We start from the raw sequence: 57,671 nt of genomic DNA, 5'->3' as shown, positions 1-57,671 counted from the left end.
TCCGTGTGGTGCACGCCTGCTGGGATGACAGCCTGATTGAGCCGCTGCGTGCGCAGTTTGCTGATGGCTGCATCGATGAGCATTTTCTCCAAGCCGCTGCCGTGCATGGCAGTTTTGCCAATACCGCGCTGGGTCGACTGCTGCGCGGCACTGATATGCGTTTGCCACATGGCATGACCCTGACCAGCGATGACGGCTTTACCCGCGCGCACTTTCGCACCAAATTCTGGGAAGAAGACCCACAAACCTACGGCGATATCGTCTTCCAGCCTGATGCTCTGCCGGAACTGGCAGCGCAGATGCCGCTCAGCGAGATGCAGAAAACCGAACTGCTTAAATACGGTGGTGATCAGCCGCTGCTGTTTGTTGGCCACTACTGGCGCAGCGGCAAACCCGCGCCGATTCGCAGCAACCTGGCTTGTCTAGATTACAGCGCCGTCTTGAATGGCAAGCTGGTGGCCTATCGGTTGGATCAAGAGACGCGTCTGGAGGCCAGTAAGTTTGTGTGGGTCGATGTCGACAGTCCGGAGGCGCGGCCATGAGCGCAGTCGCGGCAATGCGTTTGCCTGAGCATGTCGATCTGAGTGGTTTTATTACCTTGTTGCAGCGCTTGCAGGTGCCGCATCGGGTCGCGGAAGAGGCGGGCGAACAGGTGCTCTGGGTGCCCGGAGAGCAGTTAGCCGAGCAGGTGCGTGAGCTTTATGGGCGCTATCCGCAGGGCGATGCTGAGGTGCAGCTTGAACCGTCGCAGGGCTCTGCGGATGCTGCTCCGAGTTTTGCTCAACAGCTGAAAGCCAGTCGCATGACAGCTGTTGTCCTTGTGCTGACCTTTATCGCAGCCGCGATCACGTTGCTGGGCGATAACCTAGAGACGGTCAGTTGGCTGAGCTTTGTCGACTATCGGGTGCAAGGCGATTACATCTACTTCACCTACCTCAACGACACGCTGGCCAATGGTCAATGGTGGCGGCTGCTGACGCCGATGCTGATTCACTTTGGCATCCTCCATCTGGCGATGAACAGCCTCTGGTACTGGGAGCTGGGTCGGCGGATTGAGGCACGTCAGGGTGCCGTGATGCTCTTGGGGCTGTCCCTGCTGTTTAGCCTCGCAGCCAATTTCGCCCAGTACCTGCATGCTGGCCCATCGCTGTTCGGCGGCCTGTCCGGTGTGCTCTACGGCTTGCTCGGGCATTGCTGGATCTTCCAGCGGCTGGCGCCGACCCCCGCCTATCGCCTGCCGCCAGGGGTCTTGGTGATGATGCTGGCCTGGCTGCTGATTTGTATGACCGGCATTTTCGAGCTGCTGCAATTCGGCGCTATCGCCAACGCGGCGCATGTCGGCGGCCTGCTTGCCGGTTGTTTGACCGGGCTGGTCGGTGGCTCGCTGGCGCGTCGGCGACACAGTTAGTTCTTCTACAGGCTGGTAAACTGCCACTTTGCATTTGGAGGCGCGTATGTCGTCCTTTCTTGAAGCGATTGAAAACATCACCCCTGAGATCTACCAGAGCCTGAAATTGGCAGTGGAAATTGGCAAATGGCCGGATGGCCGCAAGCTGACTCAGGAGCAGAAAGAGCTGACCCTGCAGGCGCTGATCGCCTGGGAAACGCACAACCTGCCGGAAGAAGAGCGCATCGGTTATATGGGCCCGCAGGAGTGCAGCAGTAAATCCGCGCCTATCCCCAATCTGTTGTTCAAATCCTCGGATACCCTGCACTGATGAGTGAGTTGGCCCGTGGTGCCCTGAGCAAAATGGCGGCGCAGCTGGATGCGCCGGTGCAATACAGCTTTCGCTTAGGCGATGAGCTGCTGCCGGTTAATCCGTTGATCGGTAAGACCCTGCGTCTGGAGTTTTTAGGCGCGATCCACTGCACCCACTGCGGGCGTAAAACCAAGAGCAGCTACAGCCAGGGTTATTGCTACCCCTGCATGCAGAAGCTGGCGCAGTGCGATATCTGCATCATGAGCCCGGAGCGTTGCCACTATGAGGCCGGCACCTGCCGCGAGCCGAGTTGGGGCGAGCAGTTCTGCATGACTGATCATGTGGTCTACCTAGCCAACTCCAGCGGCGTGAAAGTAGGCATCACCCGCGCCACGCAGATTCCCACGCGCTGGATCGACCAGGGCGCGACTCAGGCCTTGCCGATTCTGCGGGTTGCCACCCGTCAGCAGTCCGGCTTTGTCGAAGACCTGCTGCGCAGTCAGGTGGCGGATAAAACCAACTGGCGTGCGCTGCTCAAGGGCGATGCCGCGCCGGTGGATCTGCTTGCCGTACGCGAGCAGCTGTTTGCCACGTGCAGCAGTGGGCTGACCGAGTTGCAGCAGCGCTTTGGCATCCAGGCCATTCAGCCGCTCAGTGATCAGCCGGTGGTGCAGATCAGCTATCCGATTGACGCCTACCCGGCCAAGATCACCAGCTTCAATCTGGACAAGAATCCGCTGGCCGAAGGCACCTTGCTGGGCATCAAGGGCCAGTACCTGATGTTCGACACCGGCGTGATCAATATCCGCAAATACACCGCTTACCAGCTGGCCGTCCACGAACTGGCCGCCTGAGTTACTTATTCGCGAACCCGGCGCCCGCGCGCCGCAGATAAAGGGCCACAAGCCATGCGCACCGAACAGCCGAAGATGATCTACCTCAAGGACTACCAGGCCCCGGATTATCTGATTGATGAAACGCACCTGACCTTCGAGTTGTTCGAGGACCATACCCTGGTGCATGCGCAACTGGTCATGCGTCGTAACCCGGCGGCAGGCACTGGTTTGCCGCCTCTGGTGCTGGACGGTCAGCAGCTTGAGCTGCTCAGTGTGGCGCTCGACGACCGCGAGCTGAGTGCCGGCGATTACCAGTTGAGCGACAGCCATCTGACCTTGCAGCCTACTAGCGCCAGCTTCGTGATCGACAGCAGCGTGCGCATCCATCCGGAAAGCAACACCGCGCTTGAGGGTCTGTACAAATCCAGCGGCATGTTCTGCACCCAGTGCGAGGCCGAGGGCTTTCGCAAGATCACCTATTACCTGGACCGCCCGGACGTGATGAGCAAGTTCACCACTACCCTGAGCGCCGTGCAGCATGACTACCCGGTGCTGCTGTCCAACGGCAACCCGATTGCCAGCGGCAGCGACGAAGGCGGTCGTCATTGGGCGACCTGGGATGACCCGTTTATGAAACCGGCCTACCTGTTTGCCCTGGTCGCTGGTGACCTCTGGTGTGTGGAAGACAGCTTTACCACCATGAGCAAGCGCGACGTGGCGCTGCGCATTTATGTCGAGCCGGAGAATATCGACAAATGCCAGCACGCCATGGACAGCCTGAAAAAGTCGATGAAGTGGGATGAAGAGGTCTACGGCCGTGAATACGACCTGGACATCTTTATGATCGTCGCGGTCAACGACTTCAACATGGGCGCCATGGAAAACAAGGGCCTGAATATCTTCAATTCCAGCTGCGTGCTGGCCAAGGCTGAAACGGCTACAGACGCCGCCCACCAGCGCGTTGAAGCGGTTGTAGCTCACGAATACTTCCACAACTGGTCGGGCAACCGCGTGACTTGCCGCGACTGGTTCCAGCTGTCGTTGAAAGAAGGCTTTACCGTCTTCCGCGATGCCGAGTTCAGCGCCGATATGCACTCGCGCACGGTTAAACGCATTGAAGACGTGGCTTATCTGCGCACGCACCAGTTCGCCGAAGATGCTGGCCCCATGGCCCATCCCGTGCGCCCGGACGCCTTTATGGAAATCTCCAACTTCTACACCCTGACGGTGTACGAAAAAGGCTCGGAAGTGGTGCGCATGATCCGCACCCTGGTCGGTGCAGAGGGCTTCCGCAACGGCAGCGATTTGTACTTCGCGCGCCACGACGGTCAGGCTGTGACATGCGACGATTTTATCCGCGCGATGGAAGAGGCCAATGGCATCGACCTGACCCAGTTCAAACGCTGGTACAGCCAGGCTGGCACACCGCGGCTGGAGGTCACTGAAAGCTACGACGCGGCGGCCAACAGTTATCGCCTGCACTTTCGCCAGAGCTGCCCGGCCACACCCGGGCAGACTGAGAAGCTGCCGTTTGTTATCCCGGTCGAGCTGGCTTTGCTCGATGCTCAGGGGCGTGAGCTGCCGCTGCAACTGGTCAGTGAAAACGCTGCCTTGGGCACTTCCCGCGTGCTGCAAATAACTGAAGCCGAACAGGCGTTCACCTTTGTCAATCTGGCGGAAAAACCGCTGCCGTCCTTGCTGCGCGGTTTCTCTGCACCGATCAAGCTGAGCTTCCCTTACAGCCGTGATCAACTGATGTTCCTGATGCAGCACGACAGCGATGGCTTCAACCGCTGGGAAGCTGGGCAGCAACTGTCCGTGCAAGTGCTGCAGGAGCTGATTGGTCAGCATCAACGTGGTGAGCCGCTGGTGCTTGATCAGCGCCTGGTCGAGGCCTGCCGTACGCTGCTGGCCGATGAATCGCTGGATCAAGCCATGGTTGCCGAGATGCTCTCGCTGCCAGGTGAAGCCTATCTGACAGAAATCAGCGCGGTGGCCGATGTCGAAGCCATCCATGCCGCCCGTGAATTTGCTCGCAAGCAACTGTCGGATGCGTTGTTCGAGCTGCTGTGGGCGCGCTACCAGCGTAACCGTGAGGTGTCCCGTACCAGCACTTATGTGGCCGAGGCCGAGCACTTCGCCCGGCGCAGCCTGCAGAACATCGCGTTGTCTTACCTGATGCTCAGCGCCAAGGCTGAGGTGTTGGCGGCTTGTTTGGAGCAGTTCGAGAACGCTGACAACATGACCGAGCGTTTGACTGCGTTGGCGGTGCTGGTCAATTCGCCGTTCGAAGCCGAAAAGGCAACTGCCCTGGCCAGCTTCGCCGATTTCTTCAAGGACAACCCGTTGGTTATGGATCAGTGGTTCAGCGTGCAGGCAGCTTGCGCCTTGCCGGGTGCGCTACAGCGTGTTGAGCAACTGATGCAGCATTCGGCGTTTACCCTGAAGAACCCGAATAAGGTTCGTTCCTTGATCGGTGCGTTTGCTGGGCAGAACCTGCTGGGTTTCCATCAGGCTGATGGCAGCGGCTACCGCTTCCTGGCCGACCAGGTTATTACCCTGAATGCCCTCAACCCGCAGATCGCCTCGCGTTTGCTGGCGCCGCTGACTCGTTGGGCTAAATATGGCAGTGCACGCCAGGCTCAAATGAAAGAGCAGCTGCAACGCATTCTGGCTTCGGGTGAGTTGTCTAGCGACGTGTATGAAGTGGTCAGCAAGAGTCTGGCTGGTTAATCGATCAGCGGTAACAAAGTAGGGGCGGTCATGTTGCCCCTACTCAAATCTGTATGTGTCTGATCGTTTTTCGATCAATTCGTTAATACTAAAGACCGATCAAGCAGGCCCTTGTGCAATGCATGGGGTTAGATGCTCTTCACGAAGTCCTTCCGAGTCGCATAAAAGTGTTACCCGCTTTGATCCGGTAACACTTTTTGTGTTACCTGATTAGATGTAAGCAAAGTTTGCACAATATGAATTGGCCTGCTTGGCTTGACCTTGGCCGATTTGTTTGAAGCGTCTGAGGGCTTAATCCCGGGTGGGGTGACTGATCACGCCAGATGGTAGGACAAAATAGGAAAAATCCATCACCGCATACAGTTGATTGGTTGCTGAATGATCAGTCATAAAATGGTTTTATGGTTTGAGTTGTGTGTTGCTGATTTTTTTATACGGTCGTTTGAATTGGCACCATGGTTGCAAGGAGCTAAATTGATTTGACCTCGTCATGGTGCACGCCAAACAGTGAGGTGCGTGTAAGCGCGTTGGGAGCTTGCCTTCCAATCAACATTTAAGGCCGTCATCAGTATGGCCATAACGTGCCTCAGCGGTTGGGGTACAAAAAAGATGATCTGTCCACGGAGTAATGTTTCGATGGAAATTAAGTCCCGTAAGCCCGTATTGCGTTTCGCACCTGCTAAAGCAGGTTTTGCTTTTGTCGGCATTCTTCCACTCCTGGTGGCGGCCCATGCCCAAGCTGTGGAATTCAGCTTCGCAGACAATGAAATCAGCGGCTCCATCGATACCACCGTGTCCTACGGCCAACTCTGGCGCGTACAAGGTCAGGACAAGACCAACAACGATATCAATACCAACGACGGTAACCGTAACTTCGGTACTGGCTTGGTTTCTGAAGTCTTCAAAGTCACTTCCGATATGGAAGTGACCTACCAGAATTACGGTGCCTTTGTGCGCGGCACGGCGTTCTATGACACCCAAATCATGGATAAGCGTAACGACTACTACGACTCCAGTCTGGCGTATCAGCCAAGCCAGAATGTACCGAAAGACGACAGCTTTACCCGTGGTACCCGTCACTCGGCCGGCCGTAACGCAGAAATTCTCGATGCCTATGTTTACGGCAACTGGGATGTCGCCGACATGCCTGTTGGCGTGCGCTTCGGTAAGCAGGTATTTAACTGGGGTGAAGGTTTGTTCTACCGCGGTGGGGTAAACACCACCAATCCAGTAGACGCCGGTAAGTTCCGTCTGCCAGGTGCAGAAGTCAAAGAAGTGCTGGTTCCAGTTGAGGCGCTGAGCTTTAGCGTTGGCCTGACTGACAACATTTCCATGGATGCTTTCTATCAGTTCAATTGGAAAGAGTCGGCGATTGATCCAGTAGGTACTTTCTTCTCCGAAACTGACTTGTTCGGTGAGGGTGGAAATACTGCTTACAATAATTTCGCAGGCACTAACCTTGCGCCGGCTATTCCAGGTTATCGGAACTTGTCCGCGTTCGCTGGGCCTCTAGCGGCGGGTACTGGGCTTTATGCTTCTGGCGTCAACACTTCATTTGGGAATATTCTACAAGTTGCTGATGTTACCAGTGATATTAATGCTAAAAATGATGGTCAGTATGGATTCTCTTTTAAATATATCGCTGAAGAGCTAAATTCAACGGAGTTTGGTGCTTATTTGGTTAACTATCACGCCAAAGAGCCTACTATATATGCGGATCTGAATGGTTATAAGGGTGTTAATATAGCTAATTTGGCTGCGTTCAACCCAGGTACTGGGGCGCTGGGTGTTGCAACTGCTGGTGGTTTGGCTACGATTGATCTTCTGGGTTCTACTCAGGCTAAGCGTGAGTATGCTGAAGATATTCGCATGTATGGTTTTAGCTTCAATACAACAATTAACGAAACTTCTGTTTTTGGCGAGCTGGCATATCGGCCTAATTTGCCAGTTGGTATTGCTGCTACAAACGATCTCTTGGGTGATCTTGTTTTACAGGGCGCTAAGCTTGCGGATAACTCAGGTACTTTGCCTGGTGCTGGTACGGCGCTTATTTCTGGGCGTCAGATCACGCGTGATGGTTCTGTAAGCAACTACCGTCGTGTTGAAGCATTTAATTCGTCTATCGGTGCTATCCATAACTTTGGCAATGTCTTAAGTTTTGACTCGCTGTTTGGTGTCGCCGAACTTGCGTCGGAACATGTTCGTGGAGATAGTCTGAAATATAGCTCTGTAAATGGTGAGCGTTGCATCGCGGGTCGTGCTAACACCTCCTACTCCACCGATGCGGCCATGGCCAAGCAAGACTGTGCAACGTCTGATGCTTATGGCTACACGCTGGTACTGTCAGGTACTTGGAACGATGTATATGCGGGTGTAAACCTGTCGCCATTTACTGTCTTCAAGCATGATTTCCAGGGTAATGGCCATCAGACCGGTAACTTTATTGAAGATCGCAAGGCTTACACCGTAGGTCTTCGCGCCAGTTACCTGAACAGCCTGGAAGCTGAAATTCAATACACCGAGTTTATGGGCGCCGGTCAGAGCAACTCGGGTCGCGACCGCGACAACGTCGGCTTGAACGTCAAGTATTCCTTCTAAACATAACTAGAAAATATCGAGTGCCTGCGGGCACTCGGTTGCTGACTTATTTCACGGAGAATCAAGATGCTGAAAAAGCACACGTTGATGGGGGCCGCGATTGCGCTGGCACTGTCCGCTGGCAGCGCGTTCGCTGCGGTTTCGCCTGCAGAAGCAGCCAAATTGGGCGCAAACCTCACCCCGTTCGGTGCCGAGAAAGCCGGCAACGCGGCGGGCACTATTCCTGAGTGGAACGGTGGTATCACCAAGGCTCCGGCGGGTTACACCACGCCAGGCCAGCACCACGTCGATCCGTTTGCAGATGACAAGCCGCTGTTCACCATCACCAAAGCCAACCTGGATCAGTACAAAGACAACCTGACCCCAGGTCAGATTGCGATGTTCAACACCTACCCGAACAGCTACCAGATGCCGGTCTATCAGACTCGTCGCTCCGGTTCTGCGCCGCAGTGGGTGTATGACAACACCATCAAGAACGCTACTACTGCCAAGTTGCTGGATGGCGGCAACGGCTTCTCCGACGCCTACGGCGGCATCCCGTTCCCGATCCCGCAAAATGGCGTAGAAGCGTTGTGGAACCACATCGCACGCTACCGTGGTACCTACATTGTGCGTCGCGCTTCGGAAGTTGCCGTGCAGCGTAACGGTAGCTACTCGCTGGTGACCTCGCAGCAAGAAGCGATGTTCAAGTTCTACAACCCGAAAGGGACTGCAGCAGATCTGAACAACATCATGTTCTACTACCTGTCCTTCACCAAGAGCCCGGCGCGTCTGGCAGGTGGTGCGGTACTGGTGCACGAAACCCTGGATCAGGTAAAAGAGCCGCGTCAGGCTTGGGGCTACAACGCCGGTCAGCGTCGCGTACGTCGCGCGCCGAACCTGGCTTATGACACCCCGATCGCTGCCGCTGACGGCCTGCGCACAGCAGACGACACCGACATGATCAACGGTTCGCCAGATCGTTATGACTGGAAACTGGTGGGCAAGAAGGAAATCTACATTCCTTATAACAGCTACAAAGTCACCAGCCCTGAAGTGAAGTACAAGGACCTGCTGCAAGTCGGCCACCTGAACCCAGCGTTTACTCGCAACGAGCTGCACCGTGTTTGGGTGGTTGAAGGTACGCTGAAGTCGGGTGCTCGCCACATCTATTCCAAGCGCACCCTGTTCCTCGACGAGGACAGCTGGCAAGCAGCAGTGGTTGATCAGTACGACGGTCGCGGTGATCTTTGGCGCGTGTCGATTGCCTACCTGAAAAACTACTACGACCTGCCGACCACTTGGTCTGCACTGGATAGCTTCCACGACCTGCAAGCCCGTCGTTACCATGTGCAGAACTTGGATAACGAAGAGCCAAGCACCATCGACTTTAGCCAGGCTGTGCCGGATGACGGTTACTTCAAGCCTGCTGCGCTGCGTCGCCGCGGTACGCGTTAATCCGCGTGTAGGTTGAGCAAAAGGCCGCTACTGTTGTAGCGGCCTTTTGCTATTTGTCAGCCAAACAGGGCATGGTAGACGGGCGGGTTTAACAAAACATAACGTCGCGCCGATTGTCAGGCCTTTTGAAAGCTCAGTAGGATAGGCGCACTGCTATAAGGGTAGTGCTACCTATAAGAATAAGGGGGAAGGTATATGAGTGAGCCCGTCATGCGGCGCACCCAGGCCGGTCGTTCTGTGGGGTCGTCCCACACGCCGGAGTTCCGCGTCCACTCGCCACTGACTAAAGCGCTTTCGCTGTGCAGTGTGCTGTCCATGCTGATGCTCGCCAGTGCGCCAATGCACGTGCAAGCTGAAACCGTCAAAACTGAAGTCCAATCCGTTGTATCGGCCAAAGCTCAGCACAGCTTGTTGCTGGATATTGTCAGTGTTGGCAAGCGCTTGGTGGCTGTAGGCGATCGGGGCCACATACTCTTTTCCGATGACGATGGCGGCAGCTGGACACAAGCTAGCGTGCCATCCAAGCAGATGTTGACTGCCGTTTTCTTCCTCGACGATAGCCATGGTTGGGCTGTCGGTCACGATGCGCAGATTCTCGCCAGCAGCGATGGCGGCGCCACCTGGGTGAAGCAGTTCGAAGATCTTGAGCGCGAAGCGCCGTTGTTGGATATCTGGTTCAAGGACCGCAACAACGGTTTTGCGGTGGGTGCCTATGGTGCTTTGCTGACCACTACCGATGGCGGTACAACCTGGGAAGACGTCAGTGAGCGTATGGACAATGAGGATGCCTATCACCTCAATGCCATTGTCGAAGTGAAAGATTCAGGTCTGTTTATCGTTGGCGAGCAGGGTGTGATGTTCCGCTCACCTGATTGGGGGCAATCCTGGGAAACACTGGAAAGCCCGTATGAAGGTTCACTGTTTGGTGCGCTCGGTACCGGCGAGCCCGGTGCGGTGCTGGCCTATGGCCTACGGGGACACTTGTTCCGCTCTGCAGATTTCGGCAGCACGTGGGAGCGTATTTCGCTCAAAACGGCGAACAATGGTGAGCTGGAGTTTGGCTTAGCCAATGGTGCCATATTCAAGGATGGCAGCATCGTGATTGTCGGCCATGGTGGCAGCGTGCTGCGTAGCATCGACAAGGGGCGTAGTTTCAGCGTCCTAAATCGTCCTGATCGTTTGTCCTTGGCTGGCCTTGCCATGGATAACAGCGGCCGCATGATCCTCGTCGGGCAGGGTGGCGTACATGTTTCCGCGCCGACTGATGCCAGTCTTGGCCAACAATAATAAGCTGGGGTAGCGTTTGATGAGTAACCATCACCAGGACAAGGCGAGCTTTCTTGAACGCCTGATTTTCAACAACCGGCCTGCGGTGATTCTGATCTGCTTGCTGGTAAGCATTTTCCTGTTCTACCAAGCCTCGCAAATCCGGCCATCGACCAGCTTTGAAAAAATGATTCCGCTGAGCCATCCATTCATTCAGAACATGATGGAGCACCGTAATGACCTGGCCAACCTTGGCAACACGGTGCGTATTTCGGTAGAAGCCAAAGATGGCGATATCTTCACCAAGGAATACATGGAGACGCTGCGTCAGATCAACGACGAAGCTTTTTATATTCCTGGTGTTGACCGTTCTGGGCTGAAGTCCTTGTGGACTCCTAGCGTGCGCTGGACCGAAGTGACCGAAGAAGGTTTTGCCGGGGGTGAGGTAATTCCGCAAACCTACGACGGCAGTGCCGAGAGCATGGAGGAGTTGCGCAGCAATGTCCTCAAATCCGGCCAGGTCGGTCGTCTGGTGGCGAACAATTTTAAGTCCAGCATCGTCGATGTACCGCTGCTTGAGTCCTATCCTGATCCAAACGACCAGGGCAAGTTGATCAAACTGGACTACCAGCAGTTCTCCCACCAGCTTGAGGAGAAAATTCGCGAAAAGTATCAGGCGCAGAACCCCAATGTGCAGATCCACATCATCGGTTTTGCCAAGAAGGTCGGCGACCTGATTGATGGTCTGGTAATGGTGGTCGGCTTCTTCGCCATCGCCTTGCTGATCACCTTCGTCCTGCTGTACTGGTTCAGCTGGTGTATCCGCAGCACCGTCGGTGTGCTGGTAACCACACTGGTTGCAGTGGGCTGGCAACTGGGTCTGATGAACCTGGTTGGATTTGGTCTCGACCCATACTCCATGCTGGTGCCGTTCCTGATCTTCGCCATCGGTATTTCCCATGGCGTGCAGAAGATCAACGGTATCGCGCTGCAATCCAGTGGCGCCGATAACCCATTGATGGCGGCGCGGCGCACCTTCCGCCAGCTGTTTCTGCCGGGCATGATCGCGATTCTGGCTGACGCCGTGGGCTTTATCACCCTGCTGATCATCGACATTGGTGTGATCCATGAGTTGGCCATTGGGGCTTCTATCGGTGTAGCGGTTATCGTCTTCACCAACCTTATTCTGCTGCCGGTTGCAATTTCCTACTTGGGTATCAGCAAGAAGGCGATTGAGCGCAGCAAGAAGGATGAGGTGGCCGAGAAGCCGATGTGGCGTCTGTTGTCCAACGTCGCCCATCCGAATGTTGCGCCGTTTATGGTCGTGCTGGCGCTTGTGGGTGGTGTCAGCAGCTTCTTCTATCAGAAGGCTTACCTGCAGGTCGGCGACCTGGATCAGGGAGCGCCTGAGTTGCGTCCTGATTCGCGCTACAACCAGGACAACGACTTCATCATCAAGAATTATTCGACCAGTTCGGACGTACTGGTGGTGATGGTCAAGACGGCTCCTGAAGGCTGCTCGGCTTTCAAGACGTTGTCGGCCATGGATGAGCTGATGTGGAAGATGGAGAACACCAAAGGTGTGCAGTCTGCGGTTTCCATGGTCACGGTGTCGCGCCAGATGATCAAAGGGATGAACGAAGGCAACCTGAAGTGGGAAACTCTGTCGCGTAACCAGGACGTGTTGAATAACTCGATTGCCCGGGCTGATGGCCTGTACAACGCTGATTGTTCGGTTGCCCCGGTGCTGGTGTTCCTTGAGGATCACAAGGCCGAGACACTTAAACGTGCGGTCAGTTCGGTACAGGAGTTTGCCAAGGTGAATAACCAGGAGGATCTGGATTTCCGCCTGGCTGCTGGTAACGCGGGTATCGAGGCGGCGACCAACGAAGTGATTGCCAGTTCCGAGTTGACCATCCTGGTGCTGGTTTATATATGGGTGGCGGTGATGTGCATGATCACCTTCCGTTCTGTGCCTGCGACTATCTGCATCGTGTTGCCGCTGATCCTGACCTCGATTCTGGGTAACGCACTGATGGCGTTCCTGGGTATCGGCATGAAGGTCGCAACGTTGCCAGTGATCGCGCTCGGTGTGGGCATTGGTGTGGATTACGGCATCTACATCTACAGCCGGTTGGAAAGCTTCCTGCGTGCGGGCTTGCCGCTGCAAGAGGCCTACTACCAGACGCTCAAGTCCACCGGTAAAGCTGTGCTGTTTACTGGCCTGTGCTTGGCCATCGGCGTTGCCACCTGGATCTTCTCGGCGATCAAGTTCCAGGCTGACATGGGCCTGATGTTGACCTTTATGTTTGTCGTCAACATGTTTGGTGCCTTGCTGCTGTTGCCGGCTCTGGCGCGCTTCCTGATCAAACCAGAAAAACTGGTTGGCAAAACAGGTGGTTCGTTGCTTTCGCACTAAGGGCAGCTTGATGGCGTAAGCGTCTTGCGCTTATGCCAGGCCCAAAAACAGAAACCCTCGGTGAAGTGATTCCCGAGGGTTTTCTGTTTCTGGCGTTTGGGTAACGACTGCCATGGCAAGCTCCGCTGCGTAGGCTTTATCCATCCTGAGAGGCGCCGCTAGGCCTGGCTTTGGCTGTTAGAGAAACTGCTTGCCGGCAAGTTGTTCACAGAGCCTACGTGTTGCTAAACAGATTGGCGGGCTTGGCTTGTGTTATGCCCTGCTAGGCAATGCTGTCCATCGCTGGCTGTGTCCGCGCGGGTTTAACGTGGATACAGTGGGGGCAGGGCGCTGGTGTCCGTGTTGGCATTGCTCTCAAGGTCTTCTACGGCAGGCAGGCTACGAATGGCCAGCCACAGATTGCGGCCTTGCCAGTGCTGACCGCTTTCGCTGTAGAGCGCGCCATTCAGGCCGTCGAGGGCATCGGACAGTGGGGTAAAACGGGAGGCCATATCGGCGAGGGTTTCCGGTTGTTGGCGGGCCCAGGCGTCCAGCGCATGGCGCGTGGCCTGCGAGTCATTCGCCAGGCAGCTGCGCTTAAGGTCATCGAGCAGGTTGCGTTGGCTAGGCCCCGTCTGCTGGCTAGGCAGCACTGGAGGCTGGCGCCGCGCGCGCCACCACAGGGTAAACCCGAGCAGTGTGCTCAGGCCCAGGAGTGCAGTGCTGAGTTGCCAGGCCCAAAGGTGGGCATTGTCCACCTCGCGCAGGGTTGGGCTTGCTACTTCAATCGGCAGAGTTTCCAGGTTTGGATTTGCGGCCACCTGCAGCTTACGCGTGGGCAGGCTGCTGCGTTCGAGTTGGTCGGTCGTGGTGTTCCACCACAGCACTTCGATTGCCGGCAGGGTGATCTCGCCTTCACGGTTGGCTACCAGTGCTTCACGTTCTTCACGGCTGGCTACCAGACCGTTGTCGTTGGCCTGGTTGGCTAATTGGGGTTGGTCGGGGTAGCGGCGCAGGCCGGCAACCTGGGTGGCGGGCAAGGGCGGTAATTGTGCGCTGGCCAAACCTTCGACCTTGAGCAGTAGGCTGCGGGTCAGCGAATCACCGACGCGGGCTGTCTCCGGTTGTGGACTCCAGACTTCACTCAGGCTGAGTGCGCGCGCTGGCAACCAAGGGGCGTCGGCCGGATAGCTGGCTGGCTTGGCTTTCACCGTCAGCGGAATTTCCGGCGATCGGACCCGCACCACTTTGCCGGGGCGTGGACCGAACGGGTTGTAGGCATTGCTGGCGGAGCGATCAACTGCAGTGGCGGTAAAGGCTTGCGAGGGGATCAGCAAGTCGCCACTTTCCTGAGGGAAGATTGCGTAACGCAGCTCGATCACGCCATGGCGTATGCCGTTGATGTCCTTCTCATAGGTGCGCGGTTCACCAAGCGCTTCAACGCGCGCCTGGGGCATCTCCAGTTGGGTCAGGCTGCTGTCGTCGTACAGTGAAACGGAGTGGTAGATGCGCAGTGTCAGCACGGTTTGCGCCTGCACGTAGACGCTTTCTTGGTCCAGGCTGGCATCGATAAACACCGGTGCCAGGCGACTGTCTTCGGCGCTCGCGGCTTGCTGAACATGCAGGGTAATCGGCTCGCTTTGTAGCTGGCCGAGTGTGAGCGGCGGTATCACCACATAACCGCTGTGTTTGGGTTGCAGGGTGACGATCCAGCGCGTGCTCGCCTGGGCACCGTTGCTGCCGCTAGTCAGGCGGTTGACCTGGCGGGTGCCTAGCACCTCAAACAGCTCATTGAGCGGCTGCAGGTCGGGCTTGCCGAACAGCGTGGCGTCATTCGATTCCAGGGTCAGCTCAACGCTCTCGCCGGCATCCAGGCGGGTGCGGTCGACGCTGGCGGTCAGGCTTTGCGCGCTGACATTCAGGGCCAGCAGGCCAAGCAGAAGGGTACAGAGCAGTCGGCTCATTGCAGTTGTTCCTGGCGCTGTTGTTGTTCCAGCCTGAATTTACGCCGCAGCAGCTCGCCCGGATCGTCGGGGATCTGCCGCAGCCATTGTTCCAATGCCTGACGCCGCTCGCCGTCGAGGCTCGGCTCGGCGCTGGCGATCTGTTCTTCGCCGCTGTCGCTGTCGTCTTCTTCTGGTTGTTTCGGCGGTGTATCCGCGTCTTCATCTGCGCCAGGTTGTGCGGGTTTTTCACCCTTGTCCTCTGGCTCGGACGGCTTGGTCGGAGATTGCTCGGCCTGCTGCTGTGCGTCTGGATCGGACTGGCCTGCCTGGGGCTGGCTGCTGGGCTGATTCTGCTGCTCGTCGGGTTCTTGCGGGTCGTCGTTTTGATTCTGCTGTTGCTGCTGGTTTTGGCGCAGCAGTTCTTCGACCAGGGCTTTGTTCTTTTGCGCCTGAGCCAAGTCGGGTTGCAGTTCCAGCGCCTGGGTGTAGGCATCTAGGGCGGCTTCCAGTTCGTTGCTACGCGCCAGGGCGTTGCCACGGTTGTAGTGGTCGCCTGCGGTTTCGCCATTGGCGAAGCGTTCGGCGGCCGCAGCGTAATCGCCTGCCTGGTAGAGCGCCTGGCCTTGCCAGCGTGGATCGTGGAAACGCTGCGCGGCTGCCTCTGGTTGTTGCGCCTCAAGCAGGCGCTGGCCTTGTTGATCGGCACGCAGCCAGAGGTCGTCGAAGCTGAAGGCGTAGCTGTTCTGCGGCAGGCTCAGCAGCAACAGCGGCAGGCAAAGCAGCCAGCCGCGGCGAGCAGCGCAGGCTGCGAGTAACAGTAGCGGCAGGAGCAGCCAGTGGCTTTGGTCTGCCCAGGCTTGCAGCTGGGTCAGCTCACCATCGCGGCGCAGCTGTTGCGGTGCATCGAGTAGGCCGAGGTTGCGCAGGTCGCGTTCATCCAGCGTTACGCCCTGATACTGCCCGCCCAGTTCGCTGGCAAAGCGCTTGAGGCCGTTACTGTCCAGGCGTGGCAGCAGGATGGTGCCTTGTGCGTCCTTGAGGAATGAGCCGTCCTCCTGAATGATCGGCGCGCCCTGGGTGCTGCCAATGCCGAGAATGCGTAGGCGCTCACCACGGCGGCCGAGCGCCTGGGTGATGGCCTGGCGCTGCGTTTCGTCGAGGCTGCTGGTTAGCAGCAGCAGGCGGCCATTGCCCTGGGCGCCCTGTTCGAGCAGTTGCAGGGCTTTGGCCACCGCCAGGTCGGCGCGCTTGCCAGGCTCCGGCATGATCTCTGGGTTCAATACATCGAGTAGATTGCGGCTGGTGGCAAGGTCGTCGGACAGCGGCACCAGGGTGTGTGCGCTGCCGGCATATACGACGATGGCGGTTTGTGCATCCTGCCGTGCTTCCAACAGGTCGAGCAATTTGCGTTTGGCCTGGGCCAAACGATTGGGTGAGGCGTCGCTGGCGAGCATCTCTGGGGTCAGTTCGAGCACTACCACCAGCGGGTCGGCCGGCTTGGGGTTCTGTTGCTCGATGCGTTGCCAGCTGGGGCCGAGCAGTGCCAATAGTGCCAGCAGCCAGGCCAGGCCGAGGGCCAGCCAGGGCAGGCGACTGTTGCGCCCAGCGGTGGCGGTTAGCAGCGCGGACTGGAACGCGGCCGGCAGCAATGCTTGCCAGCGACCGCTGCGTTTCTCCCGGTGCCAAAGCTGCCAAAGCAGAAAGCCCAATAGCGGTATCAGCAGCAGCCAGAAGGGGCGTTGCCAGTGGGGCCAGAGGCTGGTCAGTTCGCTCATGACTGTTTCCCCCGTAGCCGTGTCAGCTGAGTACGCCAGCGTTGTTGCAGGCTTGGCCAGAGTGTTTGGCTGACCAGCAGCAGGCTGAACAACAGGGCCAGGCCCAGCGGCCAGGGATAGAGTGGCAAGGTCGGCCGCGCCAGAGTCGGTTTCTGCGCCACCGGCTCCAGTCTATCGAGAGTGGCTTCGATCGCCTGCAGTTCTTCACTGTCGCGGGCGCGGAAGTATTCGCCTCCGGTGGCTTCGGCAATTGCGCGCAGGCTAGGCTCGTCCAGATCGATGCCGGGGTTGAAACCGAGCATGCCGAGTACGCCGCCTTGCTCGGGGTCGGCACCGATGCCTATCGGGTAAATGGTGATGCCTTCCTCTGCGGCCAGGCGTGCGGCAGTCAAGGGATCGATTTCGCCACCATTATTGGCGCCGTCAGTCACCAGCACCAGTACGCGGCTCTGCGCTGGACGCTCGCGTAGGCGCTTGACCGCCAGGCCAATGGCGTCGCCGATGGCGGTTTGTGGTCCGGCGATGTTCTTCTGCGCTTCATCCAGCCATATATGCACGGTCTGCCGGTCGAAGGTCAGCGGCGACTGCAGGTAGGCGCGGCTGCCGAATAGGATCAGGCCAACCCGATCACCCTGACGGCCGTCGATAAATTCACCGAGCAGGTGTTTGACCAGGGTCAGACGACTGACTTCCTGGTCTTCCCACACCATGTCGGAATAATCCATGGAGCCGGATACATCCACCGCCAGCAGCAGGTCGCGGCCGCTTGCCGGCAACGGCAGCGGCTCACCCAGCCATTGCGGGCGCGCGCAGGCGAGCAGCAGTAACAGCCAGATCAGTGCAAACGGTGCTTGTTGTCGCAGGGCAGGTAGCCGTACGCGGGCGCGGCGGCCGCTCAAACCTTCCAGTTCGGCCAGGAAGCTGATTTTCAGCGCTGCTTCGCCGCTGTCCGCAGGCGGTAGCCAGGCGCGCAGCAGCCAGGGCAGCGGGGCGACCAGAAAGACCCAGGGCCAGGCAAACTCAAACATGTTTGCGAATCCAGATCGCTACGGCCTGGTTGAGCCCGGCGATGGCCTTGTCATCCAGGTTGCAGTGCGGGCGATAGGCGCCTTCCACCAGAATCATCCAGCGAGTCAGGCCGGCGGCGGGGCAGCGGCTGTCGAGGAAGGCCAGCCAGGCGCGGCTGCTGAGGATATGGCTGTTACTTTGTGGGTAACGCTCGCGGCACAGACGTTTGAGGATGGCATTGAGTTGTTGCAGCCAGGGGCCGGCATCGACGCCGTCGTAAGGTTTGCTCAGGCGTTCGAGTTCGTTCAGCGCGGCCTGGCGCAATGGGTCGAGCGGCGCTTCGGCCAACTGCCCGGCCGCTTTGCGCGGCAGGCGTTTAAGCAGTTTGAACGCGGCCCACAAGAGTAGCGGCAGTAGCACCGCGAGCAGCCACCAGCCGGGGGCCGGCGGCCACCAGCTGATCGGCGCAGGTGCGATCAGCGGCTCGAGTTGATCCAGCGGGTTCACAGGGCTTTCCTCGGTCGCTGGGCATTCAGGTGCTCGCGCAGCTGCTCGATCATCTCGCTCTGGGTGTTCAGGGCCAGCAGGGGCACGCCGAGCTTCTGCGCCAGGCGCTGCCAGCGCGCCTGGCGGGCATCGGCCAGGCTACGGTACGCCTGGCGAAGTTCGGCGTCCTGGGTGTCCAGCTCCAACTGTGCGCCATGTTCGGTAAAGCGCAGCAAACCGGCATTGGGCAGGGCGTGGTCGAGCGGGTCGGAAAGGGGCAGCAACAGCAGGTCGGTATGCCGCGCCAACAGCAGCAGCTGCTGTTCGCTGCTGTCGTTCAGCGTGCGCTCATCACACAGAATCACCACCAGACTGCCGGGGCGCAGCACTTCGCGGGCGCGGCGCAAGGCCAGGCCGAAGCTGTCGCGCCCACCCTGGGTGTCGTTGCTCAGGGCCTGATTGGCTTTGGCCAGGCGGCTGAGCAGTTGCAGCAGGCTCTGCTTGCTGCGCCGTGGTTTGATTTCGTGGTGTTCCAGATCGCCAAAGACCAAGCCGCCGATGCGGTCGTTATGGCCCAGCGCGGCCCAGCCTATCAGGCTGGCGGCCTGTGCGGCGAGCACCGACTTGAACATCAGCCCGGAGCCGAAGAATAGCCGTTTGCTCTGCTCGACCATGATGTAAATCGGCCGCTCGCGCTCTTCGTGGAACAGCTTGGTGTGTGGCTCCTGAGTACGCGCGGTGACCCGCCAGTCGATGGTGCGTACGTCGTCGCCGGGCTGATATACGCGCACCTGGTCGAAGTCCACGCCGCGCCCGCGCAGTTTGGAGTGGTGCAGACCAATCAGCGGGCTACGCCGCGCCGGCGTGGAAAACAGCTGCACCTCACGCACACGGTGGCGCATCTCGATCAGTTCACCGAGGCTGACGCGAATGCCGGGCTGCGTGGGTTGGTCGTGCATGGTGGTTAGGCGACCGCCACAACGTCGAGAATGCGCTGCACCACGCGGTCCTGGTCGATGCCGGCGGCTTCTGCCTCGAAGGACAGAATGATGCGGTGCCGCAGCACGTCGAACAGCACCGCCTGGATATCTTCCGGGCTGACGAAATCCCGCCCGGCCAGCCAGGCGTGGGCCCGTGCACAGCGGTCCAGGGCAATCGAGCCGCGCGGGCTGGCGCCGTAGGCAATCCACTCGGCCAGTTCCGGGTCGAATTTGGCCGGGGTGCGTGAGGCCATCACCAGTTGCACCAAATACTCTTCCACTGCATCGGCCATATACAGGCCGAGGATTTCCTGGCGTGCGGCAAAGATTGCCTGCTGGCTGACCAGCTGCTCGGGCTTGGTTTCGCCATTCAGCGCTTCACCACGGGCCTGGGCGAGGATCTTGCGTTCCACGCTGGCGTCGGGGAAACCGATCTTTACGTGCATCAGAAAGCGGTCGAGCTGGGCTTCGGGCAGCGGGTAGGTGCCTTCCTGCTCAATCGGGTTCTGCGTGGCCATCACCAGAAACAGCGGCGACAGGTGATAGGTGCTGCGGCCCACGCTGACCTGGCGCTCGGCCATGGCTTCGAGCAGCGCCGATTGCACCTTGGCCGGGGCGCGGTTGATTTCATCGGCCAGCACCAGGTTGTGGAAGATCGGCCCCTGCTGGAACACGAAGCTGCCGGTTTCCGGACGATAGATCTCGGTGCCGGTGATATCCGCCGGGAGCAAGTCAGGGGTGAACTGTATGCGGTGGAACTCGGCTTCGATACCTTCGGCCAGCTCCTTGATCGCCTTGGTCTTGGCCAGACCGGGAGCGCCTTCGACCAGCATGTGGCCATCGGCGAGCAAGGCAATCAGCAGCCTTTCGATGAGTTTTTCCTGGCCGAGGATCTGACTTGAAAGAAAATGTCGCAGCGCGACAAGCGCTTCACGGTGTTCCATCGTTAAGCTCATCCGGCAAATGTGACCAGCGAGTCTTGAATCTCGCCAGAGTTAAGTGGCAGCCACTTTAATGCAATCGCGGCCTCCTAGACTAACGTTGAACAACAAGGTTGTGGCGAAGGTCATTACTCGTGACTGCCTTGATCGAGTCCCCTGACGAATAACAAGCCAAACGGAGCAAACCCATGGCGTTCTTTACGGCGGCCAGCAAAGCCGATTTTCAGCACCACCTGCAAACGGCGCTGGCGCAGCACGTCAGTGAACAGGCTCTGCCACAAGTAGCCCTGTTCGCCGAGCAATTCTTCGGCATTATCGCCCTCGAGGAGCTGACCCAGCGTCGCCTCTCTGATCTGGTCGGTTGCACCTTGTCGTCCTGGCGGTTGCTGGAGCGTTTTGAACCGGCCAAGCCTGAAGTGCGGGTATTCAACCCCGATTATGAAAAACACGGCTGGCAGTCCACCCACACTGCCGTAGAAATTCTGCACAGCGATATTCCGTTCCTGGTCGACTCGGTGCGCATGGAGCTGAACCGTCGCGGTTACAGCATCCACACCCTGCAGAACAGCGTGTTCAGTGTGCGCCGCAACAAGAACGGCGAGCTGCAGGAAATCCTGCCCAAGGGTGCCCAGGGCAAGGATGTGCAGCAGGAAGCCCTGATGTTCCTGGAGATTGACCGCAGCTCCAGCGTCGGTGAATTGAAGACCCTGGAAAAGGATCTGCAAGAAGTCTTTGGCGATGTGCGCCTGAGTGTCGCCGACTTCCAGCCGATGAAAGCCAAGGCCAAGGAACTGCTGGCTTGGTTGGACAAGGCCAAACTCAAGGTTGAAGGCGCCGAGCTGGAAGAGATCAAGGTATTCATGAGCTGGTTGCTCGACGACCACTTCACCTTCCTCGGCTATGAAGAGTTCACTGTTGCCGACAGCACTGGCGGCGGCAGCATGGTCTATGACGAGAAGTCCTTGCTGGGCTTGTCCAAGCGCCTGCGCAGCGGCCTCAAGGCCGATGAGTTGCATATCGAACCGGAGGCCGTGGCCTACCTGCGCGAGCCGCAGCTGCTGTCCTTCGCCAAGGCGGCCGTACCAAGCCGCGTGCACCGCCCGGCGTATCCGGATTTGGTGTCGATCCGCGAACTGGACGCCAAAGGCAAGGTCATCAAGGAATGCCGCTTTATGGGCTTGTACACCTCTGCGGTGTATGCCGAGAGCGTATGGAGCATTCCGTTCATTCGTCGCAAGGTGGCGGTGATTAAGCAGCGTTCCGGTTTCGACAGCAGCGCGCACCTGGGCAAAGAGCTGGCTCAGGTACTGGAAGTGCTGCCGCGTGACGACCTGTTCCAGACCCCGGTGGATGAGCTGTTCAACACCACCATGGCGATCGTGCAGATTCAGGAGCGCAACAAGATTCGCGTATTCCTGCGCCGCGATCCGTACGGCCGTTTCTGCTACTGCCTGGCTTATGTGCCACGCGACGTGTACTCCACCGAAACCCGCATGAAGATCCAGCAGGTGCTGATGGAGCGCCTGCAGGCTACCGATTGCGAGTTCTGGACCTTCTTCTCCGAGTCGGTACTGGCGCGGGTGCAGTTCATCCTCAAGGTCGACCCGAAGAACCGCGTGCAGATCGACCCGCTGCGCCTGGAAAAAGAAGTCATCCAGGCCTGCCGTTCGTGGAAGGACGATTACACCAGCCTGATCGTCGAAAGCCTCGGCGAAGCCCAGGGCACCGAAGTGCTCAGCGAGTTCCCCGGCGGGTTCCCGGCCGGTTACCGCGAACGTTTCGCCCCGCACTCGGCGGTGGTCGATATGCAGCACCTGTTGAGCTTGAACGCTGAGCGCCAATTGGTGATGAGCTTCTATCAGCCGCTGACCCAGGGCGAGCAGCAGCTGCACTGCAAGCTGTACCACGCCGACACGCCACTGCCGCTGTCGGACGTGCTGCCGATTCTGGAAAACCTCGGTCTGCGCGTACTGGGCGAGTTCCCTTACAAACTGCGCCGCGCTGATGGCCGCGAGTTCTGGATTCACGACTTCGCCTTCACCTATGCCGAAGGCCTGGATGTCGACATCCAGCAGCTCAACGACACCCTGCAAGGCGCTTTCGTCAATATCGTTGGCGGCGCAGCGGAGAACGACGGCTTCAACCGTCTGGTGCTGATGGCCGCCATGCCGTGGCGTGATGTGGCGTTGCTTCGTGCTTACGCCCGCTACCTCAAGCAGATTCGTCTGGGCTTCGACCTCAGCTACATCGCCAGCACCCTGGTCAACCACGCTGATATCGCCAAGGAGCTGGTGCGCCTGTTCAAAACGCGTTTCTATCTGGCGCGCAAGCTCACCGCTGATGACCTGGAAGACAAGCAGCAGAAGCTCGAGCAGGCGATTCTCGCCGCGCTGGACAACGTTGCGGTGCTAAACGAAGACCGCATCCTGCGCCGCTACCTGGACTTGATCAAAGCCACCCTGCGCACCAACTTCTACCAGACCGATGCGGCCGGGCAGAACAAGTCCTACTTCAGCTTCAAACTCAACCCACGGGCGATTCCGGATATTCCGCGGCCGACGCCGAAGTTCGAAATCTTCGTCTACTCGCCGCGTGTTGAAGGTGTACATCTGCGCTTTGGCGACGTCGCCCGTGGCGGTCTGCGCTGGTCGGATCGCGAGGAAGACTTCCGCACCGAGGTGCTGGGCCTGGTCAAGGCGCAGCAGGTGAAGAACGCGGTCATCGTACCGATGGGTGCCAAGGGCGGCTTTATCCCACGACGCCTGCCGGTTGGCGGCAGCCGTGATGATGTGTTGGCCGAGGGTATTGCCTGCTACCGCATCTTTATCAGCGGCCTGCTGGATATCACCGACAACCTGAAAGACGGCGCCGTGGTGCCACCGCAGAACGTGGTGCGTCACGATGGCGACGATCCGTACCTGGTGGTGGCGGCCGACAAAGGCACCGCGACCTTCTCCGATATCGCCAACGGCATTGCTGCTGAATACGGCTTCTGGCTAGACGATGCCTTCGCCTCGGGCGGCTCGGCCGGTTACGACCACAAAGGCATGGGCATCACCGCCAAAGGCGGCTGGGTCTCGGTACAGCGCCATTTCCGCGAGCGCGGCATCGACGTGCAGAAGGACAACGTCACCGTAATCGGCATCGGCGATATGGCTGGTGACGTATTCGGCAACGGCCTGCTGCTGTCGGAAAGTCTGCAGCTGGTCGCGGCCTTCAACCACATGCATATCTTTATCGACCCCAACCCGGATGCGGCCAAGAGCTTTGTTGAGCGTCAGCGCCTGTTCGACTTGCCGCGCTCGAGCTGGGCCGATTACGACGCCAAGCTGATCTCGGCTGGCGGCGGTATCTTCCTGCGCAGCGCCAAGAGCATCGCCATCAGCCCGCAGATGAAAGAGCGGTTCGACATCAGCGCCGACAAGCTGGCGCCGAATGAGCTGCTGAACGCCTTGCTCAAAGCACCGGTGGATCTGCTGTGGAACGGCGGCATCGGCACCTACGTTAAATCCAGCAAGGAAAGCCACGCCGATGTCGGCGACAAGGCCAACGACCTGCTGCGCGTGGATGGCCGCGAACTGCGTGCCAAAGTGGTGGGTGAAGGCGGTAACCTCGGTATGACCCAGCTGGGTCGTGTCGAGTACGGCCTCAATGGCGGCAAGAGCAACACCGACTTTATCGACAACGCCGGTGGTGTGGACTGCTCCGACCATGAGGTGAATATCAAGATTTTGCTCGGCGAAATCGTCGGCGCGGGTGATATGACCGGCAAGCAGCGCAACAAGCTGCTGGTGGAAATGACCGATGCAGTTGGCGGCCTGGTGTTGGGCAACAACTACAAGCAGACCCAGGCGTTGTCGCTGGCTGAGCGCCGTGCGCGTGAGCGGGTGAGTGAGTACAAGCGCCTGATGACGGCTCTGGAAGCGGCCGGCAAGCTGGATCGTGCCCTGGAGTTCCTGCCTACCGACGACGAACTCAATGAGCGCGCTGCCAACGGCTTGGGTCTGACCCGTCCAGAGCTGTCGGTGCTGATCTCCTACAGCAAGATTGACCTCAAGGAGTCGCTGCTGAAATCCCTGGTGCCGGACGACGAGTACCTGGCGCGCGAGATGGAAACCGCCTTCCCGCCGCTGTTGGCGAAGAAGTTCGGTGAGCCGATGCGTCGCCATCGCCTCAAGCGCGAAATCGTCAGCACGCAGATTGCCAACGACTTGGTTAACCACATGGGCATCACCTTCGTGCAGCGCCTGAGGGAGTCCACTGGCATGAGCGCGGCGAATGTCGCCGGCGCCTATGTGATCGTGCGTGACCTGTTCCGCTTGCCGCATTGGTGGAAACAGATCGAGGCACTGGACTACCAGGTTCCTGCCGAACTGCAACTGCAGTTGATGGATGAGCTGATGCGTCTGGGCCGCCGTGCGACGCGCTGGTTCCTGCGCAGCCGCCGCAACGAGCTGGATGCGGCCCGTGACGTGGCGCATTTCGCGCCGCGCATCGAAGCACTGGTGGGTCGACTCGACGAACTGCTCGAAGGCCCGGCCCGTGAGCAGTGGCTGGCGCGCTTCCAGGGGTATGTTGAAGCGGGTGTACCGGAAGAACTGGCGCGGGTAGTGGCTGGTACCAGCCATCTTTACACCCTGTTGCCGATCATCGAAGCATCGGATGTGACCGGGCAGGAGCCGGCTCGGGTTGCGGCGGCGTACTTCGCCATTGGCGGGTCGCTGGAGCTGTCCTGGTACCTGCAGCAGATCACCAGCCTGCCGGTGGAAAACAACTGGCAAGCGCTGGCCCGTGAGGCCTTCCGCGATGACCTGGACTGGCAGCAGCGCGCTATCACCGTGTCGGTACTGCAAATGGCCGAAGGTCCTGCAGATATCGAGGAACGGGTCGGTGTGTGGCTGGATCAGCACCGCCGTCTGGTGGATCGCTGGAAGGTTATGCTCGGCGAACTGCGTGCGGCCACCAACACCGATTACGCCATGTATGCCGTGGCTAACCGCGAGTTGATGGACCTAGCGCAAAGCGCCTAATAGAAGCAGCGCAGGCCTGGCCTGCGCTGTTTCTGCCCCAATAAAAAAGCCCCGCCTAGTGCGGGGCTTTTTTATTGGGGCAGGTCTGGCGTTAGGACAGACGCAATTGCTCCCGATCTTGCGAGCTAGAGTCCTGCAAGGCAAAAGCAGGCGAGGAAGCGGAGTGTACTTTTGTACATGAGCATTCCGAGTCTGTTTTTAACGCTGCAGGGCCGACGCGCAGCAGATCGTTGACCGCCCTAACCCTAGTCGTCGAAATCCATCCAGCCGCCCATTTCCTTCCAGCGGTTTACGATGCCGCAGAACAGCTCGGCAGTCTTCTCGGTGTCGTAACGTGCCGAGTGTGCTTCCTTGCCGTCGAAGTCGATGTCGGCGGCCTGGCAGGCTTTGGCCAATACGGTTTGACCGTATGCCAGACCAGCCAAGGTGGCGGTGTCGAAGCTGGAGAATGGGTGGAACGGGTTGCGCTTGATGCCAGTGCGGTTAACCGCAGCATTAAGGAAGCCCAGGTCGAAGCTGCTGTTATGGCCAACCAGGATCGCCCGCTTGCAGCTGTTGGCTTTCAGCGATTTGCGCAGGCCACGGAAGATTTCCGTCAGCGCGTGCTCTTCAGTGACGGCCATGCGCAGCGGGTGATCGAGCTTGATGCCGGTGAAGTCCAGCGCCGCTTGTTCGATATTTGCGCCTTCAAACGGCTCGATACGGAAGAACTGGGTGTGCTCAGGGTAGAGGAAGCCGCCTTCGTCCATGCCGATGGTGGTGGCAGCGATTTCCAGCAGTGCATCGGTGGCGCAGTTGAAACCACCGGTTTCCACGTCCACGACTACCGGCAGGTAGCCACGAAAGCGCGCGGCCATCGGGTGGCGCGGGCCGGAGTGGCTGCCGCTCTCGGCTTCGTCGTCGTACAGGTCTTCACTCACGCTTGGTTCTCCAGCAGACGCCAGCGCAGGGTTTCACCGGCGCGCAGCGGGATAACGGTTTGCTCGCCCAATGGCAAGCTGGCCGGTGCGGTCCAGTCTTCACGCACCAGGGTGATGCTGTCGGTGTTGCGCGGCAGGCCGTAGAAGTCCGGGCCGTTCAGGCTGGCGAAGGCTTCCAGTTTGTCCAGCGCATTACGCTGCTCGAAGGCCTCGGCATACAGCTCGATGGCCGCATAGGCGGTGTAGCAACCGGCGCAGCCGCAGGCGGCTTCCTTGGCGTGCTTGGCGTGCGGCGCCGAGTCGGTACCGAGGAAGAACTTGGCGTTGCCGCTGGTGGCCGCATCCAGCAGAGCGTCCTGGTGGGTGTTGCGCTTGAGAATCGGCAGGCAGTAGAAGTGCGGGCGAATGCCGCCAACCAGCATGTGGTTGCGGTTGTACAACAGGTGATGGGCAGTGATGGTGGCGCCGACGTTGGCCGAAGCGCCTTGCACAAACTCCACCGCATCGCGGGTGGTGATGTGCTCGAACACCACTTTCAGGGTCGGGAAACGCTCGACCACACGGCTCAGATGTTCACCGATAAAGACCTTCTCGCGGTCGAAAACATCGATCTCACTGCGTGTCACTTCGCCGTGTACCAGCAGCGGCAGGCCGACTTCGGCCATGGCTTCGAGCACCGGGAAAATCTTGTCGATGCTGGTCACGCCAGAATCGGAGTTGGTGGTCGCGCCGGCCGGGTAGAGCTTGGCTGCATGCACAAAGCCCGAGGCCTTGGCCGTACGGACATCGTCAGGCTGAGTCAGGTCGGTGAGGTACAGCACCATCAGCGGCTCGAAACGGCTGCCGGCAGGACGGGCGCTGAGAATGCGCTGGCGATAGGCATCGGCTTCGCTGGCATTGCGCACGGGCGGTACCAGGTTGGGCATGATGATGGCGCGGCCGAAGGTGCGGGCGACATCGGCGACGGTGTGGGGCAGAACGCCACCGTCGCGCAGGTGGATGTGCCAGTCGTCGGGACGCAGCAGGGTAAGGCGGTCAGTCATGGAAGCTTCCAGGCGGGCAAAACGTAGTGAGAATGCTACCGGAAAAGCCCCTTGGCAGCACGCTGAAAGCGGCTGTCGCGGGTAAAGCGGATTGAAGGCGGGGTTGGTTTATGGTCCGCCCCGAGCAATAGCCATAAAGCACTGCTCAAGTTTTCCGCCGTGGCACCGATAGACAAAGGTAAGCCGTATTCCCTGGAGTCTGTCGTGCGACCCTACCCACTCGCGGTGCTCTGCCTGCTGGCAAGCCAGCCCGTCCTAGCCATCAGCTTCCAGACTCGTCTGGAGAAGATTGAGTGGCAGGTCGAAGGCGATCAGTTCGAGTGCCGCCTGTCGCAACCGATCACCGATTTCGGTTCTGGGGTGTTTGTACGCCGTGCGGGCGAACAGGTCACCTTCAGCCTGAAAGCCCGTGAGCGCTGGCTGGGTGCCGGTAATGCAACCTTGCTGGCGGCGGCGGCGCCCTGGCAGCCGGGGCGTGGTGATATCAACTTGGGCTCAGTCAGTGTGGTGCCGGCCGAGGTGCTGTTCAACAGTTCGCAAGAGCAAGGCACGCGCTTGCTGACTGGTCTGTTGGAGGGGCGCAGTCCTCTGGTACGCCATCGCGCAGCCATGGGGGGGGATGCGGTTGAGGTGCGCCTGCTGCCGGCCAAATTCAACAAGGCCTACCACGAATACCTGGATTGCACGGCCAAGCTGCTGCCGGTGAATTTCGATCAAGTACGCAAGAGCCAGGTCGGTTTTCCAGGTGGTGGTGTGGCGCTGGAACCACTGGCCCAGGCCAAACTCGATATCATCCTCAGCTTTCTCAAGGCCGACCCCAGCGTCAATCGCATTCAGCTAGACGGCCATGCAGACAATGGCGGCAATCGCCTGACTAATCGCGATTTGTCGCGCCGTCGTGCGTTGGCTGTGATGGAGTACCTCAAGGCCAACGGCATTCCTGCCGAGCAGATCACCATGCGTTTTCATGGTGAGCGCTACCCGGTGGCGCCGAATAATAACGAAACCAATCGGGCGAAGAACCGCCGAGTAACCATTCTGCTTGACCGGGTGCCGGAAGCTGCAGTGCCTGCTGCGCCAGCAGCGGAGCCGGCGCCTGCTGCTGCGGATCCTGCGGCCACCTCCTAGCGCCTGCAACTCGTCTGTTGTCCAACAATTATCCGTCGCTTGGTCGTCACAAGCTGTCGCGCCTCTGTAAATCAGGCGGCATGGGCAGTAGAATCATCGGTTTTCCCGCACAACCCCGTGGAGTTGATGGCATGGCCGACGTAAACAAGGTAGTCCTGGCATATTCCGGTGGCCTGGACACTTCCGTGATCCTCAAGTGGCTGCAAGATACCTATAACTGCGAAGTGGTGACCTTCACCGCTGACCTCGGCCAGGGTGAGGAAGTCGAGCCGGCACGCGCCAAGGCACAGGCCATGGGCGTCAAGGAAATCTATATCGACGACCTGCGCGAAGAATTCGTCCGCGATTTCGTCTACCCAATGTTCCGCGCCAACACCGTCTACGAAGGTGAGTACCTGCTGGGCACGTCCATCGCTCGCCCGCTGATCGCTAAGCGTTTGATCGAAATCGCCAACGAAACCGGCGCCGATGCCATTTCCCACGGCGCCACCGGCAAAGGTAACGACCAGGTGCGCTTCGAACTGGGCGCCTACGCACTCAAGCCAGGCGTAAAAGTGATTGCCCCATGGCGCGAGTGGGACCTGCTGTCGCGCGAGAAGCTGATGGACTATGCCGAGAAGCACGCCATTCCGATTGAGCGTCATGGTAAGAAAAAGTCGCCGTACTCCATGGATGCCAACCTGCTGCATATCTCCTATGAAGGCGGCGTGCTGGAAGACACCTGGACCGAGCACGAAGAAGACATGTGGCGCTGGACCAAGTCGCCAGAAGCCGCGCCGGATACCCCAACCTATATCGAGCTGACCTACCGTGCCGGTGACATCGTCGCCATCGATGGCAAGGCCATGAGCCCGGCCACCGTCCTGGCTGAGCTGAACCGCATCGGCGGCGAAAACGGCATCGGTCGTCTGGATATCGTTGAAAACCGCTTTGTTGGCATGAAGTCCCGTGGCTGCTACGAGACCCCTGGCGGCACCATCATGCTCAAAGGTCACCGCGCCATAGAGTCGATCACCCTGGACCGTGAAGTCGCTCACCTGAAAGACGAGTTGATGCCGAAATACGCCAGCCTGATCTACAACGGTTTCTGGTGGAGCCCTGAGCGTCTGATGCTGCAACAGATGATCGACGCTTCCCAGGCCAACGTGAACGGCGTGGTACGGATGAAACTGTATAAAGGCAACGTGATCATCACTGGTCGCAAGTCTGATGATTCGCTGTTCGACGCCAACATCGCCACCTTTGAAGAAGATGGCGGTGCTTACAACCAGGCCGACGCTGGCGGTTTCATCAAGCTCAACGCCCTGCGCATGCGCATCGCGGCGGGCAAGGGCCGCAAGATGCTCTGATAGACTTGAGCACCTGAGCCACACCAAGCCCCGGCCATAAGCCGGGGTTTGCATTTATAAGCCCACACAGCCGGGCATTGATGAGGAGACACCTGATGAGACTGCTGCATACCATGCTGCGCGTCGGCGATATGGATAAATCCATCGCGTTCTACACCGAAGTGCTGGGCATGACCCTGCTACGCCGCAAAGACTACCCGGAAGGGCAGTTCACCCTGGCTTTCGTCGGTTACGGCGATGAGGCGCACAACAGCGTGATCGAGCTGACTCATAACTGGGGCGTGGAGAGCTACGAGCTGGGCACGGGTTACGGCCATATCGCCTTGGAAGTGGCCGATGTGTACAAGGCCTGCGAAGACATTCGCACCCGCGGCGGCAAGATCACCCGCGAGCCTGGGCCGATGAAGCACGGCACCAGCATTCTGGCGTTCGTCGAAGACCCGGATGGTTACAAAATTGAGCTGTTGTCGCCGTCGCGCGCCGATTAAGGCCGGTTGAATCTGCTGAGCCACAAAAAAGCCCCGCAGTGTAGCGGGGCTTTTTTGTTGGCAAGACCGTTAAAGGTCGAAGTCGTATTCGGCCAATTGCTTGTGCAGGCGGCGCTCTTCAAGGAAGTTATCGATGATGCGGCGCTTGGTCAGGTTGGTCTTGGCCACCTCGACCGGTGCATCGGCATCGTCCGCTTCTTCAGCAACAAAATCTTCGTCGAGCTCAAGTTCTTCTTTGTCAGTGCTCATCAGTTCTGCTCCAGGCTACAAGGGCCATTTGCGCACCTTATAACGGCAAAACCTGGGCGGGTAAAAAAGATTTTTTCAATGAGCTTATTGAGCCACTAAATAGTGGCTCAATCGTCGGAGGTTTTCTGTTTGTATTCGCACAGGTCTTCGATGCGGCAGCTGCCGCAGCGCGGCTTGCGCGCTTGACACACATAGCGGCCGTGGAGGATCAGCCAGTGGTGTGAGTCGAGGAGAAATTCCTTGGGCACAAATTTCATCAGCTTGTTTTCCACTTCCACGACATTCTTGCCGGGGGCGATACCGGTGCGGTTGCTGACGCGGAAAATATGCGTGTCCACCGCCATGGCCAGCTGGCGGAACGCCGTATTGAGCACCACGTTGGCAGTTTTACGCCCGACTCCGGGCAGGGCTTCGAGGTCTTCGCGGTTGTCCGGCACCTGGCTGCCGTGCTTCTCGATCAGGATACGGCAGGCCTCGATGACGTTCTTCGCCTTGCTGTTATACAAGCCGATGGTCTTGATGTACTCGCTTAGCCCCTCGACGCCGAGTGCGTAAATCGCCTCGGGCGTGTTGGCCACCGGGAACAGCTTGGCGGTGGCCTTGTTCACGCTGACGTCAGTGGCCTGGGCAGACAGCGTCACCGCGACCAGCAGTTCAAACGGCGTGTTGTAGGCCAGTTCTGTCTTGGGTTCAGGGTTGTCTTCATGCAGGCGACGGAAGATTTCGTAGCGCTTGGCCGCGTTCACTCGATCACTCCAGTAACGCGTACGCGACGGCTTTGCACAGGGGCTTCTGGTTCCTGCGCCTTGGCTTTGGCCGCGAGGTGTTCATCGATGCGATTTTTGCCTGCCACCAGCAGGCCCAGCACCAGAAATGCCCCCGGCGGCAGGATCGCCAGGAGGAAGCCCTTGTAGTCACTGAACAGTGTCAGTTGCCAATTTGCGGCGATCGGGCCGAACAGCAGCTGCATATTGGCAAACAGTGCGCCGGTGCCAAGCAGTTCACGCACGGCCCCGATCACCACCATCACCAGGCCGAAACCAATGCCCATCATCAGTCCATCAAAGGCGGCATGGCTGACCTTGTTCTTGGCGGCAAATGCTTCGGCGCGGCCGAGGATGATGCAGTTGGTGGTGATCAGCGGAATGAAGATGCCGAGTATCTGGTACAGCTCGTAGGTGAAGGCCTGCATCAGCAGCTCGGTGCAGGTGGTCAGCGCAGCGATGATCATGACAAATGCGGGCAAGCGCACCGCATCGGTGACCGCATTGCGGATCAGCGACACGGCAGCATTCGAACAAGCCAGCACCAGGGCAGTGGCCAGGCCCATGCCCAGGGCATTGACTACCGAGTTGCTGACGCCTAGCAGGGGACACAAGCCAAGCAGCTGGACCAGGCCGGGATTGTTCTTCCACAGGCTGTTTACGACGATTTCGCGGTAACTAGCCATTGTCAGTCTCCTGGAGCGTTAGCAGTTCTGCGCGGTGCGCATCGAAATACTGCAGCGCCTTGTGTATCGCTTTGACCACGGCGCGCGGGGTGATGGTGGCACCGGCGAATTGATCGAACTGGCCGCCGTCCTTCTTCACCGCCCAGCCGGAGTCATCCGGACTCTGCAGCGAGGTGCCCACGAAACTGTTGATCCAGTTGCTCTTGGCCAACTCGATCTTGTCGCCCAGGCCCGGTGTCTCCTTGTGGCTGATCACCCGCACGCCGGCCAGGCGGCCATCGGCCAGGATGCCGATCAGCAGGCTGATGCTACCGCTGTAACCGTCCGGGGCCGTGGCCTGCAGGATCACCGCACTGGGTTCGCCATTGCGAGTGGCCAGGTAGGCCGCAGTAGGGCCTTTGTTGCCCAGCAATGGGTCATTAACGTCGCGGACGTTGTCCAGCAGATGGTTGTCATAGCTGCCGGCGGGCAGAATCTGCGCCAGAGCCTGAACCTTGGCTTCACGCTGGGCGGCCTCAATACGTTTGGCCGTACCCAGTTGCGTCGTAGCGACGATGCCCACGGTCAGAATGGCGAACGCCCCCAGTACCAGGGCGTTTTTCAGCATCGAGCGGCTAATTTCAGGCAGGGCCACTGTCACTCTCCCAACTTGAAGCCGCGTGTCGGCTTGCGGTGGCCGTAGGTGCGCGGCCGCGTGTAATAGTCGATGGTCGGGGCTGCCAGGTTCATCAGCAGCACGGCGAAGGCGACGCCGTCCGGGTAACCGCCCCAGGCGCGGATTACATAGACCAGCACGCCAACGCCAATACCGAAAATCAGCCGGCCGAGGTTGCTGGTGGCGCCGCTGACCGGGTCGGTGACGATAAAGAAGGCGCCGAGCATGGTCGCGCCCGTCAGCAGATGAAACAGCGGCGAGCCGTTGGAATCCGAGCCCGAGCCGTTCCAGAACAGCAGACTCATCACGGCCAGTGCGGCGAGCATGCCCACCGGTGCGTGCCAGGTGAACAGACGCTTGTGCAGCAGGTACAGGCCGCCGGCGAGGAAGGCCAGGTTGACTGCCTCGGTGGCGGCACCACCGAGATAGCCGAAGGCCGGATTCTGTGCCCACAGCTCGTCAATGGTCAGGCTTTTATTGACCTTCAGTGCGTCCAGCGCAGTGGCCTGGGCCCAGCCGTCAGGCAGGTTGGCGATGCCGAGAATCTGTTGCAGCCCTTCAAGCAGGCCGACCGTATGCGGCGCTGGCCAGCTGGTCATTTCCACCGGGAAAGAAATCAGCACCACCACATAACCGAGCATGGCCGGGTTGAAGGGGTTCTGCCCGAGGCCGCCATACAGCTGCTTGCCGAACACCACGGCAAACCCGGTCGCCACCAAGGTCAGCCACCAGGGCGAATAGGGCGGCAGCGCTAGGGCCAGCAGTACAGCGGTGACCAGTACGCTGTAGTCCTTGAGGAAGAACAGCACCGGGCGTTTACGCAGGGCCAGGATAGCCGCTTCAAAACCCAGTGCGCAGGCGCTGGCCCACAGCAGGTTGATCAACGTGCCGGCGCCGAACAGCCAGGTCAGGGCGAGAATGCCCGGCACCGTAGCCAGCAGCACCTGCAGCATCACTTGCTGGGTGCGATTGCTGCCCTTGGCGTGGGGCGATGTGATGCGGGGCAGGGACATTGGCACTCCGGTTGTTGAGTTGGCTACGCAGGGCTGTTATCAGCTGCCTGCGTGTTCCTGTAATTGGCGTTCTGCATCGGCCAGGCGTTGACGTGCAGCCGTCAGGGCGTCTGCTGGGCTGTTGGCGTCACGTTCAAGCTTGCGCAGATCCGCACGGGCAAAGGCTACTTCGGTCTTCAACGCACGAGTGGTTTCATCAATCGGTTTTTTGTCGGTGCGCACCAGCTCAGGTGCCGGCTTGCCGGATGCGTCCTCGGCCTGGTGCAGCGCCTGCTCGGCGGCTGCCAATGCCTCGCGCAGGCTGATAAGCGCGGCTTCATCGTTGCCGGCTTTTTCGGCCTTTTTCAATTCGGCGCGCTTCATCGCCAGTTCGATCTTGGCTTTTTTCAGCGGATCGGAGGCTTCTGCATCGGGCGCTTTTGCGGGGGCGGTCGGTGCCTGGGCTTCCAGGCTGGCCAGCAGTTTTTCGGCGGCTTCCAGCTGGCTGCGCAGCTGCTGCAATTCGCTTTGCTGCTCGTCGTTGGGTGCTTCGAGTTTCTCCAGCTTGCGTACTTGCGCGCGTAGCATGGCAGCGTCGATTTTGGCCTTTTTCAATGCGCCGTCGTCGGCAGCCGGTTTGGCGATTGGTGCTGGCGCCTGAGCTTCCAGGCTGGCCAGCAGTTTTTCTGCGGCGTCCAGTTGGCTGCGCAGTTGCTGCAGTTCGCTTTGTTGCTCGTCGCTTGGCGATTCGAGTTTTTCCAGCTTGCGCACCTGAGCGCGGAGCATGGCGGCGTCGATCTTGGCTTTTTTCAATGCGCCATCGTCGGCCGCCGGTTTGGCGATTGGTGCTGGTGCCTGGGCTTCCAGGTTGGCCAGCAGTTTTTCGGCGGCTTCCAGCTGGCTGCGCAGTTGTTGCAGTTCGCTTTGCTGCTCATCGCTGGGCGCTTCAAGCTTCTCCAGTTTGCGCACTTGGGCGCGGAGCATGGCGGCGTCGATCTTGGCTTTTTTCAGTGCGCCATCGTCGGCAACTGGGGTGGCCGCCGCCATGGCAGGCGGGTTGGCGGCCATGGCGCTGTCGAGCGCTTGCTGGGCTATGGCCGCTGCGCTGCGCAGCTCGTCGACCTGGGCCTGCAGCTCGGGGCTGGCGTGGGTGGCCAGCTGCTTTTCGGCCTTTTTCAGGGCTACCTGGGCCATGCTGGCTTCGATCTTGAGTTTCTTTTGCTCGTCACTTAGACCGGTCGGTTTGGCCGCTGCTGTATCACTGCTGGCCGCCGCTGGTGCAGCTTGGGCTTGAGCGGCCTTGGCTTGTGCCGCTTTGGCGGTGCGGGCCTGGCGTTCGGCTTCCTTCTGTTCTTCAGCGCGGCGCAAACGTTCCTGACGCAGCTCGAAGCGCTGCTTCGACTGCTCGGCCTTGAGCTGTTTCTGCTCCAGGTCGCGAATCTCACCCTTGGCCGCGCGGTAGTACTGCACGAGGGGAATGCTCGACGGGCAAACATAGGCGCAGGCGCCGCACTCAATGCAGTCGAACAGATTATGCGCCTTGAGCTGTTCATGCTCCTGGCCGATGGCGAAGAAGTGCAGCTGCTGCGGCAGCAGGCTGGCCGGGCAGGCTTCGGCACACTCACCGCAACGAATGCACGGCATGGCCGGCGGTGGCGGTGGCAGCTCGGCGGTGGTCGAGGCCAGCAGGCAGTTGGTGGTCTTGATCACGGGAACGGCGAAGTCGGGCAGGGTAAAGCCCATCATCGGGCCGCCCATGATCAGGCGGTTCAACTTGCTGCGGTTCAGGCCCGCAAACTCCAACAATTCACCCGTCGGCGTACCGAGCAGTACCTCGACGTTCATCGGTCGGGCCAGGGCCTCACCGGTCAGGGTGGTAATGCGCGAGATCAGCGGTTTTCCGTGGACCACCGCGTTATGAATGGCCACGCAAGTGCCGACGTTCTGGCAGAGCATGCCGATATCCGCCGGCAGGCCACCGCTGGGCACTTCCACGCCGGTGAGAATCTGGATCAGCTGTTTTTCGCCACCGGAGGGGTACTTGGTGGGGAATACTTTGAGCTGATAGCTGCGCTCGTTCAGCGCGCTGCGCACGGCGGCGATGGCTTCGGGCTTATTGTCTTCGATGCCGATCAGCACCTGATCCGGCTGGATCAGCTGCACCAGAATGTCGATACCGCTGATCATCTCGTTGGCGCGTTCGCGCATGAGCAGATCGTCGGCGCTGATATAGGGTTCGCACTCTGTGCCATTGATGATCAGTGTGTGGATCTTCTGCGTTGGCCGCGCGTTGAGTTTCACTGCGGTGGGGAAGCCCGCACCGCCCAGACCGCTGATCCCTGCCTGGCGAATCAGCTCAACCAGAGCGCTGCTTTCCAGGTGACGATAGTCAGGCTGTGGCGTCAGTGCGATCCATTCATCCAGCCCATCGCTGTCGATGACGATGGCTGGGGCGAGCATGCCCGAGACATGCGGGTAAGGCTGCGGGCCGATAAAACTTACGGTGCCAGAGGTCGGCGCATGCACGGGCACGCTGACAAAACCATTGGCGGCGGCGATCAGTTGGCCTTTCAGCACGCGCTCACCCACGGCGACCACAGGTTCTGCGGGCGCGCCGATATGCTGGTTGAGTGGCAGCGTCAGGCGCTTGGGCAGCGGCGCTGGCTGGATCGGCGTACGGTTGGACAGCTCCTTGCGCTCGGCCGGATGAATGCCGCCGGGGATATCCCAGATACGTTCCTGCGCACTCATGCCGCTTGCTCCCGGTCACTGGCAATCAATTGGCCGGGGGCCAAGGGTTTTTCCCATTTCCAGCTTTGCACGGTGCTGCCCACTTCGATCATGTCGATGCAGTCCACCGGACAGGGTTCGACGCACAGGTCGCAGCCGGTGCATTCGCTGATTATCACCGTGTGCATCTGTTTGGCCGCGCCAACGATGGCGTCCACCGGGCAGGCCTGGATGCACTTGGTGCAACCGATGCACTCGGCTTCGCGGATGTAGGCGACCATCTGCGGCTTTTCGCCTTCCACGGCGTCCAGCGGCTCGGCTTCAACGTCGAGCAGGTCAGCTAGAGCCTGAATGGTGGCTTCGCCGCCGGGCGGGCATTTGTTGATCTTGTCGCCGCCAGCAATTGCCTCGGCGTAGGGCTTGCAACCCGGATAGCCGCATTGGCCGCATTGGGTTTGCGGCAGCAGGGCGTTGATCTGCTCGGCAATCGGGTTGCCCTCGACCTTGAAGCGCACCGCGGCGAAACCAAGGATGGCGCCCGCCACCAGGCACAGGGCGAGCAGGGCAAGAACGGCTATCAGCACCAGGCTCATAGCTTGATCAGCCCGGTGAAGCCCATAAACGCCAGGGACATCAGCCCGGCGGTGATCATGCCGATGGCCGCGCCCTGGAAGGATTTCGGCACGTCGGCGATGGCGATGCGCTCACGCATGGCGGCAAATAGCACCAGCACCAGGGAGAAACCGAGGCCGGCGGCAAAGCCGTTGGCGGTGGCGGTGATAAAAGTGAATTCGGCCTTGTTGGCGTTGAGCAGGGCCACGCCCAGAACGATGCAGTTGGTGGTGATCAGCGGCAGGAAGATGCCCAGTACGCGGTACAGCAGCGGGCTGGTCTTGTTCACCACCATTTCGGTGAACTGCACCACCACGGCAATCACCAGAATAAAGCTGATGGTGCGCAGGTATTCGATATCCAGCGGCTTCAACACGTACTGCTGCACCAGGTAGCTGCACATGGCGGCTAGGGTCAGCACGAAGGTGGTGGCCAGCGACAGGCCAATGGCCGTCTCGATCTTCTTCGAGACGCCCATAAAGGGACACAGGCCAAGGAACTGGACCAACACGAAGTTGTTGACCAGGATGGCGCTGACCATGATCAAGGCGAGTTCGGTCATTGCAGGTTCCGTGAATGGACGGGCAAAGGCCGCAGGAAAGGGGTGGCTATTATCGGTAAGCCGATCCTGCCATACAAGCCAGATCAGCCTTCCTGAGGTGCTGCCATAAGGCTAGCGCAGCCTGATCAGAGTGGCTGCGCTATTGGGTCGCAGGTTTACTTGACGCGCTGGCCTGGTTTGGCACCGCTGTCCGGGCTGAGCAGGTAGATTTCCTCGCCGCCAGGGCCTGCGGCCAGCACCATGCCTTCGCTGATGCCGAACTTCATCTTGCGCGCGGCCAGGTTGGCCACATACAGGGTCAGCCGGCCTTCCAGCTTGCTCGGGTCCGGGTAGGCGCTCTTGATGCCGCTGAACACGTTGCGTTTGGCGTCACCGATATCCAGGGTCAGGCGCAGCAGCTTGTCGGCGCCTTCAACGAACTCGCACTTCTCGATCAGGGCGATACGCAGGTCGACCGCAGCAAAGGCGTCGAAGGCGATTTCGGCGGCCAATGGGTCTTTCGTCAGCTCGCCATTGCCAGCGGGTGCTGGAGCGGCTTCGCTGGCGGCCAGGTCTTCTTTGGAGGCTTCGATCATGGCGTCGATTTTCGCAGGCTCGATACGGGTCAGCAGGGCGCTGAACGGGTTCAGCTGGTGGTTTGCCAGCAGTGTTTGGTGATCGTCCCAGGTCAACGGCGCGACATTGAGGAAGGCCTCGGCGTCGCTGGCCAGCTGCGGTAGGACTGGTTTCAGGAAGATCACCAACTGGCGGAACAGGTTTACGCCCAGGGCACAGATGGCCTGCACTTCATCCTGCTTGCCGTCCTGTTTGGCCAGGGACCAGGGCGCTTTGTCGGCGATCCAGGCGTTGGCGCGGTCGGCCAGGGCCATGATCTCGCGCATGGCACGGGCGAAATCGCGGGCCTCGTAGGCTTCGGCAATGCTCGGTGCGGCGGCCTGGAAGGCTTCAGTCAGCTCGGGTGCGGCATTGCCGGCTACCAACAGGCCGTTGTTGCCTTTGTGGATAAAGCCGGCGCAACGGCTGGCGATATTCACAACCTTGCCGACCAGGTCCGAGTTGACCTTCTGTACGAAGTCTTCCAGGTTCAGGTCGAGGTCATCCACGCCACGGCCCAGCTTTGCAGCGTAGTAGTAGCGCAGGTACTCGGGATTCAGGTGATCCAGGTAGGTGCGCGCCTTGATAAAGGTGCCACGGGATTTGGACATCTTCTGCCCGTTGACGGTCAGGTAACCGTGTACGGCCACGGCGGTGGGTTTGCGGTAGCCCGCGCCTTCGAGCATGGCTGGCCAGAACAGGGTGTGGAAGTTGACGATGTCTTTGCCGATAAAGTGGTACAGCTCGGCGGTAGAGTCTTTACCCCAGAACGCATCGAAGTCGAGTTCCGGGCGCTTGGCGCAGAGATTCTTGAAGCTGGCCATGTAGCCGATCGGCGCGTCCAGCCAGACGTAGAAGTACTTGCCCGGCTCGTCGGGGATTTCAAAGCCAAAGTACGGCGCGTCGCGGCTGATGTCCCATTCCTGCAGGCCGGAATCCAGCCATTCGGCGATTTTGTTGGCCACGGCATCTTGCAGAGCGCCGCTGCGGGTCCAATGCTTGAGCATGGCCTCGAAGTCCGGCAGCTTGAAGAAGAAGTGCTTGGAGTCGCGCAGCTCCGGTACGGCGCCGGAGATGGCCGAACGCGGGTTCTTCAGCTCGGTGGGCTCGTAGGTTGCGCCACACTTTTCGCAGTTGTCGCCGTATTGATCTTCGGCCGCACACTTGGGGCAGGTACCTTTGATAAAGCGGTCGGCGAGGAACATGCCCTTTTCAGGGTCGAAATACTGGGTCACCGAACGGGTGGCGATATGGCCTTTGTCGCGCAGCGCGAGGTAAATCGAAGAGGCCAGCTCGCGGTTTTCGTCCGAGTGAGTTGAATGGTAGTTGTCGAACGCCACGCCAAAATCGGCAAAGTCGGCGGTGTGTTCGGCCTGCACATTGGCGATCAGTTGTTCCGGTGTGATGCCTTCCTTCTCGGCGCGCAGCATGATCGCCGAGCCATGCGCATCGTCCGCACAGACGTAGATGGCCTGGTTGCCGCGCAGCTTCTGGAAACGCACCCACATGTCGGTCTGGATGTACTCGAGCATATGGCCAAGGTGGATCGAACCGTTGGCGTAGGGCAGGGCGCTGGTAACGAGAATTTTGCGGGCTTGGCTCATGGGATCGGCTGCACTGGTAACTCAGGGAAGCCGGCAACTATATAGGTGCGGCGGATATTTTTCATCCTTGCGCAGGCAATGCCTGCCGGTGTGACCCGATGCGGTTGGCCTGGGGTAAGATGCCCACCTGCTTTACTCAGCCTTTCGGAGCCTTCCATGAGTGTCGTTACCCGCGCAGCGGTCGAAGCCGCCTTGTCCCAATACACCGATCCGCACCTGAACCAGGACCCAGTCAGCGCCGGTTGCCTGCGCGAAGTGGATATCCAGGGTGGGCAGGTGAAGGTGCGTCTGCAGTTGGGCTACGCGGCTGGGCTGTTCAAGAGCGGCTGGGCGCAGATGCTGCAGATGGCCTTGGAAAACCTCGACGGCGTTGAGCGTGCGCAGGTGCAGATCGACTGCGTGATCGAAGCGCACAAGGCGCAGGATCAGGTGCCAGCGCTGGCCAATGTGAAGAACGTGATTGCCGTAGCCTCCGGCAAGGGCGGGGTGGGCAAATCCACCACGGCGGCCAACTTGGCGCTGGCGCTGGCGCGTGAGGGGGCCAAGGTCGGCATTCTCGATGCGGATATCTATGGGCCGAGCCAGGGCATTATGTTCGGTATTCCGGAAGGCACGCGGCCGCAGGTGAAGGATCAGAAGTGGTTTGTGCCGCTCAAGGCGCATGGTGTGGAAGTGATGTCCATGGCTTTTCTCACCGACGAAAACACTCCGGTGGTCTGGCGTGGGCCAATGGTGTCTGGCGCGCTGCTGCAGTTGATCACCCAAACCGCCTGGGATGACCTGGATTACCTGGTGGTCGATATGCCGCCAGGTACCGGCGATATCCAGCTGACTTTGGCGCAGAAGGTGCCGGTGGCCGGTGCGGTAATCGTCACTACACCACAGGATCTGGCGCTTCTGGATGCCAAGAAGGGCGTGGAGATGTTCCGTAAAGTGAATATCCCGGTGCTCGGTGTGGTGGAAAACATGGCCGTGCATATCTGCTCGAACTGCGGGCATGCCGAGCATCTGTTCGGTGAGGGCGGCGGTGAGAAACTCGCGGCGCAGTTTGGCGTCGATCTGCTGGCCTCGCTGCCGCTGTCGATGGCCATTCGCATGCAATCCGATGGCGGTAAGCCAACTACCATCGCCGATCCGGAAAGCCAGATCGCGATGATCTACCAGGAAACCGCACGCAATGTTGGTGCGCGCATTGCTCAGGGTGGTGTGCAGCAGGCAATGCCAACCATAGTGATCAGCGAAGACTGATTCGGGTGTAGCGCACACACGTGCGCCACATGCTGCTCACAGATAAATAAGCGCCCACAAAAAAGCCCCGCACTAGGCGGGGCTTTTTCTCAAGCGGGTTAGTGCAGGTTATACAACCTGAACTTCCTCAGCTTGCATGCCTTTCTGACCACGGGTGGCCACGAAAGTCACTTGCTGGCCTTCTTTCAGGCTCTTGAAGCCATCGCTCTGGATAGCTTTGAAGTGTACGAAGAGGTCGTCACCGGACTGTGGGGTGATGAAGCCGTAGCCTTTTTCATCGTTGAACCACTTGACGGTGCCATTCTGACGATTCGACATGTTATGTCTCCTAACAAATTTATTAACAGCCCTGGAAAAGCCCAGGCCGGGACTGAGTGCAACGAGTACTAGGAGTCGGACGATGTTTGGATCGAAATCTAGGCATCAAGTAGCGATTCGCGGTGACACATGCAGCACAGTGGGCCAACCATACTCGCTTTTAACGCTAAGCGCGAATGCTCTGTGCATCTTTCTGTTATTTGGCGACAGATAGATGGTTTACCGTTTTGCGCCTCGTGCTTGTTCAAGAGCCTTTGAACCCTGCCGCCGGCCCCGGTAAGATGCGTGCACTTTTCACCTTTCGCTACAGCAGGACAGCCGCCATGAGCATCAAATCGGATAAGTGGATTCGCCGCATGGCGCTAGAGCACGGCATGATTGAGCCCTTTGTTGAGCGCCAAGTGCGCGCTGAAGGTGCCCAGCCGCTGATTTCCTATGGCGTTTCCAGCTATGGCTACGATGTACGCTGCGCCGATGAGTTCAAGGTGTTTACCAACATCAATTCGGCAACTGTCGACCCGAAGAACTTCGACGAAAAGAGCTTTGTCGATGTGAAAAGCGATGTTTGCATCATTCCGCCTAACTCGTTCGCATTGGCTCGCACCGTTGAATTCTTCCGTATTCCGCGTGATGTACTGACCATCTGCCTGGGCAAGAGCACGTATGCGCGCTGTGGCATCATCGTCAACGTCACCCCGTTGGAGCCAGAGTGGGAAGGTCATGTGACCTTGGAGTTCTCCAACACCACCACTTTGCCAGCGAAGATCTATGCCAACGAAGGTGTGGCACAGATGCTGTTCCTGCAGTCCGATGAGCCTTGCGAAGTGTCTTATAAGGATCGTGGCGGTAAGTACCAAGGTCAGCTGGGTGTGACGCTGCCTAGAGCCTAAGCGTTTGATGGAACGAAAAAAGCCGGGCAATGCCCGGCTTTTTCATGTGTATCGGAAACTCAGGGAACCAGTGGCAGTTCGCGCTTATGGCGAGTGGCGTCATAGGTGCGCACGATGATGGCGTATGCCTCGTCGCGAACTGTCTGGCCGTGCAGGAAAGCGTCAATTTCGCTGTAGGTGACGCCATGCGCTTCTTCGTCCGGCTTGCCGGGACGCAGTTCTTCCAAGTCTGCTGTCGGTACTTTGAATGCCAGGTTTTCCGGTGCGCCTAGGTGCTTGGCGATGGCGCGTACCTGGCCTTTAATCAGGCCCGACAGTGGCGCGAGGTCGCAGGCTCCGTCGCCGAACTTGGTGAAAAAGCCCCAGGCTTTCCACCACCCCGAAAAGTGCACATCGCCATATCTGGTAAGGCTTTGATGGTGGGTAATATGATGTGCAAAAATAAAAACTGCACATCTCTAGTATGAGCCAAAAATATTTTCTCTACCAGCCCAGCGGGCCAATTGGAGCGTGGTTCGGTAGGGGATAGGGCATAATGCAAACACCCGAGCACGATATCGTTCCTACGCACGGGAATGCCCTTTAGCCAGCAGATGTGAGCTCTGTTCGCGGGTAGAGCATTTCCCTGATGCAGCCAACCCCAGCAGGCCGGCGTTGCATCTAATAGATCTTGCTCAAAGCAAATTTGGAGGCTGAGTGGTGCAACGTTTGAGAGTGGTGATGGCCCAGCTGAACATCCGTGTTGGGGATGTTCGCGGTAATGTTGAGCAGGTTATCGAAGCAACAAGCAGGGCGCGCGATGACCTCAATGCCCAGGTCATTGTGTTCCCAGAGCTAACCCTTTGCGGGTATCCGCCTGAGGACTTGCTCCTCCGCTCAAGCATGCAGAGCCGGATGGAAAAAGCACTACTCCAAGTTCAGGAAGCGGCTCAGGGCATTGCGGTAGTGATCGGCTTCCCCTGGGTCGAAGATGGTGTGCGCTACAACAGCTGCGCAGTCATTTCTGAAGGCAAGGTGATCGCCAGGTACTACAAACAGTGTCTGCCCAATTACCGGGTCTTTGATGAAAAACGCTACTTCGAGCCTGGCACTGAACCATGTGTCGTGAACCTGTTTGGCGTGAAGGTCGGTCTCACGATTTGTGAAGATATCTGGTTTGCCGAGCCTCTCCAGCAAGCCCGCGAAGCCGGCGCGCAGGTGATGCTGACCCTCAATGCCTCCCCCTTCCACCGAGGCAAGCAAGCTGAGCGCGAACGGCTCCTTGCGCAGCGCGCATGCGAATCCGCTATTCCGATGGTTTATGTCAATCAGGTGGGAGGCCAGGATGAACTCGTTTTTGATGGCAACAGCTTTGTTGTTGATGGACAGGGCATAGTTACCCAGCGGGCGCCGGCTTTCGAAGAGGGCCTGTTTGTTTCCGATTTTGAGATCAAGAACGGCTGCATGACTCCGGTGGCTGGCTTGATGAATGAACTTCTCAGTTTGGAGGCAAGCGTTTACCAGGCTTTGGTGGTTGGCGTTCGTGATTACGTCCGGCGCAATGGTTTCAAAGGCGTGGTGCTTGGCCTCTCTGGTGGCATTGACTCTGCACTGTGTCTCGCTATCGCGGTTGATGCCTTGGGCGCTGAGAACGTTGAAGCGGTCATGATGCCTTACCACTACACCGCCCAGATGAGTCAGGATGATGCCAAAGAGGAGGCGGATATCCTGGGTGTCAGGTACAGCGTGCTTCCTATTGCCCCGATGGTTGAGGCATTTCTGAATACGCTCGCACCAATGTTCGAAGGGTTGGCCAAAGACACCACGGAAGAGAATCTCCAAGCCCGGTGTCGTGGCACCTTGCTAATGGCGATCTCCAACAAGAAGCGTTATCTGGTGCTGACCACGGGTAACAAAAGTGAGATGGCGGTCGGGTATGCGACCCTTTATGGGGACATGGCAGGTGGGTTCGATGTTTTGAAGGATGTGCCCAAGACTCTCGTGTTCCGCTTGAGTGAGTATCGCAACACGCTTGGGTATGTCATTCCGCAACGGGTAATTGACCGTCCACCATCAGCAGAGCTTTCGCCAGATCAGAAGGACGAAGATTCTTTGCCCCCTTACCCTGTCCTCGATGAGATCCTGCGCCTGTACATCGAGCAGGATTATTCTGCTAACGCAATCATCGAGCATGGCTTCGACAAGGATTTGGTCTACAAGGTGATTCGACTGGTCGATCTGAATGAGTACAAGCGTCGACAAGCAGCTGTTGGCCCGCGAGTTACCGAGCGCGGATTTGGCCGGGATCGTCGCTACCCAATCACTTCAGGTTGGAGCATTGGCGAGTAATCATCAAATAGTTTGAGTCTTCGGGCAGCGATGCCTAGATCGGCAAAGCTAGTAGCCTTTCTTGAAAGTGGAGGGCGCTAACTGGAGATGGCTAGGCGCGCCTCTACCCATTCCGGAATGCCACTGGGTAGTCGGAAGACCAAGCTCTCTCTGATCGCTCAGTGCATCCGACCTACCGCTTAGACGGTCATCATGCTCAAATTCAGCTCACACCAATGTCAGGGAGTGAGTGCGTAGATGATCGAGCTGCTAAGCAGGCTGCGCTACAGAAGCGAAGGCCCTGACATCGACTTTAAGTCTGCCCAGTACCGCTTCAACGGCGGAAGCGAGGTAGATAAAGCAGAGATGCTCAAGGACATACTCGCCATCGCTAATTCATGGCGCGAAGGCCCTGGCTATATCCTTTTGGGGTTCAAGGATAACCGTCCCCACCCTGCTGAAGTCGTTGGCATTCAAGACAGTATCGACGATTCTCGGATACAGCAGTTTGTGAATAGCAAGGTCAAACCGAAGCTGACCTTCAGCTACGAAGAGCATTTGTACGAGGGGATGACTGTCGGCGTCATCACTATCCCGAAGCAGAAGCGTCCGTTTTACATCACCAATGCTTACGGCAGGCTCAAGAGTAATGTGGTGTATGTTCGCCGTGGCAGCAGTACAGATGAAGCTGAGCCACCAGAAGCCACTGCAATGGCAATCAACGATGACGGACGTAAAGAGCTGAAGCTAGATCTGTCCGTACTCACCCCGCAAAATGAAGCCCTCCCAAGTACCTTTGCCCACAAATATCTGCGGTTTGCTGAGAGGTTCCCGGACTTCGTAAGGCAGCGGGAACCCTCAGGCCCATTCGACATTTACGGTTACTCGGCCCTGGAGCGAGACAATCGCGACTTCTGGAGGGAATATGCCGAGTACGTGCGAGTAGACGAAGCGTTGATCGAGATGCAGTTTGTGCTGGTCAATCAATCCAGCATGCAGCTGTCAAATGCGAAGCTTGAGGTCTCTGTTGACGAGCTTGATGCCCAATCATTTGAAATGATTCCAGGATGCGACATACCTAACAAACCAGAGGCCGAGTGGAATATTACCGATCACATAACAACGGCACAGGATGTCATGGCGCGTCAAAGCCGAGCGTTGCAGATAGACGTGTGCGGCCCGAAACTGACGTGCCACATACGCCTTGGATCCCTCCTGCCGGGTGAGCAGGGGCGCTCTGAAACGTTGGCGCTTATCCCTCATGCTCCTGGCGCTTTCCGTATCCGTCTGCGCATATTGGGGAGCGAGCTTCCTGAGCCACTGGAGCAGGAGCTTGTCATTGAAACAGCAGGCGAGGTTGATTCGCTCAACTTCGAACAGTTCAAGCAATTCGTCAGAGTACAGCACCTAGCTGACCTGCAAGAATCAGCAGAATAGCGCGATCACTCCTCGCCCTCAGGCCAGTGCCGTTGCACTGTCCTGACTGTCACCCCTAGCCGGCGAGCAACCTCTTGCTTGTGCAACCCCTCGCGCTGCATCCGCATCACCTCGGCACGTACGCTGTCCTTTCTCTGCCTCGCTATAGTGCGCACAGCGCCAACTGGCGCAACCAGACTAAGGCTGCCATTAGCCAGCAACGTGCCAAGCCGTGCACTACTCACAGCGATCTGTTTCTCAACACTCAGGCCGGAAAGGCGGGCTTCAACAATCAAAAATACGTCGCTTGGAGCAACGCCAAGCACTTCACAGAGCCCAACCAAGGTCTCAATCTTAATGACTGTCAGACCGTTTTCGACCTGGCTTAGATTCGCAACGCTCAGCACGGCAACACAATCAGTGAGCGCGAGACCGGCCTGCAACCTAACGTCTCGCAGCACCTGCCCCAATACCGCTTCGAACCTCATTTTGTTTGAGCCCAAAAACTGAGCATCAAAGCAGCTTTGACGCGACATCTCTTTATCGTCTACGATAAATTAAATGTCGCACAAGGTTATCAGAAATCTCCGTCAATTAATGCCAATTGAAATTATCGACGCCTGGTAACAGCCGCCATGACATCAAGCGGAATCCAAGCCCAAGACAGCCGAGCCCAACATGGGTATTGCCCAGACATTGCTCCTGTGTCAGTGAATACAACCTGCCTGCGTGATGACGGTGCAAATGAATAGATTTTTGAAGCGGAGGAACACCATGACTGCTCAAGCCGGGCATATAGACTTTGAGTTCAAGTCAGAAAGCGCAGGCATCTGGTGCCTTAACAAAATAGGTAGCGAACGCTGGATGAGCATTACGCTTGCCTGTGTCGAAACCAATGGCGTTGTAAACACTATCGCTACAAATGATCCGGAGATCATCAAGCGAATCCTCAATGCCCCCGGCGAAGGGCTGTACATCCGAAGTTTTCAAATGGTCTCAAGCTGTGATTTTCCCGACAATAAAGGAATTGCAGTGGCCGATGTCTTAAAGCTAATCGAGCAGCGAACGAAGCGAGGAGAACTCTTTCACCTCGTGCATACCAAGTTCAATTGCTATCAATTCGGAGGGCCTCCCAAGGTCATGGCAAGTCAAGTTCAGATGGGGTCTGATGTAGTGCTCTACACCGCTGAGCCTCCTGCACGACGTTATTACGGCGGTTAATCGATGAAACAGCTGAATGAGGTAATCGATCTGCTTTTTAGTGCCGGGATTCCAATACCAGGGGCTAAGGTCAGTCAGGAAGAAGCTGTACGGATTGTCCGTGAGCACCATCCGTATGCTGAATACTGCATCGTGTCCAAATGGCGCTGGATCGACTTAGATGTAACACCAGAGCAACGCGCCGAATTGGCTAGAACTAACCGACAGCCTGTTGTTATCTACGCCGATACCGTGATTTATGATAGTCAGCGCAGGTGGGATGTTGGCGACTTTGTGCGCACAAGTTATCTCCATAAATTCGAAGACGGATTCATCTTCCAAACCCTAAATACGATTTACATACTGATCGGCGATGGCATCAGAACAAGAGCTTCTCTTGAGACCCTTGGGCGCATTTTTTGATGCCAGCAGCCGGCCTATCAAGACGCACCAAGCTACGCCTGATCAAAGCACAAAACACACAGTTTTCATGGCGAGTGACTGGATACCTGACTGATGTCCATATCTTCGCCAGGTCTGCCGTGGGGCGCGTTTTCAGCCATCAAAGCTCACGAAAAGTCTTTCGTGAAGGGACAACAATCCGCACGTCCGATGTAATTCACTTGCACCGCGAAGCAGGCTTCTGGGTGTTACATACAACAAGCGGTAGCTTCTACGTCGTCGCGACGTTTGAACGCAAAATTGGGTGGTACTCGCTGATGCAATTTAGAGCTTCTGGGCAAGCTAAGTTGCGCTTGCCGCAGCGTCTGTTTCACTGACGTCCCTAATCACTAACCTTCGATATACTGGGGTAGGCTGATGCCCGATTCTTTTGACACCTGTTGATGTATGCATCGATAAAAGTCGACTACGATTTTTATGCGACCACTACCAAGGTGATGTATCAATGCCGACAATACCAGAGCAGTATGTAATTCTCGCGAAGATGATCGGCGATTTATGCGAGATTAAAAAGGAATATTATCACCTCTGGCATTACACCTGCGGTAAGTCAGTACCGGATGACTATCGGAAAGCTATGGATAGCCTGATGGAAAATGCCAAAAATGAGTGTGGGCACTGGGCTGTGACAGATCCTATATTTCATTTTTATTGGGAGATTTGGTGGGCTTTCCATCGCGTTTCTACCCCCCTGGATACGGAAGAGATAAGACGCGTTCTGCGTAAGAAATTGGAAATCGAAATTGAACTGTGAATTTTTGCATCTACATGGGATGGATGTTACACCGGCTGCTAGTCAGTCCAGCAGCCGAAGTACCGAGTCTACAGCCCAGCCCTCAGGCCTGTGGTTTTTCAGCCCCTGCTGTTTCAGCGCCGCCTCCATCCTTCAGCTCATCGTCAGGCCCTGTCTCCACCTGTCGTGCCATTAACGACTTGAAGATGCCGACGAAACCACGTTTCCTAGAGAACGTCTTGTATAGGCGTGGAGCTGGCGTCTCTAGCTTGCTCACAACCGATGCTAAGGCGTTTCTAAAATCTTCTGAGTAACTATATTTAGCAAGCTGTTCAGCTTTGTTATCTAGGAATGAAATGGCTTTACCTTCTGACTCGGCATTTCGTGCCAAATACTCCAACAGAGCTAGCAGCACACCAATTTCGCCAGCATTGGCTGGCTGCACATCGGGGATTAACGATCCAAATTCCGCGAGCAACAACGCCACTGGCTCAGGCTTACTCTCGGCGGAGTAGATCAATGTACGAAGCTCGGTGCCCAACACGTTCTTTGAGTCAGTGCCGATGATTCGTAGCACCTGATTAATGTTCAACTGAACGTAATCTTCAAGATGATGATTAGTCGGATCAGTAACACTATTGGTGAACAGGCTCAAGACTGCTGCTTTGGCATTACTAGGATCCTCTAGATACTCACCTTTTCTAGCTATATGGCTAACTACATGATGATACACATCAGTATTGGCGGAGATAACACCTATCCAATCCTCTTCATCCCGATCCACCGAAGAGAAGTACTCCACGGCCTTAGCCACAAATGCCTTGAATGGTGTTGCATCGCTAGTGAAGACAGCCTCTACAAATTGCGAATCTTGACTTGCAAGATCCTCAGCGGCCTCTAGCGTGAACCTCTCCCAATCTGAATACCATGAAAGGATTTGATCACGTTCTACGCCATAGATTTTAAGCGAGCTAACAAGAGAAGTGAAATTATTGCGTACCCACCCGTGGGTTAGAGAATAAACGACTTTCTGACTAATCATCCAGGCAATGACTTCGGCCATGCTGTCTCGGAGGTCTGCTATCTCATAGGCATCAAAAATCATCCTACTAGTAAGGGTGGCGCGACAAACAATCTTGAATAGGTCTGAACGAAGAATATCGCGCAAATTATCAAGACCTGAGAGCTTCACAGCGCTCTTAGTTCGCAAGTATGCCACTGCTGCAACAGTCGTCGTCAGCATAGTTGCGTGACTAGTGCTGATCGACTCAATTCGAGCAAGCGTCGCGCTATCGATTTCTTTTGCCAGAAGCATGCCTATAGCCGCAGACACATTGGTTGGATCTGCTGCGTAAATATCCAATAACGAGCTTAGGTCGCCAGGCTCAAGCCCGCCCTGCACGCCATCACCCATTTTACGTGTACTATAGGTAATATTCAGTGCAGGAGTGACATAGTCTGGATCCAATGGAATGTAGCCAAACGGATAACCTTCAGTACTCGCCATTTGCTGGTGTGCATTATTAAGTGCTGCATTGGATATAGTGAAGAGCTCTGGCCTAAACACAAGTAGCTCTTCCTGCGGAAGAACCACGTGAAATAAGTACTCTGCACGGTTAACCGTCACGCTCTTAAATGACTCTCCCAATGCATCCAAACAGATATCATATTCGGCGAGCTGCTGTTGCAACGGGGCAATATTTTCCTTGGTGACAGGTTTTTGATATGCCCCTAGAAATAGTGATCTCAGCCTGTCTCGGTGCTTAAGGAAGGGCTCCTTGTCTAAACCCAGTGCAATAAGCGCTTTTATTGCAGGATAGAAGCCATCCTCGGTCTCCTCTGATGGAGTAACGGTTTTCTTCTCAGCATTAAATGCACTTATAGCCTTCTCTATCCAGGTATTCGCTTCACTGGCATAGGCCTTGTGAAGTGTAATTAGTGTTTCTTGTAGTTCGCTATATTCATCCAGATGCCGCTTGAATGCATCCCAGAAGCCAAATAGCCCTGTCAGCGAGGCAAATCTCTCACCATCCTGCTGCGATACAGCTTCGCGTAGCGGCTCATCCAATAGCTCCGCTACAGCAATGGTGCTTGTAGTCAGAAAATGCACTTGGAGCAACTGTATCTGCCAGCCGCTTTCTATATTAGTCCCTGCAACAGCTGTTAATGACTGTAGGGTTGCTTGGATGGCATCAGCAGCCTGGGCACCAATTTTTTCCCTATATTTAGGAGAAGGCCCACCAACTCTCAGGATTTCATCAATAGGATGTTCATTGTATTTGCACAGCAAATAGTGGGCTGCAATACATGTCAACTGCGCAACCCCTTCATCTAAAATTGATGCCGTGGTGGCAATGTCATTGATGAATTTTTTCTGGAGCCTTGGTGTGACTAACCCGTTTGCCATTGGGCTATGCCGCTGCAAGAGCACGGCACATTTCTCAGCTTCACTAATCGAATCGGCGCCAAATGTATATTGCCAAAGATCCAGAAACCCTTTCTTCCAACCAGAGGCAATTACCGGAGGAGCTCTAAATACCACAGGGAATTTCTTGGCGATAAAATCTTTCGAGTCGTAGTTTCCATCTTGCTCGGGGCTTAGATACTTAGCAACCCTTGTAGAGCAGAACGGAACAATAACCGAAAGATTTTTCACCCCTGCGATCCAGGTAAAAATCTCTAAATCGCTCCACACACTCCGAAGGCTGTCTTTGGGTAGTCGATCAAGATTGTCTAGTACAACGATATAGTTGATTTTCTTAACGACCCCCAGTTGCGAGTACAAAGTCTTCTTCAAGTCTAGCGGAGTGACTTCTTTTGCTATTTCAATTTTCTCATTAATATAGTCATCACTACTACCTTTAAAGAGGCTCAGTAGACTCCAGCTTTTTCCGCCTACCGTTTCTTTTCTGTGGAATAACTTAGCCAAACCTAGAATCAAACCAGGGCTTAGCAATGAACACCAATGCAGAATCTGAACCCACACAGCAACGGGGTCGGTTGATCGGCTAATAGCGGACAATTCTTTAAATGAGCTTGATGAGAAAAACAATGAAGTCAGCAGTGCCAGTGCCCAGGCACTCACCCGGCTTGTAGTTTTCTTCCTGTAAGTGAATTCCCGCCCAAGAGCCACATCTCTATTGGCCTTAAGCTGATCGCGTTCTCCATCACTAAGCGAGTCCGACTTCATGAGTTCTTCTGTGAATAACTCTATAAAGTGGCTTTTAATGGATCCCTGGTAGTTTTGCTCACAGTCGAAAAACCAGACCTTGTAACCTTGATCTCTCTCTGAAAGCAGAACATCAAGCATGTGTAGTATCGAGCTTTTCCCCGAGCCAAACTCACCATCCAGGCCTATCACTCGGGATGATTCAGAGTTTAGGATGTACGATGAGATGGCCTGAGCTACCTTTTGATGGCTTCCACCGGGGAATGCATCAGTGTTGGCAGGGTGTTCGCTATGGAAGTTCACTTTTAGCACGGCAAGTCCTTGTTATTTAGGCGAGTCCTTTCAGCAGGCACTTGCCCCAACATACCTTTTTCATTGCCACTGACAGTAGCGCAATGGCATCACAGGGTCTACTTGCACCCTCCAAGCTAACCCCTCACCCCAATCAGTTCATCCCACCGCGTCGTATACCTCTGGCTCAGCATCTCCCTGCGCATCGCCCACACCGGCTTCATCGGTACACGGCCAATACGCACAGTGCCCCGTCCTTCCCGCTGGTTGATCCGGTCAACAACTTTCATCAACTGCTCTGCACCAGGCCTTGGTTTGGGCGCAAAAAGATCCGGTGTCCGCTCACCTCGCTGACTCAAATCCATGAGCAAAATGGAGCATTTGGAGAAGGGATATCCAGGGCGGTAGATCTGACTCAGGCCTCGCTGGGCGAGCGCTAGAATCTCACGCGTGTCATCGGTAGGCGCAGGTAAAGCCAAGGTCACCGCGTTGGCGTAACGCGGCCCATTGAGATCGGCCAGCTGCGTCTGAAGGCCTACCTGAATGGAGCTGCACAGCGAGCCCTGGGCACGAAGTTTCTCGGCGGCTCGGGACACATAAGCAGCCAATGCCTCGCGAATAGGCGGCAGCTCCGTCTGGCGCACCCCAAACATTTTACTTGAGGAGATCGCCTCTTTAGGGGGCGGGCCTTCGTTGAAACCGATACAGCTGATACCGCGCAGCTCCCTCGCAGTGCGCTCCATTGTCACCCCGAACGTTTTGCGCAGCGTACCGATATCGAACGCAGCTAGATCCCATGCTGTCGCGATGTTCAGAGCCGCAAGCTTGGCCGCCGAGCGATGGCCCACGCCCCATACCTCGGACACGGGGGCCAGGCGTAGAAGCCTCTCCTGGCGAACAGGATCAGTGAGATCGAGCACGCCACCCGTGCCTTTCCATTTTTTTGCTGCCCAATTGGCAAGCTTCGCGAGGGTTTTGGTGGTGCTGATGCCCACTCCAACCGGCATACCAATCTCACGTGCCAGGCGTTCACGAATCTTGCGACCCAGTGCTGCTGGATCAGCCACACCGGTCATGTTCCCCCATGCTTCATCGATGGAGTACACCTCAATGCCCGGCAGCATCTCAGCCATCACGCGCATCACACGATTGCTGATGTCGGCATAGAGCGTGTAGTTGCTGGAGCACGCCACTACGCCCTGGCGGCGTAACTCAAGGCGCACCTTGTGGTAAGCGGCGCCCATGCCGATGCCCAGAGCCTTGGCCTCAGCTGAACGGGCGATGATGCAGCCGTCATTGTTCGACAGAACCACAACTGGCCGGCGCTTGAGTTCTGGTTGGCAGATGCGCTCGCAGCTGCAATAGAACGAATTGCAGTCGATGAGCGCGAACACTCGACGCATGGCGCTCATGACGACACACAGCTGACCACCCAGCTGACTACGCCCCAAACCTCGATGATCTCTTCACCGTCCAGTTGGACATCCGGGACGATAGGGTCAGCGGCTTTCAGCCAGCGACCTCCGAAAAGATCACGCTGAACCAGCCGCACCCGGTAGCCATCCCCCAGGTCGACCACCACTAGCTTGTCGTCCAGATGGCTTGCTGCTCTATTCACGATCAGCCGATCACCAGGAAAGATCCCGAAGCCCAGCAGCGAGTCATCCAGCACGCGCACGCCCCAGACATGCGGAGCACCCAGCCCCGTCAGACGATCCAGAGAAAGCCCTTCCTCCTTCTCGTCCTCAGCGGGAGATTGGAAGCCGGTGATACGCAGGTCAGCCACATCGGCGAGCAAGCGTTCTCGCAGGCGCTGACCACGAGCAAGGATGGAAAGGGACATCGGGACACTTCCGCACTAATCTGTATATGCATACAGTATTCGAGAAGGATAGAAATCGGTCAACTGAAGACTGGGGCGTTGCCGACAGGAGGAAGACCCTCTCGGTCAGGCATCGATCAGCTCATCGCGGAGGATGAGCATCTGCTTCGGGGCCTCGATACCTATACGGACTTGGGATTGGCCCTGGATAGCGCCGATATGCATGGTTATGCCGTCACGGAGCAATTCCTTGAGAAGCTTCTCGGTGTCGACGCCAGGATCGATAGTCAGGCGGATCATCTCGCCTTCGCGGCGAGTGACGGTCAGATAGCCCATTGAGCAAGTCCTTTGCTGAGTAAGTGAATGTGCATCCTGCACCGGCAGTCTAGAACAAGGTGACGGATTTCGAATGCACTGCTGCTAAGCGTTAGGAGACAGGTATGTGCGGAGGCGTTGAGGCCCGCGAGGCGGACAAGGTCTGGAAAATTTATTTCCCCAATCCAAGAGCGGCCATTCCAGTGTTGATGGAGGACAGTGGTCAGCAGGACTGGATCACGTGGGGTAGGCGCACCGAACAACCTGGTTATGGCCCCACCGGTGGTTGGGCGAAGCTCAGCACTGTTCAGGCCGGAGGCTGGGCCAAATACCACCCACGCCGTGCTTTCGGCATGGTTCAGCGCTTCATGGAGAAAGAAGGTCAGCCAGGTGAGAGGAGGAGGACGTCACATTGGTTCGATGTGCCTGAGGGCTGGGCGTTGGAGTGCCTGGTGATCGGTGAAGGAGAGCAGCGGCGGGTCTACGTCGTGACCACCACACCACCAGCGGAACATGCGTGGATACATGATCGGTGGCCGCTGCTGACACAGCTGAAGAGTGGTTAGCAGAGCCATCTCCGAAGTGGTCAACTGAGCCCACGGCTTCCTTACGAAACGATACCCGCATTGGTAGGGCCATTCATTTTTCCAGCTGAATGATCGTTTCGGCAGGTTCGACCTTGATCCAGCAGGGTCAAGCCAGTAGCCAAGATCATACGTTGTGATAGTCAGAACTGGCCGACCCCAGCCAGATGCAACAGGCACAAAGCGGCCAAAAGCGGCCAGTCGTAACGGGCAATCATCGGCCAACTAATTAGTGCTTTACAATCACCCAGCACTAAAATAGAGTAATGATTATTACCTAATTGGTATTTTACTCTACATGAATAGTTGGTTATCCCTGATCATCGCCTTGCCGACCGCTAACGCCACAGAGCGTATGCGTGCCTGGCGTGCCCTCAAGAGCAGTGGCGCTGCGGTACTGCGCGATGGGGTCTATTTGCTGCCCGACACTCCCGCCTGCCGAGAAGCATTGGAGGCTGTTGAGCGCGACATCCTGGGTAGCAATGGCACAGCCTTTCTGCTGCCCATCAATGATCCGCAAGGCGAGCGTTTTATCGAGCTATTCGACCGTAGCGAGGACTACGCCAAGCTGCGCGTCGATATCGAGGCGTGCCAGGCTCAGCTGACTTCGGATAGCGCCCTCGCCAGCACCAAGCAGGTACGCAAGCTGCGCAAGGCGTTTGCGCAGGTGGCGGCCATCGATTTCTTCCCTGCGGCAGCGCGGCAACAGACCGATACGGCCCTCAAAACACTCGAAACGGCCATCAGCCGGGCACTGTCGCAGGATGAACCTAGCAGTCACGATCAGCCTATCGAACAGCTTGATCGTCGCGACTACCAAGGCCGCCTCTGGGCTACGCGCAAGCGGCCCTGGGTTGACCGATTGGCCAGCGCCTGGCTGATCCGGCGCTGCATCGATCCGAGTGCTCGCATTCTCTGGCTGGACACGCCAAGTGATTGCCCTGCTGAGGCGCTGGGTTTCGATTTCGACGGCGCGACCTTTAGCCATGTAGGCAGTCGCGTCACATTCGAAACCCTGCAATCCAGCTTTACGCTGGCCGAGCCAGGCCTAAGCCGCATCGCGGCTCTGGTGCATTACCTGGATGTCGGTGGCGTTCAACCCGCCGAGGCGGTCGGCATCGAGCGTGTATTGGCCGGGCTGCGCGAAACCATCCTCAATGACGACCACCTGCTAACGGCTGCTTGCGCCATCTTCGATGGGTTGCTGGCGGCATTCGTGAAAGAAGAGACCTCTGATGAATGAGACCACACTGCCGCCTGTAGAGCAGGATCTGCCACGTGCCGAGCCTGTCAGTTTGCTCCAGGCTTTTCTGTTCTGGCTCAAGCTCGGTTTCATCAGCTTCGGTGGCCCAGCCGGACAGATCTCGATCATGCACCAGGAGCTGGTGGAGCGTCGGCGCTGGATCTCCGAGCGGCGTTTTCTGCATGCCCTGAACTACTGCATGCTGCTGCCCGGCCCGGAGGCCCAGCAGTTGGCCACCTATATCGGCTGGCTGATGCACCGCACCTGGGGCGGTGTGATTGCAGGGGTGCTATTCGTGTTGCCCTCACTGTTTATCCTGATCGCGCTGTCGTGGGTCTATATCGCCTTCGGCGATGTGCCGGTGGTGGCCGGACTGTTCTATGGGATCAAGCCCGCCGTGACCGCTATTGTGGTACAGGCCGCTCACCGCATCGGCTCCCGTGCATTGAAGAACAACTGGCTGTGGGCAATAGCTGCTGCTTCATTCGTGGCGATATTCGCCCTCAACCTGCCGTTCCCACTAATCGTGCTGGGGGCCGCCGTGATCGGTTATTTCGGTGGGCGTTTCGCCCCAGAGAAGTTCAGCGTTGGCGGTGGTCATGGCGCTGCCAAGCAGTCTTATGGCCCGGCGCTGATTGATGACGACACCCCAACACCGGAACATGCACGCTTCCGCTGGCCACGCCTGGTTTTGCTGGCGGCAATAGGCGCGGCGCTGTGGGCATTGCCCATGGGGCTGTTGACCGCGCTGTTCGGCTGGGAAGGTACGCTGACGCAGATGGGCTGGTTCTTCACCAAAGCAGCACTGCTGACCTTCGGCGGTGCCTATGCGGTGCTCCCCTATGTCTACCAGGGCGCAGTCGGCCACTACGGCTGGCTGACTCCGACACAGATGATCGACGGTCTGGCTCTGGGTGAAACTACGCCAGGGCCACTGATCATGGTGGTGGCTTTTGTAGGTTTCGTCGGCGGCTACGTGCAACAGGTGTTCGGGGCAGATCAGGCCTTCCTAGCCGGTGCCGTGGCCGCCAGCCTGGTCACCTGGTTCACCTTCCTGCCGTCATTCCTGATCATTCTCGCCGGCGGCCCGCTGGTGGAATCGACCCACAACGAACTGAAGTTCACCGCACCGCTGACGGCCATCACCGCCGCCGTAGTCGGGGTGATTCTCAACTTGGCGTTGTTCTTCGGCTATCACGTGCTCTGGCCGCAAGGCTTCGCGGGGACTTTCGACTGGCCTTCGGCACTCATTGCTGTGGCGGCGGCGGTGGCCTTGTTTCGCTTCAAACGCGGCGTCATCCAAGTGCTGATGGCCTGTGCGTTGGCCGGGCTGGTGGTACACCTGCTGCAAAATTGAGAGGTAGAAGATGAGCAGAATCTCGATATGCGAACTGGCGGAATGGCAGGCAGCAGATCGGACGTTCACTTTGCTGGATGTGCGCCGTACGAGCGTCCGGCTTGCCGATGCCCAAGAAATCGCCGGCGCACACTGGCGTGATCCTGAGGATGTCTTCACTTGGAAAGATCAGGTTACACGGGACAGGCCAGTGATTGTCTATTGCGCCAAAGGGCATGAAATCAGCCAGGGCATCGCCGCTACTCTGGAGGCCATGGGCCTGGATGCGCGCTACCTGATCGATGGCTTTGCTGGCTGGCACGGCGCTGGCCGGCCCACCCGGAGTTTATCCCGGTAGGCAGGAGGTGCTGCATAAAATGGATCACCCGCGAGCGCCCGAGAATCGACCGAGTCACATGCCCTTTAACGTTTACGCAGACAATGGGCGATGTACTTACTTGGCCTTATAGCAGTTCGATGCCAAAACGGCGGACGCATAAGGCAAACAAACCGAAACAAGCTGCGGTAGCGACGATGTAGATCAGCAGAGCTGGCCAGAAGCCGAAGCGGGTCAGAAGCATGGGAAACGCGAGTAGCGTCGGCAAGGTGGGCAACACGTACCAGAAGGTGTACCACGCATGGTTAGCGATCTTTTCTGCTGGCTGGTTTTCAACGTTTAGCCAGATAAGCGTCAGTACGGTGATCAGGGGCAGCGCCGCAATAAGGCCCCCAAATTTGTCACTACGCTTCGCGATCTCCGAGACCACAACGACCACGATTGCTGTCAGGAAATATTTGCTGATAACCCAAGCCATCTTGCATCTCCT

Annotated in this window: 48 protein-coding genes and 1 pseudogene (1 of these 49 running past the window's edge); 24 read left to right on the top strand and 25 right to left on the bottom strand. The window is 57.7% G+C overall.

Features of this window, described 5'->3' with window-relative positions; translation table 11 throughout:
* The 9 genes from CUR33_RS13405 to CUR33_RS13365 all read left to right on the top strand — a co-directional run.
* On the top strand, positions 1-542 hold the 3' portion of the coding sequence (locus CUR33_RS13405; RefSeq protein WP_289239963.1) for a metallophosphoesterase. It extends 433 nt beyond the left edge of the window; the window shows 542 of its 975 coding nt (coding positions 434-975); its start codon lies beyond the left edge, outside the window; it ends in the stop codon at positions 540-542.
* Positions 539-1,408: a rhomboid family intramembrane serine protease gene (locus CUR33_RS13400; RefSeq protein ID WP_289239962.1), complete on the top strand. Its 870-nt coding sequence runs from the start codon at positions 539-541 to the stop codon at positions 1,406-1,408. The genes CUR33_RS13405 and CUR33_RS13400 overlap by 4 nt, the downstream gene beginning before the upstream one ends.
* 46 nt (positions 1,409-1,454) lie before the next feature.
* Positions 1,455-1,718 carry a YeaC family protein gene (locus CUR33_RS13395; protein WP_090252318.1) on the top strand — a complete coding sequence of 88 codons (264 nt, stop codon included), beginning with the start codon at positions 1,455-1,457 and terminating at the stop codon, positions 1,716-1,718.
* On the top strand, positions 1,718-2,554 hold the full coding sequence (locus CUR33_RS13390; RefSeq protein ID WP_289239961.1) for a DUF2797 domain-containing protein: 837 nt from the start codon (positions 1,718-1,720) through the stop codon (positions 2,552-2,554). Before CUR33_RS13395 ends, CUR33_RS13390 begins: the two co-directional genes overlap by 1 nt.
* A gap of 54 nt (positions 2,555-2,608) precedes the next feature.
* Positions 2,609-5,269 (top strand): aminopeptidase N, encoded by a 2,661-nt coding sequence (gene pepN / locus CUR33_RS13385; protein WP_289239960.1) that lies wholly within the window; start codon positions 2,609-2,611, stop codon positions 5,267-5,269.
* 636 nt (positions 5,270-5,905) lie between these two features.
* A complete protein-coding gene (locus CUR33_RS13380; protein ID WP_289239959.1) occupies positions 5,906-7,867 on the top strand; it encodes a DUF1302 domain-containing protein in 1,962 nt (653 codons plus the stop codon).
* 66 nt (positions 7,868-7,933) lie between these two features.
* Positions 7,934-9,304: a DUF1329 domain-containing protein gene (locus tag CUR33_RS13375; RefSeq protein WP_090252329.1), complete on the top strand. Its 1,371-nt coding sequence runs from the start codon at positions 7,934-7,936 to the stop codon at positions 9,302-9,304.
* A gap of 195 nt (positions 9,305-9,499) precedes the next feature.
* Positions 9,500-10,591, top strand: a complete 1,092-nt coding sequence (locus tag CUR33_RS13370; protein WP_244152875.1) for a WD40/YVTN/BNR-like repeat-containing protein — start codon at positions 9,500-9,502, stop codon at positions 10,589-10,591.
* Between the two features lie 19 nt (positions 10,592-10,610).
* Positions 10,611-12,989 carry an efflux RND transporter permease subunit gene (locus tag CUR33_RS13365; protein WP_090252334.1) on the top strand — a complete coding sequence of 793 codons (2,379 nt, stop codon included), beginning with the start codon at positions 10,611-10,613 and terminating at the stop codon, positions 12,987-12,989.
* Positions 12,990-13,291: 302 nt separating this feature from the next.
* Here CUR33_RS13365 and CUR33_RS13360 read toward each other — a convergent pair whose 3' ends face one another.
* Genes CUR33_RS13360 through CUR33_RS13335 form a run of 6 tightly spaced genes read right to left on the bottom strand, consistent with a single transcriptional unit; the run spans position 13,292 to position 20,107 of the window.
* The gene (locus CUR33_RS13360; protein ID WP_289239958.1) at positions 13,292-14,932 is read right to left on the bottom strand and encodes a BatD family protein; all 1,641 of its coding nucleotides are present in this window, start codon (positions 14,930-14,932) and stop codon (positions 13,292-13,294) included.
* Positions 14,929-16,689 (bottom strand): VWA domain-containing protein, encoded by a 1,761-nt coding sequence (locus CUR33_RS13355; RefSeq protein ID WP_448703165.1) that lies wholly within the window; start codon positions 16,687-16,689, stop codon positions 14,929-14,931. The genes CUR33_RS13360 and CUR33_RS13355 overlap by 4 nt, the downstream gene beginning before the upstream one ends.
* Complete coding sequence (locus CUR33_RS13350; protein ID WP_289239957.1) at positions 16,686-17,717, bottom strand: vWA domain-containing protein; 1,032 nt, start codon at positions 17,715-17,717, stop codon at positions 16,686-16,688. Before CUR33_RS13350 ends, CUR33_RS13355 begins: the two co-directional genes overlap by 4 nt.
* Entirely contained in the window at positions 17,710-18,204 is a 495-nt protein-coding gene (locus CUR33_RS13345; protein ID WP_160087807.1) for a DUF4381 domain-containing protein, read from the bottom strand. Before CUR33_RS13345 ends, CUR33_RS13350 begins: the two co-directional genes overlap by 8 nt.
* Positions 18,201-19,142 carry a DUF58 domain-containing protein gene (locus CUR33_RS13340; protein WP_289239956.1) on the bottom strand — a complete coding sequence of 314 codons (942 nt, stop codon included), beginning with the start codon at positions 19,140-19,142 and terminating at the stop codon, positions 18,201-18,203. Before CUR33_RS13340 ends, CUR33_RS13345 begins: the two co-directional genes overlap by 4 nt.
* A 5-nt stretch (positions 19,143-19,147) precedes the next feature.
* Positions 19,148-20,107 (bottom strand): AAA family ATPase, encoded by a 960-nt coding sequence (locus CUR33_RS13335; protein WP_090252347.1) that lies wholly within the window; start codon positions 20,105-20,107, stop codon positions 19,148-19,150.
* A 185-nt stretch (positions 20,108-20,292) separates the two neighbouring features.
* Here CUR33_RS13335 and CUR33_RS13330 point away from each other — a divergent pair, with 185 nt between their 5' ends.
* Positions 20,293-25,134, top strand: a complete 4,842-nt coding sequence (locus CUR33_RS13330; RefSeq protein WP_289239955.1) for an NAD-glutamate dehydrogenase — start codon at positions 20,293-20,295, stop codon at positions 25,132-25,134.
* Positions 25,135-25,379: 245 nt separating this feature from the next.
* On the opposite strand, the gene rnt is transcribed toward CUR33_RS13330, so the two are convergent.
* Both rnt and pyrC read right to left on the bottom strand, forming a co-directional pair.
* Positions 25,380-26,054 carry a ribonuclease T gene (gene rnt, locus CUR33_RS13325; RefSeq protein ID WP_090252353.1) on the bottom strand — a complete coding sequence of 225 codons (675 nt, stop codon included), beginning with the start codon at positions 26,052-26,054 and terminating at the stop codon, positions 25,380-25,382.
* Complete coding sequence (pyrC, locus tag CUR33_RS13320; RefSeq protein WP_170047969.1) at positions 26,051-27,097, bottom strand: dihydroorotase; 1,047 nt, start codon at positions 27,095-27,097, stop codon at positions 26,051-26,053. The genes rnt and pyrC overlap by 4 nt, the downstream gene beginning before the upstream one ends.
* Positions 27,098-27,301: 204 nt before the next feature.
* Here pyrC and CUR33_RS13315 point away from each other — a divergent pair, with 204 nt between their 5' ends.
* From CUR33_RS13315 to gloA, 3 genes are all read left to right on the top strand, one after another.
* Positions 27,302-28,225, top strand: a complete 924-nt coding sequence (locus CUR33_RS13315; RefSeq protein ID WP_289239954.1) for a flagellar protein MotY — start codon at positions 27,302-27,304, stop codon at positions 28,223-28,225.
* A 131-nt stretch (positions 28,226-28,356) separates the two neighbouring features.
* Positions 28,357-29,574, top strand: coding sequence for an argininosuccinate synthase (locus tag CUR33_RS13310; RefSeq protein WP_090252361.1), 1,218 nt, complete (start codon positions 28,357-28,359; stop codon positions 29,572-29,574).
* A 95-nt stretch (positions 29,575-29,669) separates the two neighbouring features.
* A complete protein-coding gene (gene gloA / locus CUR33_RS13305) occupies positions 29,670-30,062 on the top strand; it encodes a lactoylglutathione lyase (RefSeq protein WP_090252363.1) in 393 nt (130 codons plus the stop codon).
* Positions 30,063-30,131: 69 nt separating this feature from the next.
* Here the strand turns inward: gloA and CUR33_RS13300 are convergent, their stop codons facing one another.
* The 9 genes from CUR33_RS13300 to metG all read right to left on the bottom strand — a co-directional run bounded on the left by CUR33_RS13300 (position 30,132) and on the right by metG (position 39,510).
* On the bottom strand, positions 30,132-30,311 hold the full coding sequence (locus CUR33_RS13300) for a PA3496 family putative envelope integrity protein (protein WP_289239953.1): 180 nt from the start codon (positions 30,309-30,311) through the stop codon (positions 30,132-30,134).
* A gap of 107 nt (positions 30,312-30,418) precedes the next feature.
* Positions 30,419-31,057 carry an endonuclease III gene (gene nth / locus CUR33_RS13295; protein ID WP_282876317.1) on the bottom strand — a complete coding sequence of 213 codons (639 nt, stop codon included), beginning with the start codon at positions 31,055-31,057 and terminating at the stop codon, positions 30,419-30,421.
* Positions 31,054-31,761: an electron transport complex subunit E gene (locus CUR33_RS13290; protein ID WP_448703164.1), complete on the bottom strand. Its 708-nt coding sequence runs from the start codon at positions 31,759-31,761 to the stop codon at positions 31,054-31,056. Before CUR33_RS13290 ends, nth begins: the two co-directional genes overlap by 4 nt.
* Positions 31,754-32,368 (bottom strand): electron transport complex subunit RsxG, encoded by a 615-nt coding sequence (rsxG, locus tag CUR33_RS13285; protein ID WP_289239969.1) that lies wholly within the window; start codon positions 32,366-32,368, stop codon positions 31,754-31,756. The genes CUR33_RS13290 and rsxG overlap by 8 nt, the downstream gene beginning before the upstream one ends.
* Before the next feature lie 29 nt (positions 32,369-32,397).
* Positions 32,398-33,429 carry an RnfABCDGE type electron transport complex subunit D gene (locus tag CUR33_RS13280; protein ID WP_289239952.1) on the bottom strand — a complete coding sequence of 344 codons (1,032 nt, stop codon included), beginning with the start codon at positions 33,427-33,429 and terminating at the stop codon, positions 32,398-32,400.
* 39 nt (positions 33,430-33,468) lie between these two features.
* Complete coding sequence (gene rsxC, locus CUR33_RS13275; RefSeq protein WP_289239951.1) at positions 33,469-36,159, bottom strand: electron transport complex subunit RsxC; 2,691 nt, start codon at positions 36,157-36,159, stop codon at positions 33,469-33,471.
* Positions 36,156-36,731 (bottom strand): electron transport complex subunit RsxB, encoded by a 576-nt coding sequence (rsxB, locus tag CUR33_RS13270; RefSeq protein ID WP_289239950.1) that lies wholly within the window; start codon positions 36,729-36,731, stop codon positions 36,156-36,158. The genes rsxC and rsxB overlap by 4 nt, the downstream gene beginning before the upstream one ends.
* Positions 36,728-37,312, bottom strand: a complete 585-nt coding sequence (gene rsxA, locus CUR33_RS13265) for an electron transport complex subunit RsxA (RefSeq protein WP_090252381.1) — start codon at positions 37,310-37,312, stop codon at positions 36,728-36,730. Before rsxA ends, rsxB begins: the two co-directional genes overlap by 4 nt.
* Positions 37,313-37,467: 155 nt before the next feature.
* A complete protein-coding gene (gene metG / locus CUR33_RS13260) occupies positions 37,468-39,510 on the bottom strand; it encodes a methionine--tRNA ligase (protein ID WP_289239949.1) in 2,043 nt (680 codons plus the stop codon).
* A 156-nt stretch (positions 39,511-39,666) separates the two neighbouring features.
* Between metG and apbC the strand changes: the two genes are divergently transcribed.
* A complete protein-coding gene (gene apbC / locus CUR33_RS13255) occupies positions 39,667-40,758 on the top strand; it encodes an iron-sulfur cluster carrier protein ApbC (protein ID WP_289239948.1) in 1,092 nt (363 codons plus the stop codon).
* A gap of 108 nt (positions 40,759-40,866) precedes the next feature.
* On the opposite strand, the gene CUR33_RS13250 is transcribed toward apbC, so the two are convergent.
* Positions 40,867-41,076, bottom strand: a complete 210-nt coding sequence (locus CUR33_RS13250) for a cold-shock protein (protein WP_090498617.1) — start codon at positions 41,074-41,076, stop codon at positions 40,867-40,869.
* A 323-nt stretch (positions 41,077-41,399) separates the two neighbouring features.
* Here CUR33_RS13250 and dcd point away from each other — a divergent pair, with 323 nt between their 5' ends.
* Positions 41,400-41,966, top strand: a complete 567-nt coding sequence (gene dcd / locus CUR33_RS13245; protein WP_090252387.1) for a dCTP deaminase — start codon at positions 41,400-41,402, stop codon at positions 41,964-41,966.
* Between the two features lie 59 nt (positions 41,967-42,025).
* Here the strand turns inward: dcd and nadE are convergent.
* Positions 42,026-42,328, bottom strand: a pseudogene (gene nadE / locus CUR33_RS13240) (NAD(+) synthase); the annotation flags it as partial.
* A gap of 334 nt (positions 42,329-42,662) precedes the next feature.
* Between nadE and CUR33_RS13235 the strand changes: the two are divergent.
* Positions 42,663-44,294 (top strand): NAD+ synthase, encoded by a 1,632-nt coding sequence (locus CUR33_RS13235; RefSeq protein WP_289239947.1) that lies wholly within the window; start codon positions 42,663-42,665, stop codon positions 44,292-44,294.
* 237 nt (positions 44,295-44,531) lie between these two features.
* A complete protein-coding gene (locus CUR33_RS13230) occupies positions 44,532-45,710 on the top strand; it encodes an AlbA family DNA-binding domain-containing protein (RefSeq protein ID WP_289239946.1) in 1,179 nt (392 codons plus the stop codon).
* A 5-nt stretch (positions 45,711-45,715) separates the two neighbouring features.
* Here the strand turns inward: CUR33_RS13230 and CUR33_RS13225 are convergent, their stop codons facing one another.
* Positions 45,716-46,225, bottom strand: coding sequence for a helix-turn-helix domain-containing protein (locus CUR33_RS13225; protein ID WP_289239945.1), 510 nt, complete (start codon positions 46,223-46,225; stop codon positions 45,716-45,718).
* Between the two features lie 238 nt (positions 46,226-46,463).
* On the opposite strand from CUR33_RS13225, the gene CUR33_RS13220 reads away from it, so the two are divergent.
* The 3 genes from CUR33_RS13220 (at position 46,464) to CUR33_RS13210 (ending at position 48,105) form a co-directional block, all read left to right on the top strand.
* Positions 46,464-46,910 (top strand): hypothetical protein, encoded by a 447-nt coding sequence (locus tag CUR33_RS13220; RefSeq protein ID WP_289239944.1) that lies wholly within the window; start codon positions 46,464-46,466, stop codon positions 46,908-46,910.
* Positions 46,911-46,913: 3 nt separating this feature from the next.
* Positions 46,914-47,312 (top strand): DUF6957 family protein, encoded by a 399-nt coding sequence (locus tag CUR33_RS13215; RefSeq protein ID WP_289239943.1) that lies wholly within the window; start codon positions 46,914-46,916, stop codon positions 47,310-47,312.
* 484 nt (positions 47,313-47,796) lie between these two features.
* Entirely contained in the window at positions 47,797-48,105 is a 309-nt protein-coding gene (locus CUR33_RS13210; RefSeq protein WP_289239942.1) for a hypothetical protein, read from the top strand.
* An 82-nt stretch (positions 48,106-48,187) separates the two neighbouring features.
* Here CUR33_RS13210 and CUR33_RS13205 read toward each other — a convergent pair whose 3' ends face one another.
* The 4 genes from CUR33_RS13205 to CUR33_RS13190 form a co-directional block, all read right to left on the bottom strand.
* Positions 48,188-51,565: a P-loop NTPase fold protein gene (locus CUR33_RS13205; protein WP_289239941.1), complete on the bottom strand. Its 3,378-nt coding sequence runs from the start codon at positions 51,563-51,565 to the stop codon at positions 48,188-48,190.
* 116 nt (positions 51,566-51,681) lie between these two features.
* Complete coding sequence (gene umuC / locus CUR33_RS13200; RefSeq protein ID WP_289239940.1) at positions 51,682-52,956, bottom strand: translesion error-prone DNA polymerase V subunit UmuC; 1,275 nt, start codon at positions 52,954-52,956, stop codon at positions 51,682-51,684.
* On the bottom strand, positions 52,953-53,387 hold the full coding sequence (locus tag CUR33_RS13195) for a S24 family peptidase (RefSeq protein WP_289239939.1): 435 nt from the start codon (positions 53,385-53,387) through the stop codon (positions 52,953-52,955). The genes umuC and CUR33_RS13195 overlap by 4 nt, the downstream gene beginning before the upstream one ends.
* Positions 53,388-53,492: 105 nt before the next feature.
* The gene (locus CUR33_RS13190; RefSeq protein WP_289239938.1) at positions 53,493-53,702 is read right to left on the bottom strand and encodes a carbon storage regulator; all 210 of its coding nucleotides are present in this window, start codon (positions 53,700-53,702) and stop codon (positions 53,493-53,495) included.
* Between the two features lie 104 nt (positions 53,703-53,806).
* On the opposite strand from CUR33_RS13190, the gene CUR33_RS13185 reads away from it, so the two are divergent.
* The 4 genes from CUR33_RS13185 to CUR33_RS13170 all read left to right on the top strand — a co-directional run bounded on the left by CUR33_RS13185 (position 53,807) and on the right by CUR33_RS13170 (position 57,202).
* On the top strand, positions 53,807-54,247 hold the full coding sequence (locus CUR33_RS13185; protein WP_289239937.1) for a hypothetical protein: 441 nt from the start codon (positions 53,807-53,809) through the stop codon (positions 54,245-54,247).
* Between the two features lie 316 nt (positions 54,248-54,563).
* Positions 54,564-55,508, top strand: coding sequence for a chromate resistance protein ChrB domain-containing protein (locus tag CUR33_RS13180; RefSeq protein WP_289239936.1), 945 nt, complete (start codon positions 54,564-54,566; stop codon positions 55,506-55,508).
* Positions 55,501-56,865 carry a chromate efflux transporter gene (gene chrA / locus CUR33_RS13175; RefSeq protein ID WP_121369457.1) on the top strand — a complete coding sequence of 455 codons (1,365 nt, stop codon included), beginning with the start codon at positions 55,501-55,503 and terminating at the stop codon, positions 56,863-56,865. The genes CUR33_RS13180 and chrA overlap by 8 nt, the downstream gene beginning before the upstream one ends.
* Before the next feature lie 10 nt (positions 56,866-56,875).
* The gene (locus CUR33_RS13170) at positions 56,876-57,202 is read left to right on the top strand and encodes a rhodanese-like domain-containing protein (RefSeq protein WP_121369459.1); all 327 of its coding nucleotides are present in this window, start codon (positions 56,876-56,878) and stop codon (positions 57,200-57,202) included.
* A 106-nt stretch (positions 57,203-57,308) separates the two neighbouring features.
* On the opposite strand, the gene CUR33_RS13165 is transcribed toward CUR33_RS13170, so the two are convergent.
* Positions 57,309-57,659 (bottom strand): DUF3147 family protein, encoded by a 351-nt coding sequence (locus CUR33_RS13165; protein WP_121369461.1) that lies wholly within the window; start codon positions 57,657-57,659, stop codon positions 57,309-57,311.
* Between the last annotated feature and the right edge of the window lie 12 nt (positions 57,660-57,671).

This window comes from Pseudomonas sp. FEMGT703P, assembly GCF_002786345.1.
In the GTDB taxonomy this organism is placed as follows: Bacteria; Pseudomonadota; Gammaproteobacteria; order Pseudomonadales; family Pseudomonadaceae; genus Aquipseudomonas; species Aquipseudomonas peli.
Note: the sequence above shows the minus strand (reverse complement) of the source record. Positions and strands in the feature narration are given on the sequence as shown.

Coding starts and splice junctions, on each gene's coding strand:
- CUR33_RS13400 (WP_289239962.1), top strand. CDS start 539: ATGAGCGCAGTCGCGGCAATGCGTTTGCCTGAGCATGTCGATCTGAGT.
- CUR33_RS13290 (WP_448703164.1), bottom strand. CDS start 31,761: ATGGCTAGTTACCGCGAAATCGTCGTAAACAGCCTGTGGAAGAACAAT.
- CUR33_RS13330 (WP_289239955.1), top strand. CDS start 20,293: ATGGCGTTCTTTACGGCGGCCAGCAAAGCCGATTTTCAGCACCACCTG.
- rsxC (WP_289239951.1), bottom strand. CDS start 36,159: ATGAGTGCGCAGGAACGTATCTGGGATATCCCCGGCGGCATTCATCCG.
- CUR33_RS13210 (WP_289239942.1), top strand. CDS start 47,797: ATGCCGACAATACCAGAGCAGTATGTAATTCTCGCGAAGATGATCGGC.
- CUR33_RS13190 (WP_289239938.1), bottom strand. CDS start 53,702: ATGGGCTATCTGACCGTCACTCGCCGCGAAGGCGAGATGATCCGCCTG.
- pepN (WP_289239960.1), top strand. CDS start 2,609: ATGCGCACCGAACAGCCGAAGATGATCTACCTCAAGGACTACCAGGCC.
- CUR33_RS13375 (WP_090252329.1), top strand. CDS start 7,934: ATGCTGAAAAAGCACACGTTGATGGGGGCCGCGATTGCGCTGGCACTG.
- pyrC (WP_170047969.1), bottom strand. CDS start 27,097: ATGACTGACCGCCTTACCCTGCTGCGTCCCGACGACTGGCACATCCAC.
- CUR33_RS13300 (WP_289239953.1), bottom strand. CDS start 30,311: ATGAGCACTGACAAAGAAGAACTTGAGCTCGACGAAGATTTTGTTGCT.
- CUR33_RS13380 (WP_289239959.1), top strand. CDS start 5,906: ATGGAAATTAAGTCCCGTAAGCCCGTATTGCGTTTCGCACCTGCTAAA.
- CUR33_RS13360 (WP_289239958.1), bottom strand. CDS start 14,932: ATGAGCCGACTGCTCTGTACCCTTCTGCTTGGCCTGCTGGCCCTGAAT.
- rsxB (WP_289239950.1), bottom strand. CDS start 36,731: ATGAGCCTGGTGCTGATAGCCGTTCTTGCCCTGCTCGCCCTGTGCCTG.
- apbC (WP_289239948.1), top strand. CDS start 39,667: ATGAGTGTCGTTACCCGCGCAGCGGTCGAAGCCGCCTTGTCCCAATAC.
- CUR33_RS13395 (WP_090252318.1), top strand. CDS start 1,455: ATGTCGTCCTTTCTTGAAGCGATTGAAAACATCACCCCTGAGATCTAC.
- gloA (WP_090252363.1), top strand. CDS start 29,670: ATGAGACTGCTGCATACCATGCTGCGCGTCGGCGATATGGATAAATCC.
- CUR33_RS13170 (WP_121369459.1), top strand. CDS start 56,876: ATGAGCAGAATCTCGATATGCGAACTGGCGGAATGGCAGGCAGCAGAT.
- CUR33_RS13310 (WP_090252361.1), top strand. CDS start 28,357: ATGGCCGACGTAAACAAGGTAGTCCTGGCATATTCCGGTGGCCTGGAC.
- rsxA (WP_090252381.1), bottom strand. CDS start 37,312: ATGACCGAACTCGCCTTGATCATGGTCAGCGCCATCCTGGTCAACAAC.
- CUR33_RS13215 (WP_289239943.1), top strand. CDS start 46,914: ATGAAACAGCTGAATGAGGTAATCGATCTGCTTTTTAGTGCCGGGATT.
- CUR33_RS13180 (WP_289239936.1), top strand. CDS start 54,564: ATGAATAGTTGGTTATCCCTGATCATCGCCTTGCCGACCGCTAACGCC.
- CUR33_RS13165 (WP_121369461.1), bottom strand. CDS start 57,659: ATGGCTTGGGTTATCAGCAAATATTTCCTGACAGCAATCGTGGTCGTT.
- CUR33_RS13335 (WP_090252347.1), bottom strand. CDS start 20,107: ATGGAACACCGTGAAGCGCTTGTCGCGCTGCGACATTTTCTTTCAAGT.
- CUR33_RS13250 (WP_090498617.1), bottom strand. CDS start 41,076: ATGTCGAATCGTCAGAATGGCACCGTCAAGTGGTTCAACGATGAAAAA.
- CUR33_RS13195 (WP_289239939.1), bottom strand. CDS start 53,387: ATGTCCCTTTCCATCCTTGCTCGTGGTCAGCGCCTGCGAGAACGCTTG.
- dcd (WP_090252387.1), top strand. CDS start 41,400: ATGAGCATCAAATCGGATAAGTGGATTCGCCGCATGGCGCTAGAGCAC.
- CUR33_RS13390 (WP_289239961.1), top strand. CDS start 1,718: ATGAGTGAGTTGGCCCGTGGTGCCCTGAGCAAAATGGCGGCGCAGCTG.
- umuC (WP_289239940.1), bottom strand. CDS start 52,956: ATGAGCGCCATGCGTCGAGTGTTCGCGCTCATCGACTGCAATTCGTTC.
- CUR33_RS13185 (WP_289239937.1), top strand. CDS start 53,807: ATGTGCGGAGGCGTTGAGGCCCGCGAGGCGGACAAGGTCTGGAAAATT.
- CUR33_RS13230 (WP_289239946.1), top strand. CDS start 44,532: ATGATCGAGCTGCTAAGCAGGCTGCGCTACAGAAGCGAAGGCCCTGAC.
- CUR33_RS13280 (WP_289239952.1), bottom strand. CDS start 33,429: ATGTCCCTGCCCCGCATCACATCGCCCCACGCCAAGGGCAGCAATCGC.
- CUR33_RS13225 (WP_289239945.1), bottom strand. CDS start 46,225: ATGTCGCGTCAAAGCTGCTTTGATGCTCAGTTTTTGGGCTCAAACAAA.
- CUR33_RS13340 (WP_289239956.1), bottom strand. CDS start 19,142: ATGCACGACCAACCCACGCAGCCCGGCATTCGCGTCAGCCTCGGTGAA.
- CUR33_RS13350 (WP_289239957.1), bottom strand. CDS start 17,717: ATGTTTGAGTTTGCCTGGCCCTGGGTCTTTCTGGTCGCCCCGCTGCCC.
- rsxG (WP_289239969.1), bottom strand. CDS start 32,368: ATGCTGAAAAACGCCCTGGTACTGGGGGCGTTCGCCATTCTGACCGTG.
- CUR33_RS13355 (WP_448703165.1), bottom strand. CDS start 16,689: ATGAGCGAACTGACCAGCCTCTGGCCCCACTGGCAACGCCCCTTCTGG.
- CUR33_RS13365 (WP_090252334.1), top strand. CDS start 10,611: ATGAGTAACCATCACCAGGACAAGGCGAGCTTTCTTGAACGCCTGATT.
- CUR33_RS13370 (WP_244152875.1), top strand. CDS start 9,500: ATGAGTGAGCCCGTCATGCGGCGCACCCAGGCCGGTCGTTCTGTGGGG.
- CUR33_RS13220 (WP_289239944.1), top strand. CDS start 46,464: ATGACTGCTCAAGCCGGGCATATAGACTTTGAGTTCAAGTCAGAAAGC.
- metG (WP_289239949.1), bottom strand. CDS start 39,510: ATGAGCCAAGCCCGCAAAATTCTCGTTACCAGCGCCCTGCCCTACGCC.
- chrA (WP_121369457.1), top strand. CDS start 55,501: ATGAATGAGACCACACTGCCGCCTGTAGAGCAGGATCTGCCACGTGCC.